Consider the following 54,526-nt stretch of genomic DNA (forward strand, 5'->3'; position numbering starts at 1 on the left):
TGGACGCCAACCTGATTCCCACCGGCCACGATTCGGCGGGCGATCTGCGCGCGGTGGAACTGCTCGACCACCCGTTCTTCGTCGCCACCCTGTTCCAGCCCGAACGCGCCGCACTCAAGGGCATCACGCCGCCGCTGGTGATTGCGCTGCTCAAGGCCTGCCAGGAGGTATCGGCATGATTGCCAAAACACCCGCCCCACCTTATTACGCGGTAATTTTCAGCTCGCTGCGCACCGACGCCGACCGGGGTTATGGCGAGGCCGCCACGCGCATGCTGGAACTGGCCAGGCAACAACCGGGGTTTCTTGGGGTGGAATCGGCGCGGGAGGATGGGCTGGGGATCACCGTGTCCTACTGGGCCAGCGAGGCGGCGATCCTGGCCTGGAAACAACAGGCTGAGCATCGGCAGGTGCGCGAGCAAGGGCGGGCCATTTGGTATGCGGCGTTTCACACGCGGGTGTGCAAGGTAGAGCGGGCCTACACCTTCTCCACTTGAATCACCGAACCCGGTGGGAGCTGGCTTGCCTGCGATGCAGACACCTCGGTGATGCAGTGAAACCGCAGTGAGACTATCGCAGGCAAGCCAGCTCCCACATTTGCTCGTCATCGTTAGCAATCGCGGACGCTCAGCTCACCAAACTGCGCAACGCGCTGATCTGCGGGATCTCTACCCGGCGCATATACACACGCAGCGGCTCGGTGATGTTGATGCGCTCGTCGATATTCTGGTCGAGCAACAACTGCAGGCGCGCTCGGCACAGGGTCATGGTGTGGTCGGCGGCCGGCAGCCAGACGAACTCGGCCGTGGGGATGATGCCGTCATCGGCCACGTCCATGCCGAATGAGTCTTCGCTGAATCGTACGATGTACTGGCCGGTCTTGCGGTTGAGGCCGACAAAACCCTGGAGTTGGTCGGCGGCCTGGCAGATAAGCTCGGAAGTGATGCGCATGGTAAACCTCACTGAAAAGTCCCACAGGGACTGGAAAGATGGTTTACACGCGTGGCAGAAAATACCGCCCTCTGGCGGGGCAGCTACCCGTAAGAATACTGCATCACCCTGCAAAAAAGTCGACAAAATTGGCCGGTGCGCACGTTAATGTCGGTTTGGTGATAGCGCCGTTCGCAATCAATTGTTAAAAAGGACACCTTCTCAAAGTTACCTCCACGAAAGGACTTCGCATATGCCTGTCACGTTTTCCAAAAGCGCCTTGCTGCTGGCGTTGATGCTCGGCCTTGGCCAGGCACAGGCTGCCGAGCCGGTCAGCCCGGCCGAATTGGCGACAAACGAAGGCATTCCCTACCCTGCCGTGATCGCTCACCGTGGTGCTTCCTACGATGCGCCTGAATCCACCGCCGCTGCCTACAAGGTTGCACGCGACCTGGGCGCCGACTACCTGGAACTGGACCTGCAACGTAGCAAGGACGGCGTGCTGTTCGCCCTGCACGACAACAACCTGCAGCGCACCACCGACGTCGCCACCAAGTTCCCCGAGCGCAAAGACGCGCCTGCCAACGAGTTCACCTGGAAAGAACTGCAAACCCTCGACGCCGGCAGCTGGTTCAACGCCGCCTACCCGGACCGCGCGCGCCCTGGTTTCGTTGGCCTGAAAATCCTGAGCCTGGACGACATCATCAAGATCGCCGAAGGCAACCCCTCGCACAAACCCGGCCTGTACATCGAGACCAAGGAGCCCAAGCAGTTCCCCGGTATCGAAGCCGACCTGAAAAACAAGCTGCTCGACAAAGGCTGGCTGAGCTCCGCCGGCTCCAAACTGGGCAAGAGCAACACCGGTGTCGGCCAAGGCAAGGGCCGCGTGGTGCTGCAAACCTTCGAAACCGCCAGCCTCAAAGAGCTGCAGAAGGAAATGCCCAACACTCCGAAAATCCTGCTGTTGTGGGTGGGTGAAGGCAGCATCGAGCCCAAATCCAAAGTGACCTTCGCCGAGTCTGGCGAATCCACCAAGGCCGCCTACTACGCCAAGCAAGAGCCTAAAGACGCTGCCGAATTCGAAAAATGGGTTGATGAAGCCAAAAGCCTCGGCGCCATCGGCACCGGCCCGTCGGCCGAGCTGACCGACCACGGCGACCAGAGCTACACCGACCTGGTGAAGCCTGAAATGAACAAGCTGACCCACGACAAGGGCCTGCTGGTGCATGTGTATACGGTGGATGAGCCGGTGGACTTCGAGAAAGTGATGAAGGCCGGCGTCGATGGCATTTTCACCAACCGCGCCGCCGAGCTGTTGAAGTTCTACAAGCGCTGGCCGTCGTCCAGCGTGCAAGACCTGCTCAACGACCATAAGTACTAAAAGCGTTAGTGTCAGTGAGCCATTAAGGATGAGTTAAGTTGCGCCGGTTAATCTGGCGCCACTTAAACAGCTCAACCTAAGAAGGACACACACCATGAAAACCTTGACTGCCCTGTTCGCTGCTACTGCCCTGACCTTGACTGCCGGCCTGGCCCAGGCTGATGTCCGTCCGGACCAGATTCCTAGCCTGCTCAAGTCCGGTGAAGTGATGGCGTTCGAAAAGCTTAACGCCGCCGCCGTCGCCCAACAAGCCGGCGCGACCATCAACGATACCGAGTTGGATCACGAAGCTGGCAAGCTGGTCTACGAAGTGGACCTGACCGACACCACCGGCAAGAAATGGGATGTGAAGCTCGACGCCAAGACCGGTGCCGTGCTGGAAAACAAGCAAGACACCTGAGTTGAACCTTGAAAAAACGCGCCACCTTCGGGTGGCGCGTTTTTTTATGCGCGCCTCAAACCGTCACATAACCGTCATACCGCCTTGCAATGATTCGCTCAGGAAGCTGTGAAACGTCCTACAGGCCCTTTCTCTGCGAGTCGCCATGAACCACAGCATCGACCACGGCCATCAAGATTCCGATCTGTTTGGCCTGCTTTACGGTTTTCGTTTTCGCCCCGGCGAGAAAGGCCAACAAATTGATTCCGCCACCGCCCTCGCCGCCTTACAGCACCCGCCAGACCCGGACGAATTCCTGTGGCTGCACCTGAACCTGGCGCACGCCGCCTGCGAGCGCTGGATGCAGGCGCATTTATCGCTGCCGGAAGAGTTTTTTGAAGCCTTGCATGAGGGCTCACGCTCCACGCGCATCGAGCATGTGGACTCGGCCTTGTTGGCAGTGGTCAACGATGTGGTGTTCAACTTCAGCAGCATGGTGTCGTCGGATATTTCCACGCTATGGGTGTGCGCTCGCAGCCGCTTGCTGGTGAGCGCGCGCCTGCAGCCTTTGCACTCGGTGGATAAATTGCGCTCGTCGGTGAAGGCCGGCGAACACTTTCGCTCCCCCTTGGAGCTGTTGGTGCACCTGCTGCGCGACCAGGGCGAAGTGCTGACGCAGATCGTGCGCAAGACCAGTATCAGCGTCGACCATATCGAAGATCAGCTGTTGTCTTCGCGCCTGTCCACCAACCGCGCCGAACTGGGTGCCGCTCGCCGCGTGCTGGTGCGCCTGCAACGCCTGCTGGCGCTGGAACCGGGCTCGCTGCTGCGCCTGCTCAATCGCCCGCCGCAATGGCTGCAAAAGGAAGACGTGAAGGAGTTACGCAAATCCACCGAGGAGTTTGCGCTGATCATCAACGACCTGACCGCCTTGGGGGAACGCATCAAGCTGTTGCAGGAAGAGATCGCCGCCAACCTCAATGAACAGAGCAACCGCACGCTGTTTACCCTCACGGTGGTGACGGTGCTGGCGCTGCCGATCAATATCATTGCCGGCTTTTTTGGCATGAATGTGGGTGGGGTGCCGCTTTCCCAGGATCCGGAAGGCTTCTGGATACTGGTGGCCTTGGTCGCAACCTTCACCCTGATCGCTGGACGGTGGGCATTCCGCAAATTCTCAAATTGAAATAAGCCCAAACTGTGGGAGCTGGCTTGCCTGCGATTGCGGTGTATCAGCCAACACAATGCAAGCTGACCCACCGCTATCGCAGGCAAGCCAGCTCCCACAGGGTTTTGCGTTTATTCAGTGTTTGAAGCGTCCAGCCACTGATCGCCGGGCATTGCGCACATTCTCAAATTGAAATGAGCCCAACTGTGGGAGCTGGCTTGCCTGCGATTGCGGTGTATCAGCCAACACAATGCAAGCTGGCCCACCGCTATCGCAGGCAAGCCAGCTCCCACAGCAGTTTGCGTTTATTCAGTGATTGAAGAGTCCCGTCATCGCTTTGAGGCGCTTCTTGTACACCCGCCGCGCCTCCAAAGCCTCCTCGAGGCTCACCGCCACAAACCCCGCTCGCTGGTTGGGCTGCATCTGCCCGATCAAGTCCAGGTCGGCGCTGATCACCGTGCCAATCATCGCGTAGCCACCGCCCGACACCGCATCGCGGTGCAACACAATCGGCTCCAGCCCCGCCGGTACTTGAATCGAGCCAATCGGGTAGCAACTGTCCACGATGTTGGAAGGATCGGAGCCCGCGCCAAACGGCTGTTCCCGTGGCTGGAAGCTCAACGCGCTGCCGCCCTTGAAGCGGTAGCCGATGCGATCGGCCTCGGAGCCCACCGTCCACGGCTCGGCAAAAAAAGCTGCTTTTGGCCTCGTCAGTCAAGCGCTCGTAATACAGCCCCGGCACTACCCGCAACGTCACATCGCCGCCGACCGAACGCCGCAACGCCATCGGCAAGCTGTTGCCCGCACGCCCCATACCGCTGGCGGTACCGATCGGCAATTGATCGCCCTCCTGCAAGCGTCGGCCGTTAAACCCGCCGAGGGCGCCGAGTGTGTAGGTGGAGCGGCTGCCGAGCACCAACGGCACGTCGATACCGCCGGCGACGGCGAGGTAGGTGCGTGCGCCGGCCTTGGGAAACTCGAACCGCAGCACCTGCCCGGCGCGCACGGCAAAGGCGGTGTCCTGGTGCACCACTTCACCGTCCAGGCGCGGCGACATCAAGGCGCCGCTCAAAGCCACCAGCGCGTCCTGCTGGAACTCCAGCTCCGGCCCGATCAGCGTGCATTCCAGGCCCGCCGCGCCCACAGGATTGCCCACCAGGTGGTTGGCCGCACTCAACGCGTATTGGTCCAGCGCCCCCGACGGCGGGATGCCCAAGTGGTAATAACCTTCGCGGCCCAGGTCCTGCACGGAGGTGGCGAGGCCAGGTTTGAGGACCTTGATCATGCCAGCGCCTCCTGCAGGGTTTTCGGGTAGCCGATGGGGTCGGCAAGAAAGGCATCCAGGGAAAACTCCACCGGGCGGATGCGCAAGTCGAAACGACCGGCGTCCACCTCGGCGACCGCCAGGTCATAAGCCTCGCGGTCCATCGGCTTGAACTGCACGATATCGCCAGGGCGGAAGAACACCATGTGCTCCTTGAGGTACGCCAACTGCTGCGCCGGGTCGTAGATCGGTGCCGGGGTAACGCCGAACATCTGGTAACCGCCCGCGCCACGCACCGAGTAGATACACCCAAAGCAGCCGCCATGGCCCAGGGTCAGTTTCGGCGTGTCGGTGCGTGGGCGCAGGTATTTGGGCACCTGCAATTGCCGCTCGCGTTCGACCATCTGGAACATGAACGGCAAGCCCGCGACAAAGCCGACCATCGACACAAACCACGGCGCGCCACTGTGGGCGGCGATGAACGCGTCCACGTCGGCCAGGCCATTGATGCGTGCCGCGTATTCCAGGTCTGTGCCGCTGGGGTCTTGGTGGCAGTCACGAAAACGCATCAGGGTTTCGCGGGTCCAGGGGTCGTTATAGAGCACCGGGATTTCGATGATGCGCGTGCGCAAGGTGCGTTCGGCCACGGCCTGGGCTTCGGCGCTTTGCACGGCGTCGAGCAGCGCGTGAGGGGCGATACGGTCAGGGTCGAAGCGAATCTGGAACGATGCGTTGGCCAGGCAGACATCCAGTACGCCTTCCAGTGCCAGGCGCTCCACGGCGCGGGTCACCGCCATGCCCTTGAAAAAAGCCTCCAGGGACATGCTGTTGCTGACCTCGGCAAACAGGTGTTCATCACCGCCGAAGCTGTAGCGGATGGGGGACGTTTCAGCCATGTCTGTTCCTCTTGGAATCATTGTAGAAAGGCAGGCAAAAAAGTAAGGGTTGGCTCTTATTGGGGAGGTCTGACGTCGATACCCGTCTGGTCCAGGGCTTCACGGGTGGCCTCCACCAGCTCCAGGGCGCCAGGGGTGTCGCTGTGCAGGCAGATGGAATCGAATTCGATCGCCAGGTCTTCGCCTTCGACGGTACGTACCAGGCCGGCCTGACACGCACGCAAGACCCGGGCGGCCACTGTGGCGGGGTCCAGCGCCCGCACATTGCGGGTAAACACGATGGAACCGCTGAGGTCGTATTCACGGTCGGCATAAAACTCGCGCACCACCGGCTGCCCCAGTTCCTTGGCAATGCGCCAGATCACCGAGTTGGGCATGCAGTACAGCATCAGCGTGGGCTCGATGATTTGCAGGTTTTGCACCAACAGCCGGGCGGCCTCTTCATCGCGGGCCAGGTGCATGTAGAGCGCGCCGTGAGGCTTGATATGTTGCAGGGTCACGCCTTGGGCGCGGGCCATTTCACGCAAGGCACCGAGCTGGTAGAGCATGTCGTCCACCAGTTCCTGGGCCGGTGCGTTGATATGCCGACGACCGAAACCCACCAGGTCACGAAAGCCTGGGTGCGCGCCGATGGCCACACCCAGTTGCTTGGCGCGCTCGACGGTGCGGCGCATGGTGCCGGGGTCGCCTGCGTGAAAGCCGGTGGCGATATTGGCCGAACTGATATAGGCCATCAGCTCTGCGTCGACGCCGTCGCCGATGGTCCAGGGGCCAAAGCCTTCGCCCATGTCTGAATTGAAATCCACTGCCTGCATCGAGGTCGCTCCGCCAAAGGTGATGCCCGCAAAGTAGGCCGTGGCTTGACCCCTTGGGAAGATCTATTATCAGATGGCCCATCTTCTGAAAATCAGATAGCTTTTTATCCTCGACCCCCGATCGTTCCCACGCTCTGCGTGGGAATGCAGCCATGGACGCTCTGCGTCCGCACTTGAGACCGTGACGCGCAGCGTCACAAGAGACATTCCCACGCAGAGCGTGGGAACGATCAATAAGCAGAGTGCGATATGTCTTTAACCTTGCGCCAGGTTCGCTATTTCGTCGCCACTGCGGAAATCGGCCAGATTTCCCAGGCAGCAATTCACCTGAATATTTCCCAATCGGCGGTGACCACAGCGATCAAGGAGCTGGAAGCCATGCTCGGCGTGCAGTTGTTCGTGCGCTCGGCCCAAGGCATGAACCTCACCGACGCGGGGCGGCATTTTCTCAACCGTGCCTATGTGATTGTGCGCAGCGTGGAGGATGCCCTCAACAGCCCGTTGCCGGACTACCGCGCCAGCGGCGTGCTGCGGGTGGCGGCCAGCTACACCGTGCTGGGTTATTTCCTGCCGCACCATTTACAGCGCATGGAGCATTGGCATCCGGACGTGACCATCGAGGTGTTCGAACAGGAGCGCCAGGCCATCGAACAGGGCCTGCTCGACGGCCAGTTCGACATGGCTGTGGTGCTCACTGCCAACCTCACCCACGCGGATATCGTCTCGGAAATTCTATTCAACTCCGAACGCCGCCTGTGGCTGCCCAGCCATCACCCATTGTGCGAACGCGGTGCCGTGAGCCTGGCCGACGTGGCCCAAGAACCCTACATCTTGCTCACCGTCGATGAAGCCGAACACAGCGCCATGCGCTACTGGGAACAGGCCGGGCAAACGCCCAAGGTGCGGCTGCGCACCAGCTCGGTGGAGGCGGTGCGCAGCATGGTTGCCAATGGCAGCGGCGTGGCGATCCTGTCAGACCTGGTGCACCGGCCCTGGTCCCTGGAAGGCAAACGCATCGAAACCCTGACCGTGACCGACCCGGTCACACCCATGAGCGTCGGCCTGGCCTGGCACCGCGAGCGCGCGTTTACCCCCGCGATGCAAGCGTTCCGGGATTACTTCCACGACGCGTTCCTGGCGCCCCAGCAGTTGTCGGCACGCCGTTAAAGATGAGCTTGCAGGGTGGCGGTCAACCAGTCCATGAACACCCGCACCCGCAACGGCAGATGCCGCTGGCCGGCGTACAGCAACGACACATCCAAGGGCGGCGCCTGGTAGTCGGGCAGCACCGCCACCAACTCGCCGCTGGCCAACAAGTCGTGTATCCCGAGTTGCGGCACCTGGGTAATGCCAAACCCGCCCAGGCACGCCGATTGATAGGCGTCGGTGCTGTTGACCGTCACCCGGCCTGCCATCGGCAGCCGCTGCACCTTGTTGCCCACCAGGTATTCGAACCCGGCCGAGCGTGCGCCCAGCGGCCGCACGTAATGCACCAACTGATGATGCGCCAGGTCTGCCAGGGTGTCGGGCACGCCATACCGTTGCAGGTACGCCGCGCTCGCGCAGTTGACCATCGGCATGCTGCACACCCGCCGCGCTACCACAGTTTGATCGGGCTGGGCGCCGACGCGCACCACGCAATCAAAACCTTCGGCGATCAGGTCCACCTGGCGGTCCGAACAGCTGATTTCCATGTCGATCAGCGGATGGCGCGCCATGAACGTGGGCAAGTTCGGCAAGATCACGCCCCGCGCCATGACATTGGGCATGTCCACCCGTATGCGTCCGGCCAATTGGGTTTCGTCCTGACGGAACAAACCTTCCAACTCTTCCATGTGCGCCAGCAGATCCTTGCTGCGCTCATACAACACACGACCATCCTGGGTCGCCTGCACCTTGCGCGTGGTGCGTTGCAACAGCCGAGCGCCGAGCAACTCCTCCAACGCCTGCACATGCTCGGAGACCGTAGAGCGCGGCAAGCCCAGGCTTTGGCCGGCCTGGGTAAAGCTCGACAACTCAGTAACGCGTACGAAGGTGCGCAGCAGCTCAAGCTTGTTCATTAGATTGTTCGCCTTATCCGGCCAGTGATTTCGATATCAGCCTGTTTATCACGTTATGGCCGGACAAATACACTCAGTCCCACTCACCCCATTCGAGGACTGCACCATGACCCGTAAAATCGCACTCATCACTGGCGCTAGCCGTGGCCTGGGCAAAAGCGCCGCCCTGCACCTGGCTGCGCAAGGCATCGACATCATCGGCACTTACCACAGCGCAGCGGCCGAAGCCCAAGCCGTGGTTGCCCAGGTAGAGGCCTTGGGCGGTCGCGCCGCCATGCTGCAACTGGACGTCAGCCAGAGCGCAACCTTCGATGCATTCGTTGGCCAGATCGGCACACTGCTCAAGGATGTGTTCGCCCAGGAGCATTTCAACTTCCTGATCAACAACGCCGGGGTTGGCACCTACGCAAGCTTTGCCGAAACCACCGAAGCCCAGTTCGACCAGTTGGTGGCGATCCATGTGAAGGCACCGTTTTTCCTCACGCAGAAACTGCTGCCGCTGATCAGCGATGGCGGGCGCATCATCAATATCTCCAGCGGCCTGGCGCGCTTCAGCCTGCCGGGGTATGCCGCCTACGCGTCCATGAAAGGCGCGGTGGAAGTCTTGTCGCGCTACCAGGCTAAAGAACTGGGCCCACGGGGTATTACCGTGAACACCCTGGCACCGGGCGCGATTGCCACCGACTTCGGCGGCGGCGCGGTGCGCGATAACACCGATGTGAATGCGATGGTTGCCAATAACACCGCCCTGGGCCGCGTAGGCTTGCCGGACGACATTGGCGGGGCGATTTCGACCTTGCTGGCCGATGGCAGTCATTGGATCACCGGCCAGCGGATCGAGGCGTCGGGCGGGATGTTCCTATAAGCGACGCACGCCTACGGGGTAACTGGGGTTTTACCGGCGAATTTCTCGCGCAGCACGTCATAACCCCAGTGGTACACGTAGGTGTACGGCAGGAAGAACAACAACACGCCAATGTCGAGGATGAAGGCTTCCAACAGGCTGATCTTCATCAAGGCGGCAATCAACGGCACTGCCAAGAGGATCAGGCCGCCTTCAAACAGCAGCGCATGCAGCACACGGGTCCAACCACCGTTGGCCAGTTGCAGGCGATTTTTAAGGCGGTCGAACAGGCTGTTGAACACCACGTTCCAGCTCAGTGCCAACAGGCTGATGCCCAGGGTCACTGCGCCCATCTCCAGCGCTGGCCGGCCGGTGATCCACACCAACAGCGGCGTGCAAATCAATAAGGCCAACCCCTCGAAACCAAGGGCTTGAAAAACGCGTTCAGTAAGGGATTTGGTAGGGGTCATGGCCCGGCTCCGTGAGTGACGATGGTTGCCATGATCAGGCTTTGTCTCGATACTTCATAACCAATAACCATCGATCAAGGCGATAGTCATGGCCTCCCATGAAGTGCTTCAGGCGTTTGTCCAGGCTGCCACCCAAGGCTCGTTTTCCGCGGCGGCGCGCAAGCTGGGCAAAAGCCAGTCCACCGTGAGCGCGGCAGTGGCCAGCCTTGAGATCGACCTGAACGTGGTGCTGTTTGACCGCAGCAGCCGCAAGCCGACCCTCACACCGGCGGGGCAAGTGTTGCTGCAACGGGCTGAGCAAGTGCTGGAAGCCAGTAGCCGCCTGGAGCTGGCAGCCAGTCAGTTATCGCAAGGCCTGGAGCCGAAGTTGAGTCTCGCCATGTCCGATACTTATCAGTCTGATCGATTCGAGGTCGCTCTCAGCGCCTTCGAACAACGCTACCCAGACCTTGAGCTGGAATGCCTGATCGCGGAATGCGAAGACTTGATCGCACTGGTGCAAAGTGGCCGGGCGCAGATCGCGTTTATCGAGAAACAAGAAGCCTACCCGCCGGACCTGACGTTCTCCCCCGTGGAAGAGCGCACGGAGATCGCGCTGTTTGTCTCGCCTGGACACCCATTGGCGAACCTGGACAAGGTTCACCCGCACACCTTGCAACAACACCGGGAGTTGCGTTTGGCGAGCATCATCAGCCCCAATGAAAACCGCGGCACGCAACCTGTGTGGTCGGCGCCGAGTTACCTGATGCTGATGGAAATGGCACAGCTGGGTTTTGGTTGGGCACCGATACCGCGCTGGCTGGTGGAGCGTTTTGGCGGCAACCAGTTGGTTGAACTCAAGGTGCGCAGTTGGCCGCGTTCGGTGGCGGTGGATGCGCTGTGGTCCCGGCACCAGCCGCCGGGGCCTGCGGGGAGCTGGTTGCTGGGCAAGATGCTGGAGTGAACGCAGTGCAATGTAGAGGGGGCCGTTAGAGAGACGTTGGCTGTCAGGCCGTCATAGCAGGCAAGCCAGCGCCCACATTGGATCGCGGGGCGTCATAACATCGTGTTGGCTATTTGAGTTCGGCGAGGCGTCGCGTGATGAAGCGTTTTTCTGGCGCCTGTTGCGTCAGCGACAGCGCTTTTTCGTACGCGCTGCGAGCTTCGTCAAACCGCCCCAACTGCCGGCAAAATTCCCCACGCGCCGAATGCGCCAAGTGATAGTCCTGCAACTCACCGCGCTGCAAAAGGTTGTCTACCAGCGCCAGCCCCGCCAAAGGCCCCTGCTCCATCGCCACCGCTACCGCACGGTTCAACTCGATCACCGGCGACGGCACAGCCCTGAGCAATACATCATAGAGCCCGACAATCTGCCGCCAATCGGTTTCCCCTGCGCTGGGCGCCTCGGCGTGCACGGCGGCAATCGCAGCCTGCAAGCAATACGGCCCGAAGCGTGGCGTCATCAGCGCCTGCTCCACCAATGCGCAGCCTTCAGCGATCAAGGCCCTGTCCCAAAGCGTACGATCCTGAGCGTCCAACAGCACCAGTTCGCCGCTGGCAGAAGTGCGGGCAGGCCGACGCGACTCGTGCAGCAACATTAACGCCAGCAAGCCCATGACTTCCGGCTCGGGCAGCAACTCCAGCAGCAAACGCCCCAGGCGAATGGCCTCCAAGGTCAGGTCCTCGCGGGTGAGGTCGGCACCCGCTGAGGCCGAATAGCCCTCGTTGAACACCAGGTAAATCACCCGCAGCACACTGTCCAATCGTTCGGGCAATTCGGCGCGGGACGGCACTTGATAGGGAATTCTCGCCTCACGGATCTTGCCCTTGGCGCGCACGATGCGTTGGGCAATGGTGGTGGGCGTGGCTAGAAAAGCGTGAGCGATGGCCTCGGTGCTCAGGTCGCAGATCTCGCGCAAGGTCAGCGCAACCTGGGCATCGGCTGCCAACGCTGGGTGGCAGCAAGTGAACATCAGGCGCAGGCGGTCGTCTTCCACGTCTTCATCACTCCAAGGCGCGGCCTCCAACGCCTCGGCCTGCTCCTCCAATAACGGGGTAAACCGCGACTGCCGACGCAGGCGATCGATGGCTTTGAAGCGGCCGGTGGACACCAGCCACGCCCGTGGATTATCCGGCACGCCATCCTCGGGCCAGCGCTGCAGGGCGACGAAAAATGCTTCGTGCAGCGCCTCCTCGGCCAGGTCGAAATCCCCTAGCACACGAATCAACGTCGCGAGCACGCGGCGTGATTCGCGGCGGTAAATAGCGTCGATCTGCTGGGTCAATCGACCATGTCCTCGGTCACCAACTTCACCAGGCGGTCCAGGCTCTGGCCCCAGCCGTCATGAAAGCCCATGGCTTCGTGGGCCTGCTTGTCCTCGGCACTCCAGTGCATGGCGCGGGCGGTATAGAGGGTCTTTTCGCCGACCTCCTCAAAGGTGACTTCGGCGCTCATGAACGGCTTGCCCGAAGGCACCCAACCCGGCATGAACGCGTCGGTAAACACCAGGCGGTTGGGCGCGTCGATCTCCAGGAACACGCCTTGGGTCGGGTACTCGCTGCCATCCGGGGCGCGCATCAAGGTGCGGAACAAGCCGCCGACCCACAGGTTCATCTCGCATTCAGGGGTGGTCATGCCGTGGGGGCCCCACCATTGTTGCAGCAGGGTTGGCTCGGTCCAGGCGCGAAACACCCGGCGGCGCGGCGCATCGATCAAGCGGCTGATGGACAGTTCAAATTCGGCGGGTTGAATGTTCACGGGGCAACCTCCTCAAGTCTTTTGATTATTGTGTTGAGAGATTCAATTGGCGCACGGGGCGCACTTCCACACTGCCGACCCGGGCTGCCGGAATGCCGCCAGCCACCTGGAGCGCTTCATTGAGGTCCTTGGCGTCGATCAGGTAGAACCCGGCGAGCTGCTCCTTGGTTTCGGCAAAAGGCCCGTCGGTGATCGACAGCTTGCCGTTGCGCATGCGCACGGTGGTGGCGGTGGTCACTGACTCCAGCGGCTCGGCGGCCAGCATGCGCCCGCTGGCCTGGATGGACTCGGCGTAGGCCAGACATTCCGAGTCGTGGGGGCTGTCGGGCGAGGTGTGCAACGCCTGTTCGTCGCTGTAGATCAAGCACAGGTATTTCATGGTGTTCTCCGTTTTCGGACTACTGACTATAGTTCGCAGTGCTCAAGGTTTCAGGTCGAACAACGCCGTGCCGCTTTGCATATCAAACGGTGCCGACCAGTGCTCGTGCACCACCTTCCATTGGCCATCGATACGCTGGTAGCCGGCAGTCACGCGCATCCAGCAGGCCTTTACCTCGCCGTCCGGCCCGGCGCCGCCGCAGTGGGCCAGCCAGTGGGCGAATGCGCTGTCTGGCGCATCGACGACATGCAATTCATGAAACTCGAAGATGCCGGGGCCGGGGCAGTGCTCCATGCACGCCTCCCAATGCGCGCGGTAGGCCGCCTTGCCCTTGAATTGCAGAGCGGTTACGGCGTCGAACGAGACGATATCGTCGGCGTAAAAGCTGACAATTTTGTCGATATCGCGACTGACGACGGCGTCTTTCCATTGCTCGATCAGGCGCTTGATTGCAGTGCTCATGGCGATGACTCCTTGGGGTGGAAAATCACGGAAGACACCCTTAGTCGAATGGCCCGAAGGGAAATCGACATCCCCCTGAAAAATAATTTCCCGTAGCCCAAACCCGATAAACTGCCACTTCTCTTGCAGCCGTTCGGACAGCCCCATGCCAACCCGCCTCGTTGCCTACGAGGCGCTGAACGCTGTGCAACAACAGCAAGTCGGCGCCATCGAAGTTCACCCTGAACAACTGCCGTTTTGCGGTGATATGTATTGCGCCCTCAATACCCTGCTCGCCAACCCGAGCCCTGGGGTCAAGGGCTTTGCGCTGTTGGTCGACGACCTTCCTGTGGCGTTCTTGCTGCTCAAGCGACCACCGTGCCTGCCTCATTGGGCCGATGAACACAGCGCCACACTCCACGCGCTACAGGTAGACCGGCATCAACAGGGGCGTGGATACGGCAAGATGTGTTTGCAGGCGTTGCCCGCCGTGGCGCGCGAGGCCTGGCCGCAGATCAAGGGGTTGGAGTTGTCGGTGGATGCCCACAACCTGGCGGCAATGGGGTTGTATCTGGGGGCAGGATGGGTGGATCGCGGTGAGGCGTACAAGGGTCGCGTAGGGTATGAGCGCCGGTTGAGCTTCAGGTTTAATCCATAGCGGCAATGTCACGTAAACATGACTTTTAAGCGTGCATGTCGTGTTTACGTGACATCGGGTGCAGTGTCAGCCCCGCTCCCCGATCGGCAGCCAGATTTCCACCGTCCCCGTGCCCTTCCTGGCATCGAAGTCCGCGCTATAGCGCTCGAAATCCGCGCCCATGACTTTGTAGCCCGAGTGCGGCAGCCATTCGAACATGATGCGCTCGTAGGTTTGCTCAAGCGCCTGCACCGGCCCGTAGTGGGGGAACACGGCATAGTTGAGTGGCGGAATTTCGATCACCTCGAAATTGCTTGGCACGTCTTTCCTGGCCGGGACTTCAACACCTGCCAGGTAATCGAATTCGCCGTGATGCGGGTTATGGCACACCCCGTAGGTCACACCGCCGACGCGCTTCTTGATGTCCTTGATGCAGGTATCGAACAACTCCCACAGCCGTGGGATATCGCCCACGGTGGCCTTCGAATATCGCCCTTGTACCCCGGCGATCACCAGGGCCTTACCGGCTTCCAGGCGTGACTCCAACGGTTGTTTTGTCTGCTGATCCATACGAACAGTCTCCTTCTTATGAGGGAACAAACCCGCATCGAGTATAGGGGCATATCCGCGTTGTACTCCATGTAGAAAAATTTCCTACGCATCTGGACAACTGGCCATCATCGCCCTTATTGTCTGCCCCGCAGGCCACCGCAGTGGCCGACGTCGCTCGGACGGTTCCGGGCGCTTACGTACCTCGAGGCAACAATGGCAGACCAAGGTTCGCCGCGCCGCTTTGCGCGCATAGATCGACTCCCCCCTTACGTTTTCAATATCACTGCCGAGCTGAAGATGGCTGCGCGTCGGCGCGGCGAAGACATCATCGACTTGAGCATGGGTAACCCTGACGGCGCCACGCCTCCTCATATCGTGGAGAAAATGGTCACCGTCGCCCAGCGTGAAGACACCCACGGCTACTCCACCTCCAAAGGCATTCCGCGCCTGCGCCGGGCGATTTCGCGCTGGTACAAGGACCGTTACGCGGTGGATATCGACCCTGAGTCCGAAGCCATCGTGACCATCGGTTCCAAGGAAGGCCTGGCGCACTTGATGCTGGCCACCCTGGACCAGGGCGATACCGTGCTGGTGCCCAACCCCAGCTACCCGATTCATATCTACGGCGCAGTGATTGCAGGTGCCCAGGTACGTTCGGTGCCGCTGATACCGGGCGTGGATTTCTTCGCTGAGCTGGAGCGCGCGATTCGCGGCTCGATCCCCAAGCCGAAGATGATGATCCTCGGCTTCCCGTCCAACCCCACCGCGCAGTGTGTGGAACTGGACTTCTTCGAACGGGTGATCGCCCTGGCCAAGCAGTACGACGTGCTGGTGGTGCACGACCTGGCCTACGCCGACATCGTCTACGACGGCTGGAAAGCCCCCTCGATCATGCAAGTGCCCGGCGCCAAGGACATTGCGGTGGAGTTTTTCACCCTGTCCAAGAGCTACAACATGGCCGGCTGGCGCATCGGCTTCATGGTGGGCAACCCCGAACTGGTCAACGCCCTGGCACGCATCAAGAGCTACCACGACTACGGCACCTTCACCCCGCTGCAAGTGGCGGCGATTGCAGCGCTGGAAGGCGACCAACAGTGCGTGAAGGACATCGCTGAACAGTACCGCCAGCGTCGCAATGTGCTGGTCAAAGGCCTGCATGAGCTGGGCTGGATGGTGGAGAACCCGAAGGCGTCTATGTACGTCTGGGCCAAGATTCCCGAGCAGTATGCCGCCATGGGCTCGCTGGAGTTTGCCAAGAAACTGTTATTGGAAGCGAAGGTGTGTGTGTCGCCGGGGATCGGTTTTGGTGAGTATGGCGATGATCATGTGCGCTTTGCGCTGATCGAAAACCAGGACCGGATTCGCCAGGCCGTGCGCGGGATTCGCGGGATGTTCAGGGCGGATGGGTTGGTGACTAAAGCCTGACCTGATTTACCTGAAGAAACCCAATCAATGTGGGAGCTGGCTTGCCTGCGATGCAGACACCTCGGTGTTTCAGATGTACCGAGGTGATGCTATCGCAGGCAAGCCAGCTCCCACATTTTGATCGAGTTGCCGCCACTGCTTTTGTGGTGTGGCTTACACCACCAACGACAGCAACATGATGAAGATCAGCGCCACGATCGACAGAATGGTCTCCATCGCCGTCCAGGTCTTGAACGTCTCGGCCACGGTCATGTTGAAGTACTGCTTGACCAGCCAGAACCCCGCATCGTTGACGTGAGACAGGATCAACGAACCCGCGCCCGTCGCCAGTACCAGCAACTCGCGGTTAACCCCTGGGATCATGCCCACCACCGGCACCACAATGCCCGCGCCGGTAATGGTCGCAACCGTCGCCGAACCGGTGGCAATCCGAATCACCGCCGCCACCAGCCACGCCAGCAGGATCGGGTTGATCTGCGCGTTCACCGCCATATGGCCGATCACGTCGCCCACGCCGCTGGTCACCAACATCTGCTTGAAGCCACCACCGGCACCGATGATCAGGATGATCGCGGCGGTCGGCGCAAGGCTGGCGTCGAGCAGCTTGAGGATCTGCTTGGAGTGGATGCCCTGACGATGGCCAAAGGTGTACAGCGACAACAGCAACGCCAGCAACAGTGCGGTGATCGGGTGGCCGATCATGTCCATCCAGTTACGCACCACGTTGCCTTCAGCGAACGCGATGTCGGCAAAGGTTTTGAGTAGCATCAGGAACACCGGCAGCAGCACGGTGACCAGGGTGATGCTGAAGCTTGGCAGCGACTTGTTATCGGTCTCGCGGGCCAGTTGGTCCACCAGTTCCTGGGACGGGTTGCCCGGGATGTACTTGGCGATGAACGTACCGAAAATCGGGCCGGCGATGATGGCGGTCGGCAGCGCAACGATCAGACCGTACAGGATGGTCTTGCCGATATCGGCACCGAACACGCCGATGGCCAGCAGCGGGCCCGGGTGCGGTGGCACCAGGCCGTGCACCGCCGACAAACCGGCCAGCAGCGGGATACCGATCTTGATCAGCGACACGCCGGTACGCCGGGCGACAATAAACACCAGCGGGATCAGCAATACAAAGCCGATCTCGAAGAACAGCGGGATGCCCACCAGGAACGCGGCGAACATCATGGCCCACTGGACCTTCTCTTTGCCGAAGGCGCGGATCAAGGTCTGGGCGATCTGATCGGCACCGCCGGACTCGGCCATCATCTTGCCGAGCATCGTGCCCAGCGCGAGGATGATGCCGACAAAGCCGAGCACCCCGCCGAAGCCGTCCTGGAACGCCTTGATGATCTTGTCCACGGGCATACCCGAGGTCAGGCCGAGGAAACCGGCCGCGATGATCAGTGCGATGAACGGGTGCACCTTGAACTTGGTGATCAGTACGATCAACCCGATGATAGTGACTACTGCATCTAGCAGCAGGTAAGACTCGTGGGACATGCCAAACATGGGGGGTCTCTCCTGTTTGTTGTTGTTATTAAAGCGGGTGTTGAACTTCCTGCCGGGGATAGCGCTATCTTTTCCGGCAAAAAATTAATGAGTAGGTTCAAAGCCGTGCTTGCGCCACCAGGTATTGGTCTGCTCGGCCAGCTCCTCGACGCTGTCTTCACTGGCGTTCAAGGCCAGGGTCAGCGGCTCGCCCTTGGGCGATTCAAGGGTGGCGAACTGGCTGTCGATCAGGCTTGCCGGCATGAAATGGCCGGGGCGGTGAGACACGCGGTCGGCGGCGACTTCGCGGGTCAGTTCCAGGAAGACAAAACCCAGGCCCGGCGCGGCTTCGCGCAAGTGGTCACGGTATTTTTTCTTCAGGGCCGAACAGGTCAGTACAGGATGCTCGCCCGCTTTCAACGCGCGGCGCAGTTCATCGCACAGGATGTCGAGCCAGCCGGCGCGGTCGTCGTCGTTGAGGGGGTGGCCGGCGCTCATCTTTTCGATGTTCGCGGCGGGGTGAAAGCTGTCGCCTTCAATGGCAGTGGCGCCGTTAAGGGCGCACAGGGCTTGGCTGACGCTGGACTTGCCACAGCCGGAAACACCCATGATGACCAGGGCGGTAACAGGTTGACTCATGAAACACCTCAGGACGCAGATAGCGCTACCTTTGCATAGCGTAAGGCTAGTGCAAAAACAGGCTTTTCCCGCGCCGACTTGTCATTTTTATGGAGTGACGCGTGCATCCGTTCCAACAGATTGACTTCAAGAGCTGGACAGGATCAGGCAACCCTTTATCCAAGAATTTGCAGCCCTTTGGAGACAGCGCTACCTTAGTGCCTCGATTTTTGTTTGGCAAGCTGCCTGATGACCTCTAAGAACGATAAAAATACCCGCACGACGGGTCGCCCCACCTTGAACGAAGTCGCCCGCCTGGCTGGCGTCAGTCCGATTACCGCCTCCCGTGCTTTGCGCGGTATCAGCACGGTCGCCACGGAGCTGGTAGAAAAGGTGCAACAGGCCGCCGCCGAACTGAGCTACGTGGTCAACCCCGCCGCCCGCGCCCTGGCCTCGGCGCAGAGCCATTCGGTGGTGGTGCTGGTGCCGTCACTGTCCAACCTGCTGTTTATCGAAACCCTGGAAGCTATTCATCAGGTACTGCGGCCCAAGGGCTTTGAAGTACTGATCGGCAACTCCCATTATTCGCGCGATGAAGAAGAAGACCTGCTGCGCAACTACATGGCCTATCAGCCGCGGGGATTGCTGCTGACCGGGTTTGACCGCACCGAAAGCGCGCGACGAATGGTCGAGGCCAGCAATGTGCCCTGTGTGTACATGATGGATCTGGACCCTAATGCCGGGGTGAACTGCGTGGGCTTCTCGCAACTGGCCGCTGGCGAGACCGCGGCGGCGCACTTGCTGTCCCGGGGGCGCAAGCGCCTGGCCTATATCGGCGCGCAGTTGGATCAGCGCACGTTGTTGCGCGGCGAAGGTTTCCGCCGCGCCTTGCAGCAGGCGGGCATGTACGACCCGGCGCTGGAGCTTTTGACACCACGTCCCTCCTCCGTGGGCCTGGGCGGCGAACTGTTCCTGCAATTGCTGGCAGCGCATCCGGATGTGGATGCGATCTTCTTCGGCAACGACGACCTGGCCCAGGGCGCCCTGCTCGAAGCCCTGCGCCATGGCATCAAGGTGCCTGAACGTGTGGCGGTGCTGGGCTTCAACGACCTGCCCGCTTCCTCATTCATGGTGCCGCGCCTGAGTAGCATCAGCACGCCACGGGAAGCCATCGGGCGTCGGGCGGCGGAGCATTTGCTGACGATCATGGCGGGCAACAAGGTGGCCAAGCCAGTGGTGGATATGGGGTTTGAGTTGCAGGTGCGCGAGAGCACCTGAACGTCGAGCTGAACGCACACAATGTGGGAGCAGGCAAGCCAGCTCCCACCTTTTTCTACCGTGCCCACTTGATAGGTAGGACAGCCGTAGGAAGCGGCTTACATTGCAGTAAGCGCCTTGCTCCGCTGCCTACGCTTACGTCAGAATCCGCCGGCTTGTGCGCCTCGGTGACGGTCTCTAAGGTTTGCCGGTCGCTGAATTTCTCGGTGATCGGGTTTAGTAGCCCGAGTTTGGTCACTCTAAGTGCATAAGCCTGCCCGCGTTAATGGCGGCTGTGCGTAGGGCACTTTCGGGTGCGCCGGCTTTGAGTGTCCACCGGTCTACTAACCTGCGTACAGCTGCCACCCTCGTTTAGTAGCGATACGGCGGCAGCCCATTCCAGGATGCTCTGATGATCAAAAAAATCGATCCGCCGCTAACCACCCTCTTCACGCTCATCCCCGATGTTTCCACTGAAACCCTGCTGGCCAACAGCTACGAAACCGTCTGCTCCGTCAGCACCTTACTTCTCGACCTGTCCGATGACCTCACCGGCAAACACCGTGATGTGGCCCTGGCCATTCATCAATTGAGCGAGCTGAGCGTATTGCTGGTGGGCAAGGCCATGGACCAGCACACACCACGCTGCTGAGGCAATCCACGATCCCTGTGGGAGCTGGCTTGCCTGCGATAGCGGCGTATCAGGCAGTACCTTCATTGACTGACACAGCGCTATCGCAGGCAAGCCAGCTCCCACATTTTCGACCGGGCCCGCTTCACACCCTCGCCGCTGTGCCCGGCGCCTGCTAGATTGGTCATTCTCCAAATGCCAGGGAAGCACCATGGGCCATTCACTGAAAATTTTGGGTCGCACCTCCTCCATCAACGTGCGCAAAGTACTCTGGACCTGCCAAGAACTGGGCATCGACTACGTGCGTGAGGACTGGGGCATCGGCTTCAAGCCCACCCAGTCCCCCGAGTTCCTCGCCTTGAACCCCAACGCGCAGGTGCCGGTGCTGATCGACGACCATGGCGTGCTGTGGGAGTCCAATACCATCTGTCGCTACCTTGTCGGCCTTTATCAGCGCCATGACTTGCTACCCGTTGAGCCTGCCTTGCGTGCACGGGTTGAACAGTGGATGGACTGGCAGGCCACCGAACTCAATCCTTCATGGGGCTATGTGTTCAACGCACTGGTGCGTAAGAACCCGGACTATCAGGACCCGCAACGCATCCAGGCGGGCGTGCAGGCCTGGAATGACAAGATGGCCTTGCTGGAACAACAGTTGACCCAGACCGGCGCCTACGTCGCGGGCGAAGAGTTCACCCTCGCTGACATCTTGATAGGTCTTTCGGTGCATCGGTGGCAGATGACACCCATGGAGCGGCCACCCTACCCCGCCATCGCGGCGTATTACCAACGCCTCAGCCAGCATGCCGGCTTCAAGACCTTCGCCCTCGACGGCCATGACTGAGCGAGCTATTGGGCCTCAGGCCGATGGTCATCACCATCGGTCTGAAAACCACCACCACCTGTCATATTTGACAGTAGACCTGTTTTTCATCTTCACCTATTCATAAGCCAGAGCAAGGCAATGCCTCGCTCATCCCTGAATATGGAGAAGCGGCCATGAGCAAGAAGATCGGTGAGAACGACAAAATTTCCGGCGTAATCGATGGGTGGAACTTCCCATTTGAAACGTCTTACGTCGCCCATTTGAACGGAGAGTCAAATTTCAATTCGACCGTTGGAATCATGTCCGGATCTGGCTTGATAAAAATGAGCATCGACCAAAATATCAAGGAAGGTGAGACCTACGACATCGGTGCAACTGAAAGTGATAAAAAAGTACGACTTGAGTTTGACGACACGCGACAAGGTCAGCCAGGCAATTATATGGCAACCAGTGGCAAATTCGCCGTATTGCAACTGCAAGGCAATACTCTGTTAGCGTCCCTCGAATTTGAAGCGCAAAACGCGCAAGACCCTCAAAAGAAGATGAGCTTCACCCAAGGCGCTTATAAGGTTGAGGACTTCAAGCACGTCTAGAACATCCACGCAGCGGGAGGGCCCCACTCCCGCCAGAAGCTGCCTGCCGATAGCAACCTTCGGCAGGACAGCTTTCAGGCCCTCGAACCATAAACGTCCGAAACAGCGGCACCACGCGCAATTAATCGGCGAATGTACGGCCCATTTCCGGCAACTTAACAAGCACCCATTTCCGTTAGGAAGCTAAGATTCCAGGTGACTGCCTATGGAATTTGCTCATGCCCACACTCCCCGCCTCCACCACAGACACCCTCGCCTCTCTGCGCGCCGCCCACATCAGCGCCCGCATCGACCGCCTGCCCGCCGTCGCCACTATTTGGCGCCTGGTGGCGTTGCTCTCCATCGGCGGCTTTTTCGAGCTGTATGACTTGTTCCAAACCGCCTATATCAGCCCTGGCCTGATCAGCGACGGAATTTTTCATACCGGCAGCGAAGGTGTTTTCGGCTTCTCGGACCAGGCCGCTTTCGCCTCGGCCACATTCCTGGGCCTGTTCCTCGGCGCCAGCCTGCTCAGCCCCATCGCCGACCGCTTCGGGCGACGCGCGATCTTCACCTTTGCGCTGGTCTGGTACACGGTGGCAACGGTGCTGATGGGCATTCAGACCTCGGCCGTGGGCATTATCTGCATGCGCTTTCTGGTGGGCATTGGCCTTGGCATCGAACTGGTGACCATCGATGCCTATCTCTCGGAACTGGTACCTAAGCGCATGCGCAGTTCGGCGTTTGCCTTTGCATTTTTTATCCAGTTTCTGTCGGTACCGGCTGTGGCCTTGATGTCGTGGTGGCTGGTGCCACAGGCGCCGTTCGGTATCGCGGGCTGGCGCTGGGTGGTGCTCTCAAGTGCAGTGTTTGCGCTGTTTATCTGGCAACTGCGCAAGCGCCTGCCGGAGTCACCGCGCTGGCTTGCACAAAAGGGACGCTTCGAAGAGGCCGACACGATCCTGAACAACCTGGAGGCACGCTGCCAAAAGGATCATGGCAAGCCGCTGGACGAACCGGACCCCGAAGCCATCAGCGTGCAGGGCAATGGCCGTTTCGCCGATATCTGGCAGCCGCCCTACCGGCGACGCGCCTTGATGCTGATCGTGTTCCATGTATTCCAGGCCATCGGCTTCTTCGGCTTTGGCAACTGGCTGCCGGCCTTGCTCTCGGGCCAGGGTGTCAGCGTGACCCACAGCCTGCTCTACGCCTTTATCATCACCCTCGCCTACCCGCTGGGCCCGCTGCTGTTCGTCAAGGTGGCCAACCGCTTTGAGAACAAATGGCAAATTGTCGGCTCGGCCATGGGTGCAGTGATCTTCGGCAGCCTGTTTGCCCTGCAAACCACAGCGTTAGGGCTGATTTTCTGCGGGGTGATGATCACCTTCTGCAATGCCTGGCTGAGCTTCAGTTATCACTCCTATCAGAGCGAATTGTTCCCCACCAATATCCGTGCGCGAGCGGTCGGGTTCTGTTATTCGTTCAGCCGTTTGTCCACGGTGTTCAGTAGCCTGTTGATCGGCTTTATCCTAGAGCACCTTGGCACGCCGGGGGTGTTGGCGTTTATCGCCAGCAGCATGTTGATCGTGATGATTACCATCAGTTGGTTCGGGCCGCGTACGCGTAATCTGGCATTGGAAAATATCGCCCATTGACCACCGTCGGCGCTCGATACCGTCCGTCAGCGGAGTGACTCTACTGTCAACTTTGACAGTAGATCGCAACGCCTCAGGCGGTTCTACTGATAATCAGGCGTTCCCGTGGTGGGCCGCCATTGGAAGGTAACCCGGATTGAACATGGAACAGAGCGAACACGCCTCGGCAGGATGGCTTAAATCCACAGGCTTCGAAGGTGAAATAGATACCAGCAACGTCGTATATCGCGAATCCAGTCCCGGACGCTGGATCACTCTGGATGGACGCCAGCCCAGCCAGGGTGGCGACTTTATCGGCATTCAAATCGACTTTCCCAAGGATCAGCCCCCAGGTCCGATCACCGTGCCTCAACCTTGGCCAAAAGACGTTAACGTCAGCTATTTCCGACAAACAGTCTTCGGCCATCGCACCTCCTACCGTGCAAAAAGCGGCACGCTTGACTTGCGCACCTATGACGGGAATACAGGCTCTGCAGCCGGCACTTTCGAAATCACTGCTGAGGTCGAAGGCACGGACCGTTCGTTCAAAGGCTCGTTTGATATTCGCACCGTAAAAAACAGCTAGCCAGCGGCAACGATTGGTCTCTATACGGTCATCGCTTGCCGCCTGAAGCGCCCGCCTACCCGCCGCTACATTGACGAGGCCTTTGCCAAGGAAGTATCCGAACGCCTCCAGCAGCAGCAACAGCAGCAGGTAGCGGCGAAGACGGCTGACCCACAGGCGCAGGCCGTGAAAGAAACCCTGGCTGCGATCTAGTCGCGCAGGGAATCCAAATGTGGGAGGGGGCAAGCCCCCTCCCACATTTGAATATTCTTTCGCAGGGTATCAGCGCAGGTTTCAATTACTGCAGTTGCAGCGTGGAATTGAACTGACTGATCGCATCCACCACATGCCGCGAGCCTTCCTGGATCTCCAGGATCACCTGCCCCGCTTCATTCGCCAGTTCCACCCCGAGCCCCGTGCGGCTCAGGCTCGACTGCATGCTCGACACCGCGCACAGCGACAGGTCGTGATTCTTGCGCACCACATCCACGATCTCCACCGTGGCCTGGCTGGTGCGTGCCGCGAGACTGCGCACTTCATCGGCCACCACCGCGAACCCACGTCCATGCTCACCGGCCCGCGCCGCCTCAATCGCCGCATTGAGTGCCAGCATATTGGTTTGCTCGGCGATGCTGCGGATGGTCTGCACAATGGCGCCGATGATGTCCGATTGCTTGTTCACCGCATCGATACTCTCGGCAGCCTGGTTGAGGTCACTGGAGATCGCCTCGATGATCTCTACCGTTTGCTGCACCACCTGCGAGCCCTTGCGTGCGCAGGCGTCATTTTGCACCGAGGTGGCGTGGGCCGAATCGGCGGCAGTACGCAGGGTAGTGACCTGGCTGGTAATGTCGCTGGCGAACTTCACCACTTTGTACAGGCGCCCATTCGTGTCGAAGATCGGGTTGTAGGACGCCTCCAGAAACAAGGTCTTACCGTATTTGTTTTTACGCTCGAAGCGATGGGAGTGATATTCGCCGCGATTGAGTGAGGCCCAGAATGCCTTGTAGGCCGGCGACTCCACTTCACTGCGATGACAGAACATGCTGTGGTGCTGGCCGATGATTTCCTCCCGCGTGTACTGCACGGTGCGCAGGAAGTTGTCGTTGGCATTCAGGATTTGGCCCTGGGGCGTGAACTCGATTACCGCCATGGAACGGCCAATGGCGTCGATGAGGCTCTGGTTTTCGTGTTCATGGTGCACCCGTGCAGAAATATCCGACGCTACTTTGATCACACTGCGTACCTGGTTGTCGCTGTCCAGCACCGGCATGTAACTGGCTTCGAGCCACACCTCCTCGCCATGCTTGTTCAAGCGCATAAAGGTGCCACTGAGCGCCTCGCCTCGCGCCAGATCGCGCCACAACTGGTGGTAGGCATCGGTGTGGGTATACGCCTCCTCGCAAAACAGGCGGTGATGTTTGCCACGGATCTGCTCGATGCTGTAGCCCATGGTTTGGCAAAAACGCTCGTTGGCATTCAGGATCACTCCCGTGCGGTCGAACTCGATCATCGCCATGGAGCGGCTGATGGCGGCAAGCTTGGCGTTGGCTTCGGTAAGGGCACAGGAAAAACGCTGGATCTCTTGCAGGTCGGATTTGTGCTGGCGGTTGAACATGGTCAGATCACCCTGGATTCCCGGCGCCTGGAGGGCGCATTCCATTCATACGTTGGATATTTCTGGTACACCTGCATGGGGAAATAACCATTGGAAACGCTTTATCGGCCAAGCGTCGTTAACGGTTCTGGGTGAGCATAGACAGGCCTTGGCACTCTGCAAGGCCACTAATCCGCCAGCATCACTACTCAGGGATGATCAAGGGGCTTGAAGACAGCCTGCTGCACGTCGACTTTTTTCGGGATCAGGCCGTTGGCAAAAAACAGGTCGGCGGTGCGTTGCTGGTTGGCGATATCGATGGCCGCCAAGGGGCGGATCGGCTCGGGCGAGCGATGTTCGAAGTAGCTTTTGACCACCGCCGGTTGCAGGCCCAGGGTGCCGGCCATCAGCGTGATGCTCGCGTCGGGCTCATCAAGCGACAAGCGCTGCGCCTTGCCAAGCGTCTGGATAATCGTGGCGATGGCCTCTGGGTGCTGCTTGGCAAACGGGTGGTTGACCACGAAGAAACTGCCCGCAGGGTTCAACCCTTGCCCGTCCCGCAGCACGCGTGCCGAGCCGTCGATCACGGCGGCCGAGTAGTACGGGTCCCACACTACCCATGCGTCCACCTTGCCTTGTTCGAACGCGGCGCGGCCGTCGGAAGGCGACAGGTACACCACATTCACATCCTTCCACTGCAACCCGGCGTGCAGCAGGCTTTTGAGGAACAGGTTGTGTGCACTGGAGCCCTTGAGCAATGCCACGCGCTTGCCCTTGAGTTCGGCCACGTTCTGCACGGTGCTGGCCTTGGGCACCAGCACTGCTTCGGCCTTGCCCTCGTTGGGCTCGACGGCAAAATACTGCAAGTCGATCCCGGCCGCCTGGGCGAAGATCGGCGGGATATCACCAATATTGCCGATGTCCAGGCTGCCTGCGTTGAGCGCTTCGATCAGCGGCGGGCCACCGAGGAATTCGGTCCACTGCACCTGTGTACCGGGCAGTGCGGCTTCGAAGAGCTTGTGCTCACGGGCGAGCACCATGCTGACCGAGCTTTTCTGGTAGCCGATGCGCAGCGTGGAAGGTTCGGCCGCCGAGGTGGGTTGCGCCAGTACCGCCAATGCCAGCAGCGAACTGCCCAGCAGGTGTTTGATTGCTTTCATAAGTTGCCTCTTGGTGGTTCGATCAGATTCAAAGTGAGCACAGGAAGTGTGGGAGCTGGCTTGCCTGCGATGGCGGCCTGTCATGGCCAGAGGTGTTGGCTGGCTCACCGCTATCGCAGGCAAGCCAGCTCCCACATTTGATCGGGGTGGGATTCAAGTCCGGTAACAGCGCGGGCCATGTAGTCACTGACCGAGCGCTGGGAAATCCCCAATTCGGCGGCGATCTGGGGGTACGTCAGGCCGTTGACGCGGGACAGCAGGAACGTCGCCTTGACCTTGGCCGGCAAGCGGTCGAGCGTCTGCTCGACGGCCTGCAGCGCTTCGAGCACTCGGGCCCTGCCCTCCGCGCAGGCCGCATCGTTATCCAGCGCAGCGAGGTAGGCACGCTCCAGGTCACGTCGACGCCACACCTGGTACACCAGGCGCTGGGCAATGGTGGTAAGCAATGCGCGGGGCTGTCGTATCGGCGCTACCTGAGGTGCACTCAAGAGCTGGACAAACGCGTCGACGGCGATGTCTTCGGCGTGGGCACGGGAGTTGAGGTAGCGGTGCAAACGGCTGCACAGCCAAGGGTAATGAATGCGAAACAGGGAGCCCACATAGTCGCTGTGAGCACGATCGGCGCCGGACATAGGGGCTCCTTCTGAGTAGGTTGCGCGGTATGTCCGGTGTTCCGGTGAAGCAATCCTAGCAAGGCTCCTTATGCTTTAATAATACTTAAAACGCATTCTTATATAACCTTATTGAAGTACCGAATAGCCGATGCTGGCGGCTTTGCGCTGGTAATCCAACACCACCTGATAGTCATCTTCGCTGGCAGGAAGCACAGCTCGCACACCGAGGGTTTGCGCCACCTGCGGCAGGTCCTGCAACGCCAGGTTCATCGCCTCACGAATCTGCGCCACCTGCCCATCGCTCAAGCCCAGCGCGCCTATGTAAGGCAAAGTCGGGCTCGGCGCGCTGCGGGTGATGACGCGCAGGCCCGCGACCTCTTCGGGGGCGAATCGGGCGAGGTAGTCGTAGGTGACGCTATCGATGGCGGCGAGGTCGGCGCGGCCTTCACGCAGCCAGCGCAAGCTCTCGCGGTGGGCGCCGCTGATGCCGACGCTGGCGAAGAACCGCCCGTCGCGCTGCAACGGCGCCAGACAGTGACGCAGCAGGTTCATGCCGCTGTTGGAGTCGTGGCCGTTGATCACGCCGCGGCTCTGGTAGAACTGCGTCAGGCGGGTACGCGGGTTGTCCGCGCGGGTCAACAGCAGGCTGCAATGTTCGCCGTGGCTGCTGTGGGCCAACTCGTAACGGGGGCGCCCAATGATGCGCACCTGGCCGCGCAGTTGGGTCATCAGCGGGTAGCCGCAGGTTTGGCTGACGAGCAATTGTGGCGCCAGCCACAGGCCGCGCAAGTCGAGGTGGTCGGCGTTAAGACGATGCAGCTTCAAGCGCTCAAGGATGCGCGCCAGCCAGTGTTGATTGGCCTGCTGGATAGGTTCGGGCGCAACGTACATGCGCAGGTCGGCGTAGTACTCACTCATGGTCGCCTCTCAGGCAAACGGGTGCCGGGGACTGTCGATGGCCTTGAGGCCGTGACGGCTGATCAACTGGCCGTAGCCTTGCACCAGGAAGCCACCGCTGCGCACCAGCCACTGCTCGCGCCGGGCACGGTACACCCTGGGCAGCAGGTACCACGGCAACTTTGGCAGATCGTGGTGCACCAGGTGCAGATTGTTGTTGAGAAACAGCCAGGCCCAGGGCCAGGACGCTTCGTTGAGCACTGTGCGGTGTTCCGGCCGGAGATGGGGGCGGTGCTCATAGTAGGAACGGATCGAAGCCAGGGACAACGCTGGCACGCTGACCAGCAGCAGGTAATGCCACACCGCAAGCGCGCTGTAGGAGGCAATGAAACTCAGCATCAGCACAGTAACGGCGCCGTGAGCCAGCCACATCGGCCATACCTGGGGCAGGCGTTGAAACTCGTGACGGGCCAACCGGCCAATGGCCAACGGCGCAGCCAGCAGTAAGCGGCCAAGCACGGTCTTGGTCAGCCAATGCACGCCACGTTCGAACAGCGAGCTGTCGTCCCATTGCTGCTGATTGAGGTAGCGGCTTTCCGGGTCGATGCCCGGTAGGGTCAGGTTGTCGTCGTTGTGGTGCAACAGGTGGCTGTCGCGGTACAGCGTATAGGGATACCACACCGCGAAAGGCGCATAGCCGAGGAGTTTATTGAGCAACAACGAACGGGTCGGGTGGCCGTGGAGCAATTCGTGCTGCACCGATAGCCACAGGGTCACCAGCGGAATCAGCAGCAACATGCTCAGCCACAGGCCCAGCCACCGGCTGCCAAGGATCACCGCGAACCAGCCGGCATATACGCCGATCAACAGTAGCCAGGTCGGCCATTCGGTTCTTGCCACGAAGGTCGTCGCCAGGGCTTCGATTTCCCGGCGTTGGGTCGGATCAAGGTAATTGGCCATCGGCAGCTCAGAGCAGGTGTTTCCTGCTCTGTGCAATGAGGCGGGAAAATCTTGCAGATCGTTTAGTTCTAAGCGTGTAACTCAGTGACCGAACAGGCCTGCTTCGGATTTTTTGGTCTTCTTGTCCGCGCGTTTTTCATCGGCGGTCTTTGCCGGTTTTTTCTTGGCGGCTTTCTTTGAATCCATACCTTTGGCCATGATGCATGCTCCACTAACAGGGGATGTAGCACTGGGTATACCACCTATTGCCCGGCAGAAGGCGCTTATAATCCCCGGCCCTGGATAATGCTTGTCTGAACCCCATGCCCCCATTGCACATCGAACCGCTGGCAGAGCCTCTGTGGCCACTGCTGAACAAGTTTTACCGCAACCACAATTCGTCGATGAAGGCACTCAAGGGCGGCCGCTTGTGGGTGGCGCGCGATAGCGACATCGTGGCGGGCTTGTGCTTGAGCCCGGTGGTGGGTGGGCAGTGGCTGACGGGGGTGTTTGTGGCGCCGACTTATCGTGGCCAGGGGCTCGCGGCGCGACTGGTTGAAGAGGCCGTGGCGGGTTGTGAGGGGACGGTCTGGTTGCTGTGCCATCCGGACCTGGAAGGGTTGTATCGGGGCATGGGGTTCAGCCAGGACACGGTTTTGCCGCAATCGCTGAGTGAACGGCTGGTGCGTTACAAGCGCAATAAGCCGATGATTGCGATGGGGCTCAATGCCCCAGTCCTGAATAAACACTGATCCCACAGTTGAACTGTGGGCTATTCGTCAGCCGTTGGGTCCAGCTCCGGGAACATCACTTCAATAAACCCGAATTTGCTGAAATCGGTAATCCGCGATGGGTACAACCGGCCGATCAAATGGTCGCACTCATGCTGCACCACCCGCGCATGGAAGCCGTCGGCAAAACGCACAATCGGCTCCCCCTTGGGGTCGAAACCTTCGTAGCGGATCTGCTGGTAACGGTTCACGGCGCCGCGCAGGCCGGGCACTGACAGGCAACCTTCATAGCCCTCTTCCAGTACCGGGCTAAGCGGTGTGATCAGCGGGTTGATCAGAATGGTCTGGGGTACCGGCGGCGCCTCCGGGTAGCGTTCGCTGGCCTCGAAACCAAAGATCACCAGTTGCAGGTCGACACCAATCTGCGGTGCAGCCAGGCCAACACCGCCTACGTGTTCCATGGTCTGGAACATATCGTCGATCAGTTGCCACAACTCGGGGCTGTCGAACATCTCCGGCGGTACCGGCGGGGCGATACGCAGCAGGCGCTCGTCGCCCATTTTCAGGATTTCACGGATCATTGTTCAGGCTCGGTAATGGGCTTGGAGTGGTCCCGGCCTAAGCCAGAGACGTGCTGTTTTTCAGTCGGGGCCGGTTCGCCGATTTCCTTCTGCCCGGGGTCCTTGCCTTCGGCAGACATGTGTTCGATCACGGCATTCATCTCCGCGCCGAGCAACAGCACGGCAGCGGAGATATAGAAATACAGGAGCAGGACAATAATCGCACCGATACTGCCATACATGGCGTTGTAGTCGGCGAAGGTTTTGACGTAGTAGCCAAAGCCGAGGGAGGCGACGATCCACACCACCACCGCCAATACCGAACCTGGGGTGATAAAGCGAAACTCCTGCTCGACATCCGGCATCACGTAATACATGAGTGCCACGGCGAACATCAGCAGGATCACGATCAATGGCCAGCGCAGGATAGTCCACAGGGTGACGACGAATTCCTGCATGCCGATCTGCCCGGCCAGCCACTCCATGACCTGCGGGCCGAGCACCATCAGCGCGGCAGCAGCCAGCAGCATGCCGGCGATGCCGACGGTGTAGAAAATCGACAGTGGAAAACGCTTCCAGATCGGCCGGCCCTCAACCACGTCGTAGGCGGCGTTCATGGCGCTCATCATAAGGCGCACGCCCGCGGAGGCCGTCCACAAGGCAATCACGATACCGACCGAGAGCAGCCCCCCCTTGGACTGCTGCAGTTGGTCGATCACCGGGTTGACTTGCTCTAACGCCTGGGGCGGCAACACCAGTTCCGACTGCAGGCGCAGCCAGGTGAAGAAGTCAGGCAGGTGCAGGAAACCGATCAGGGCGATCAGGAACAGCAGAAAGGGGAACAACGAGAACAGCATCTGGTAGGCCAGTGCCGAGGCGTAAGTCGGCATCTCGTCATCGAGAAATTCAGTGACGGTGCGCATCAGCACCTTGTGCAGCTTGAGACCATCGAGTACCGGAAAAATCATAGCGTCTCCTTTCGCCGCAAAGAGATTGAGTTCATGGGCGACTCAGGGGCCGTTTTCTACATCAAAGTAGCCCATTTGGCGACTTTGAAACAATTTCGAAAGTTTAGTTGCAACACCGGATACAAAAACGGCCATCCGTGGATGGCCGTCGGGCTGCTGGGGGCTGCCCGCCAGGACGTGTTACTCAGTGGCTTTTTTCACTGCGTCCTTGGTCTTGCCCACTGCTTGCTGAGCTTCGCCTTTTTTCTCTTGGATCACGCCTTCAGCACGCAGTTTGTCATTGTCTGTGACTTTACCGACGCCTTGCTTGATGTTACCGACAGCTTCGTTCGCCAAGCCCTTTACCTTATCGGAAGTGCTGCTCATGGTATTACTCCTGATAACAATCAAATGGTTTTTGGTCACTACGTAGCGGTTGACCTGAAGCGCAACGGCAGAGTTTCAATTATTTTTGTACGAGCATTTCATCGAAAGCGGCAGGTTTGGCTTTATGTTTTATGTCCAACCCACGAGAATGCCCGGCACATTCAGGCTGCAACGCTGAATAACAGATCCCGTAGGAAGGTTATGAAACTCAATAAAGCACAGGCCATTGCCCGCAGAAACCAGGAACTGGGCGGTGCCGTACTCGGCGTCAACAACTGCCACTTCACCGACCTGGACCGCAAACGCAACATCTGGTGGTTCGACCTGCCGGTGGGGCGTATTGCCGTGGGCCAGTACGAGTGGATCCATCTGTTGATGCACAACGCCGACACCGACCAGTTGTTGCACCTGAAGGTGCCGACCGTGTTCCTGCGTGAAAAACTCGAGGGGCTGGTGGTGCGCAATGCGGGCAAGCGCAAGCCGGAGATTACCCTGGAGTTGAGCGCCGACAAGGATTCGTTCTTGAAGGACGTGCGCCCCGCCGGTGCGGGTGTGAGCTTTGCGCAGTTCGTGCTGTAACCCGGTAACCCTGTGGGAGCTGGCTTGCCCGCGATAGCAGTGAGTCAGGCGATACAGCAGTGGCTGGTGTAGCGCTATCGCAGGCAAGCCCGCCCCCATAGGGGGTAAGTGTTTCGCCAGCGCCCTCATAAAAAACCCCGCATCAGCGGGGTTTTTTATGGGTTACTTTTTAAGACCGAGTTTCTTCAGTTCTTCATCACGCAATTCACGCCGCAGGATCTTGCCCACGTTGGTGGTCGGCAACGCATCACGGAACTCCACGGCCTTGGGCACCTTGTAGCCGGTGACGTTGGCGCGCATGTGTTCCATCACCTGGTCCTTGGTCAGGGTGGCCCCTGGCTTGACCACGATGAACAACTTGATGTGCTCGCCGGATTTTTCATCCGGTACGCCGATGGCCGCACACTGCAGCACGCCCGGCAGGCCCGCCAGCACGTCTTCGAGCTCGTTGGGGTAGACGTTGAAGCCGGAGACCAGAATCATGTCCTTCTTGCGGTCGACGATACGCATGTAGCCGTCTGGCTGGATGATCGCGATGTCGCCGGTCTTCAGCCAGCCCTCGCTGTCGAGCATCTCGTCGGTGGCATCCTGGCGCTGCCAGTAGCCCTTCATCACTTGCGGACCTTTTACACACAGCTCGCCGGTTTCGCCCAGCGCCAGCTCGGTACCGTCGTCGGCGATGACTTTACACGCGGTGGAAGGCACCGGAATGCCAATGGTGCCGATCTGGATGTTCTGGATCGGGTTGACCGTGGCCACCGGGCTGGTTTCAGTCATGCCGTAGCCTTCGCAGATCGCGCAGCCGGTCACGGCCTTCCAACGCTCCGCCGCAGCCAGTTGCAACGCCATGCCGCCCGATAGGGTGACCTTCAGCGCAGAGAAGTCCAGCTTGCGGAAACCTTCGTTGTTGCACAGTGCCACGAACAGGGTGTTGAGGCCGACGAAGCCGCTGAACTTCCACTTCGACAGTTCCTTGACCATCGCCGGCAGGTCGCGCGGGTTGCTGATCAGGATGTTGTGGTTGCCGATCAGCATCATCGCCATGCAATGAAAGGTGAAGGCATAGATGTGGTAGAGCGGCAGCGGTGTGATCAGGATCTCGCAGCCTTCATTGAGGTTGGAGCCCATCAGCGCCTTGCATTGCAACATGTTGGCGACGAGGTTGCGGTGGGTCAGCATCGCGCCCTTGGCCACGCCGGTGGTACCGCCGGTGTATTGCAACACGGCCACATCGCCGCTGGCCGGGCTGGCATCGTTGACCGGCTGGCCATGGCCCTTGGCGAGTACGTCGTTGAACTTGATGGCCTGGGGCAGATGATAGGCCGGCACCATTTTCTTCACGTACTTGATCACGCTGTTGATCAGCACGCGCTTGAACGGCGAGAGCAGGTCGGCAACTTCGGTGACGATCACGTGCTTGACGGCGGTCTTGGGCACGACTTTTTCAGCCAGGTGCGCCATGTTGGCCAGGCAAACCAGGGCCTTGGCCCCCGAATCATTGAATTGGTGTTCCATCTCCCGCGCGGTGTACAGCGGGTTGGTGTTGACCACGATCAGGCCGGCGCGGATGGCACCGAATACAGCGACGGGGTATTGCAGAACGTTGGGCAGTTGCACAGCGATTCGATCGCCAGGCTTCAAATCGGTATGCTGTTGCAGATACGCGGCGAATGCGCCGGACAATTCGTACAGTTCACCGTAGGTGATTGTCTTGCCCAGGTTGCTGAAAGCCGGTTTGTTGGCGAAGCGCTGGCAGGACTGCTTCAGTACCGCCTGAATATTCGGATACTCGTCTGGATTGATCTGTGCAGCAATCCCGGCGGGGTACTTATCCTTCCAAAAGTCTTCATTCATGGAAGCCCACTCCTCAGCGACGCGAATTCATCATCGCATTTGATGCGATTATTATTGGTGTATGTTTTTAGGTGAGTCTGGCGCTTTCAAGCAGGCCTAGAAGTCACAAAGCGCGCCGAGAGTAGCAGCTTTGCCAAGGGCCGCCTAGAGCCAAAAGAGGGCCCTACAGTCATAAACATGACTCAAGAATATCCAATGGTCACTTTTAGAGCAAAAATTCTATAACGCCAAAAATGGCTCTAGAACAAGCTCTCAAGGGTGCTATATGACAATGTGGGAGCTGGCTTGCCTGCGATAGCGGTGGATCAGTCAATTCAACAGGTGACTGAAACACCGCTATCGCCGGCAAGCCAGCTCCCACATTTTTTGTACCCGGTTTCAACTCAAGCGATGTCGCGCAGCTCGCGGCGCAAAATTTTGCCCACAGGCGTCATCGGCAACGACTCCCTCAACACAATATGCTTGGGCACCTTGTAGCCGGTGAAGTTGGCCTTGCAGTACGCCTTCAGTTCCTCAAGGCTCACCCCCTGGGCCCGTGCCACCACGAACAGCTTCACCGCCTCCCCCGTGCGCTCGTCCGGTACGCCGATCACGGCGCAGTTGGCCACGGCCGGGTGGGCCATGATCACGTCTTCGATTTCGTTGGGGTACACGTTGAAACCCGAGACGATGATCAAATCCTTCTTGCGATCCACAATACTGATGTAGCCATCGGTGTCGATCACCGCAATGTCACCGGTCTTCAACCAGCCATCGGCGTCCAAGGTTTCGGCGGTGGCGGCCGGTTGCTGCCAGTAGCCCTTCATCACTTGTGGGCCCTGGATGCACAGCTCGCCGCGCTCGCCCAAAGGCAGTTCTTGCCCCAGGTCATCGACGACTTTCATCGCCGTACCCGGCACCGGGATGCCCACGGTACCCAGGCGCGACAGGCCGCCGTAGGGGTTGGTACTGGCCACTGGCGAGGTTTCGGTGAGGCCGTAGCCTTCGCCGATGGCGCAACCGGTCAGCGCCTTCCAGCGTTCCGCCGTGGCCTTGACCAGAGCGGTGCCACCGGAGTTGGTGATCTTCAGGTGGGAGAAATCCAGGGTCTTGAAATCCGGGTGGTCCATCAGCGCCACAAACAGCGTGTTCAGCCCCAACAGGCCGGAGAACTGCCACTGCTTGAGCTCCTTGATAAACCCGCCGATGTCCCGTGGGTTGGTGATCAGCACGTTGTGGTTGCCGGAGACCATCATGCACATGCAATTGGCCGTGAATGCATAGATGTGGTACAGCGGCAGCGGTGCAATCATCACCTCCTGCCCTTCCTTGATCAGCGGATGGCCGTCGTCGCCCAGTTGCGACATGCACGCCCGCACCTGCTGCATATTCGCCACCAGGTTGCCGTGGGTGAGCATCGCGCCCTTGGCCAGGCCGGTGGTGCCGCCGGTGTATTGCAGCACGGCGACGTCGTCCAGGGTCACCGGATGGCGCGTCACCCCAAGGCCCGCGCCCATGCGCAGGGCGCGCTTGAACGACACTGCTCGCGGCAGGTGGTAGGCCGGAACCATCTTCTTCACCTTGTCGACCACGGTGTTGACCAGCCAGCCTTTGGCGGCGGGCATGAAATCGCCCATCCTGGCTTCGATCAGGTAGTCGATCTCGGTGTCGGTGCATACCTCCTGCACCCGCGAACCGAACAGGTTGAGGTAGACCAGCGCGCGCACACCGGCGTCCTTGAACTGGTGGCGCATCTCGCGCGGGGTATACAGCGGGTTGGTGTTGACCACGATCAGCCCGGCGCGCAGTGCGCCGAACACCGCCACCGGGTAATGCAGCACGTTGGGCAGCTGCACCGCGATGCGCTCGCCGGGCTTGAGGTCGGTGTGCTGCTGCAGGTAACCGGCAAACGCCGCACTCTGGCGTTCAAGTTCTGCGTAGGTGAGGGTAATGCCCATGCTGCTGAATGCCGGACGGTCGGCAAAAGTCTTGCAGGAACGCTCGAAAACCTCGATCACCGACTTGTAGGTGCTGAGGTCGATGGCATTGGGGACTCCCGCCGCGCGTTTGTCATTCCAGAAATCAGGTTGCATTATTCTTGTCCTCTTTACCTGAGTGTGTCCGGCCGCTGCCATGCAGATGTGCAGCAATAAGAAGCGGAGCTTTGGGGAAGTTAGCAGCTATGGCCAAACAGGCAAGACGCTGAACTGTGTCATTGATTGTATGAATCTTGTACCTAAGGCGTAGGCAGACACCCCGCCCCACGCCGGATGAGCTATACAATGCAACCACCCTGAGCAAAGGAAGCCGCCATGAACCACAGCACCTTCTGGCTGACCGCGAACGACCACACCCGTCTGTACGTCAACCAATGGCTGCCCGACGGGCCACCCAGGGCCGTGGTGATGATCTCCCATGGCATGGCCGAGCATGGCGGCCGCTATGCGCGCCTGGCGCAGGCATTGTGTGCAGCAGGCCTGGGTGTGTATGCGCTGGACCAGCGCGGGCATGGCCGCACTGCAGAGGCCGGCACTATTGGGCTATATGCTGAAACGGATGGCTGGAACAAAGTAGTGGGCGATCTGGCCAGCCTCAATCAGCACATCGGCCAACAGCATCCCGGGCTGCCGATCATCCTGCTGGGCCACAGCATGGGCAGCTATATCTCCCAGGCGTACTTGCTGCATCACAGTGCCAGCTTGCATGGCGCAATACTCAGCGGCTCGAATTTCCAGCCGGTGGCCCTCTACCGTGCAGCGCAAATCATCGCGGGCATCGAGCGAGCGCGCCAAGGCCTGCGAGGGCGCAGTGCGTTGATCGACTTCCTGTCGTTCGGCTCATTCAACAAAGCCTTCAAGCCCAACCGCACCAAATTCGACTGGCTCAGCCGCGACCCGGTTGAAGTGGATAACTACATCAACGACCCACTCTGTGGCTTTCGTTGCACCAATCAACTGTGGATCGACCTGCTGGGCGGCTTGCAGCAGATCAGCAAAGTCTCCAACCTGGCGCAGATCGATCCTGGCCTGCCGATCCTGGTGATGGGCGGCGATTGTGATCCGGTGAGTGAAGGCAAGCGTCTCAAGGACCTGGCCCACGCACTGCGTGAGGCCGGCTGCCAGAACGTGCAATTGAACCTCTACCCGCAGGCGCGGCATGAAGTGTTCAACGAAACCAACCGTGATGAAGTCACCGCCGACCTGCTGGCCTGGCTCGACCAGGCGCTGGCGTTGCGCAGGCCCACCCGCTGCGAATAGTTTTTGCTTTAAAATCAGCCGATTAATTATCGATAAGCCACAGGATGCACCTTTAGATGACCCAGGTAACCAACACCCCGTACGAAGCGCTCGAAGTAGGCCAGACCGCCAGCTTCAGCAAAACCGTCGAAGAGCGTGATATCCAGTTGTTCGCCGCCATGTCCGGCGACCACAACCCGGTGCACCTGGATGCTGAATACGCCAAGGCAACCATGTTCAAGGAGCGGATTGCCCACGGCATGTTCAGCGGTGCGCTGATCAGCGCGGCGGTGGCTTGTGAGTTGCCTGGGCCGGGCACGATTTACATCGGCCAGCAGATGACCTTTCAGAAGCCGGTGAAGATCGGCGACACCCTGACCGTGCGCTTGGAAATCCTCGAGAAACTGCCGAAGTTTCGCGTGCGCATTGCCACTCGGGTGTTCAACCAGCGCGATGAGTTGGTGGTAGATGGCGAGGCAGAGATTCTGGCACCGCGTAAGCAGCAAGTCGTGACGTTGACCGAATTGCCGCCGATCAGCATCGGCTGACATTCACGCAGTACCAATGTGGGAGGGGGCTTGCCCCCCGATAGCGCAAGTCAAGTCACAGCTGCAGTGACTGATACTCCGCCATCGGGGGCAAGCCCCCTCCCACATTCTTCAGAACATTTCCAACAAAGGGCTTACGACTGAGCGCGGGCCTGGTTACGCAGGGCTTTTACCTGGTCGTGATTGCGCTGTACACCGTGGTACTGACGCTCAACCAAGTCACGAATGCCCACCAGGTTGTGTTTGTTGATCTTCTCGATCGCTTCACGGTAAGCCTTCAATGCGTGGTCTTCACCGCGCTCGGCTTCGTTCAATACGGCCTCTTCGTCCTTGCCAGTGACCATCGACTTCACGTCGACCCAGCCACGGTGCAGGGCGCCAGCCATGCTGCCGGAATCTTCAGGATCGCCACCCAAGGCACGCACAGCAGTTTTCAGTTCAGCAGCGGCTGTCGCGCAATCAGCGGAGCGTTTGGCAAACAGGGCCTTGAGTTCTGGATGCTTGATGTCTTCAGCGCATTCCTTGAAACCCTTTTGGCCGTCGATGCTGGTCTCGATCAGGTCGTTCAGTACGGAGATCGATTCTTTGTTGATATCAGTCATTTTTCAATTCCTTGTACGGGTTAGAAGGTTGCCTTGGTTATTGCAGCGCCCGTGCCAGGTTTTCAAAAATTATTTTTACGTTTTATTTCAATAAGTTACGAATTATTGAACCATCTGTATCTTGGTTATTTGCATGATCTGTCATTTGGCCTTCATGCAGAATGCCTGTATTTTCGAAAGCCTGGCCTCAACCCTGCGACGCTCATGAATCCCGAAAAACTCGAACTGCTCATCACCCGCCAAATGCCCTTCGGCAAATACAAAGGCCGGATCATTGCCGACTTGCCTGGGCCCTACCTGAATTGGTTCGCCCGCGAAGGTTTCCCCCACGGGGAGCTGGGCGGTTTGCTGGCCTTGATGCAGGAAATCGACCACAACGGTCTGTCCGAATTGCTTGAGCCACTGCGCGCCAAACACGGCAGACCCGCCCCCCGCCACTAGGAGACCCACCATGCCAAGGAATGCCGATAACGAAGCGCACTGGCAGGCCATCGCTCAGCGTTACGAGTGCGAGCCCGGCCCGATCAACCTGGAAAACGGCTACTTCGGGCGCATGAGCCGGGCGGTGCAGGCCCAATACCTTGAGCACATCAGCTTTATCAACCGCAGCAACGCTGTGCATGTGCGCCAGCGTTTTGAACAGGGTGAAAACAACGAGATACGCCGCCAGTTGGCCGGGTTGATTGCTGTCGACCCCGAGTCGGTCGCTTTCACCCGTAACGCCACCGAAGCCTTGCAGTCGCTGATCCGCAACTACAACCGCCTGCAACCGGGCGACCAGGTGCTGATCACTGATCTGGAATACGACACAGTCAAAGGCGCCATGCGCTGGCTGGCAGCGACTCGCGGCGTGGAAGTCATAGAGGTGGCCCACACCCACCCGGCCCGTTTCGACAGCTTGGTGCAGACTTATCACGATGCGTTTGTGCAGTACCCGCGCCTGAAATTAATGGCCTTGACCCATGTGACCCACCGTACGGGCCTGGTCATGCCGGTTGCGGCCATTGCCAAGGCAGCGCGCGAACGAGGAATCGACGTGATCCTCGACGGCGCCCACGCCTTGGGCCAGATCGAATTCAACCTGGCCGAACTGGGCATTCAGTTCGCAGGCTTCAACCTGCACAAGTGGATCGGCGCGCCGTTGACCCTGGGCTTTTTGTACATCGCACCGGAGCGCCTGGCCGATATCGACCCGGATATGGGCGAGTTCCATTACCCAGCCACCGATGTGCGAGCGCGTACGTCCTACAGCACGCCGAACTTTCCGGCGCTGATGACCTTGCCTCTGGTGTTTGAAGAGCATCGACAATTGGGGGGCGCTGCAGCCAAGGGCGCACGCGTCAATTACCTGCGCAACCTGTGGGTGAACCAGGTGCGGCCGTTGGCGGGGATCGAAGTGCTGACTTCGGATGACCCGCGACTGTATTGCGGGATCACCGCCTTCAAGTTTATCGGGCGTGATCAGCAGGCGATGGTGGACAGGTTGCTCAAGGAGCACGGCCTGTTCACCACTACGCGCACGGGGGCAGCGTTTGGCACCTGTATCCGGGTGACGCCGGGGCTGGTGACGTCGGCGGCGGACATCAATGCGCTAGTCCACGCGATCACCAAACTAAACACCGTTTAAAACTGTGGGAGCGGGCTTGCCTGCGATAACGGTGTAGCAGCCAAAGATGGCCTAACTGATAAATGGCTATCGCAGGCAAGCCAGCTCCCACCTTCAGAGCGGCGATGTGCTTGAGGTTTTTCTACAGGCAAAAAAAAGCGGCACACCGACCAAGTGCGCCGCAAAAATGCCGTTAAGCACAGCAACAACGATTCGATAAATCCGTTCAGTCCAGCAGCGCCAGCGCCTGGGCAGTGACTTCCTGGATACGCGCCCAGTCGCCGTTCTTGACCCACTCCGGATCCAGCATCCAGCTGCCCCCCACGCACATCACGTTTTTCAACGCCATGTAGCTCTTGATGTTGGCTGGGCCAACACCGCCAGTCGGGCAGAATTTGACTTCGCCGAACGGGCCGCCGAGCGCCTTGATGGCAGCAACACCACCGCTGACTTCAGCCGGGAACAGTTTGAAGCGGCGATAACCCAGGCCGTAGCCTTCCATGATGCCGGAGGCGTTGCTGATGCCCGGCAGCAGCGGGATCGGGCTGTGCACCGAGGCTTCCAGCAGGTCGCGGGTGATGCCAGGGGTGACGATAAATTGCGAGCCCGCCACTTCGGCCGCTTCGAGCATGTGACGATCGAGCACGGTACCGGCACCGGTGCACAGCTCAGGACGTTGCTCGCGCAAGACCTGAATGGCCTTGAGGCCGAACTCGGAACGCAGGGTCACTTCCAGCGCGGTCAAACCGCCAGCGGCCAGGGCGTCGGCCAACGGCAGGATGTCCTGTTCGCGGGCGATGGTGATCACCGGCAGGATCCGCGCCTTGGCGCAGAGGCTGTCGATCAAGGCAACTTTATCCGCCATGGACACGGTCGATTGGGGGCTTTTCATAGCGGCTGATCCTTGGCTCATGGGCACCAGTAAATCTCTAGAGTAGGTTGCAAAAACGCGCGAATCGGCATGGCAGCAACATCGTTGCTGGCCAGGGCGGCGCTCAAGGTAGTCAATTTCGAACTGCCGGAAATCGACAGCACGGTGAAGTTGGCCGTCGCCAACAGCGCGCGACTCATGGTCAGGCGCTGGTGCGGCACGGTCGGTGCCAGCATCGGCCAGCAACGGCGGGTACCGTCGGGCTTCAGGGCTTCAGCCAGGTTGGGACTGTTGGGGAACAGCGAGGCGGTGTGACCGTCATCGCCCATGCCCAGCACCAGCACATCAATGGCAGGCAGCTCGGCCAGCAGGCGATCGGCCTGCTCGGCAGCGTCTTCAAGGTTGGCGGCAGGGCTGTACAGGCTCAAGAACTTCGCCTTGGCCGCCGGGCCTTGCAGCAAGTGTTGCTTCAACAGGCCGGCATTGCTGTCGGCGTGTTCGACCGGCACCCAGCGCTCATCGGCCAGGGTGATGGTGACCTTGGACCAGTCCAGGCCCTGCTTGGCCAGGTTCTGGAAAAACGCCACGGGGCTGCGGCCACCGGACACCACCAACGTCGCCTCGCCACGGGCACTGATGGCCGCGCGCAGTTGTTCGGCCACGTCATTGGCAAGGCCATCGGCCAGCAGCGCAGGCGTACGGTACTCATGGGCAGTGACGCCCTGAGGCAGTTTCAATTCAGATATCGCCATACCACGACCTCCCATCCCGCGTAATCAGTGCAATGGAGCTCATCGGCCCCCAGGACCCCGCCGCATACGGCTTAGGCGCATCACCGGATTTTTTCCACCCGGCGATCAACTGGTCACACCACTTCCACGCGGCTTCGATTTCATCTTTGCGAACAAACAGGTTCTGATTGCCGCGCATCACTTCCAGCAACAATCGCTCGTAGGCATCGGGGATGCGTGCGCTGCGATAGGTGTCGGAAAAATTCAATTGCAGTGGCCCGCTGCGCAGTTGCATGCCTTTGTCCAGGCCCTGTTCCTTGGTCATCACACGCAGGGAAATACCTTCGTCCGGCTGCAGGCGGATGATCAGCTTGTTGCTGATCTGCAAGCGCTGCTCGGGGGCGAAGATATAGTGGGATGGTTCCTTGAAATGGATGACGATCTGCGACAGCTTTTGCGGCATGCGCTTGCCGGTACGCAGGTAGAACGGCACCCCGGCCCAACGCCAGTTGCGGATATCGGCACGCAGGGCGACGAAGGTTTCGGTGTCGCTCTGGGTGTTGGAATTGTCTTCTTCCAGGTAACCCGGCACGGCTTTACCAGCGCTGTAGCCGGCGATGTACTGGCCACGGACTACTTGGGTGGTCAGGCCTTCGGGGCTGATCGGCGCCAGGGCCTTGAGCACCTTGACCTTCTCGTCACGGATGCTGTCGGCGGACAGGTCGGCCGGCGGGTCCATGGCAATCAGGCACAGCAGCTGCAACAGGTGGTTCTGGATCATGTCGCGCAGCTGGCCGGCCTTGTCGAAGTAACCCCAACGGCCTTCGATGCCGACCTGCTCGGCCACGGTGATTTCCACGTGGGAAATATAGTTCTGGTTCCACTGGGTTTCGAACAGGCTGTTGGCGAAACGCAGGGCAATCAGGTTCTGCACCGTCTCTTTGCCCAGGTAGTGGTCGATGCGGTAGGTGCGGTTTTCCGGGAAAAACTGCGCCACGGCGTCGTTGACCTTGCGCGATGACTCCAGGTCCGAACCGATGGGTTTTTCCAGCACTACGCGGGTATTTTCCGCCAGGCCAACCTTGGACAGGTTTTCGCAGATCGCGCCGTACACCGCCGCCGGGGTGGCGAAGTAGGCAATCAGGCGTTGATCGCTGCCGGCTTTTTCGGCCAGGGCAACGTAGTCGTCAGCCTTCATGAAGTCGACATGCACATACGAAAGGCGCGCGAGGAAACGCTGGGCCACGGCCTCGTCGAGTTCCTTACCGACGTATTTACGCAATTCTTTTTCGATATGGGCCAGGTGTTGCTGCTCGGAGCCGGCTTCACGGGCCAGGGCCAGGATGCGTGTGTCGTCGTGCAGCAACCCGGCGCCATCGAGTTGATAAAGGGCAGGAAATAACTTGCGCAGCGCCAGATCACCCAAGGCGCCAAACAGGGCAAAGGTGCAGGGTTCCACGGTTATCGAAGGCATGATGTTTGTTCTTTTATCAAGTTAAGCTACAAATACCTTTTTTCAAGGCATCACTCAAGGAAAAATGTAGTAATAACCACAACATTTTCCCGAAATACGCATTGCGAGTGGTGGTGTTCAGCTACCCTCAGTAGGATAGGCCACCGCGAAAAGCCACTCATCGATTGGTTACCGCCTTTTTATTTGCATCGTCGCCCGAAGGAAAGACTGAATGGACCGCGTGCGAAATCTTCTGGAACAGATCCGGAACCGCCTCGAAGAATTGAACAAGGCCGAGCGCAAAGTCGCTGAAGTGATCCTGCTCAACCCGCAGCAGGCCACACGCTTCTCGATCGCCGCCCTCGCCCAGGCCGCCTCGGTCAGTGAACCGACGGTCAACCGCTTCTGCCGTTCGTTCGGTGTCAGCGGTTACCCTGAACTCAAATTGCAGTTGGCGCAAAGCCTGGCCAGTGGCGCCGCGTATGTCAGCCGCGCCGTGGAGGCCGATGATAACCCCGAGGCCTACACCCAGAAGATCTTTGGCAGCGCCATTGCCTCCTTGGACAGTGCCTGCCAGGCCCTGGACCCGGCGCTGATCAGCAAGGCCGTGGACTTGTTGATCCAGGCACGGCAGATCCACTTCTTTGGCCTCGGCGCTTCAGCCCCGGTGGCCATGGATGCGTTGCACAAGTTCTTCCGCTTCAACCTGGCAGTGACCGCCCACGCCGACGTGCTGATGCAACGCATGATCGCCTCGGTGGCGCACACCGGTGAGTTGTTCGTGATCATTTCCTACACCGGTCGTACCCGCGAACTGGTGGAAGTGGCGCGTATCGCTCGGGAAAACGGTGCGTCAGTGCTGGGCGTGACCGCCGAAAACTCGCCGCTGGCCAAAGCCAGTACGGTGAGCCTGAACATCCCGCTGCCGGAAGACACGGATATCTACATGCCGATGACTTCTCGGATTATCCAATTGACGGTATTGGACGTGTTGGCAACGGGTATGACCCTGCGTCGCGGAGTGGATTTCCAGCCGCATTTGCGCAAGATCAAAGAGAGCTTGAATGACAGCCGATATCCGGTGGGGGATGAGTTCAACTAGCAGGCAGCTCTACCAGCAGTACCGGCGCTATCGCAGGCAAGCCAGCTCCCACATTTGGAATGCATTCCCCTGTGGGAGCTGGCTTGCCTGCGATAGCGCCATCAGCCACACCGCTAAACCCCTGCCCTGGCCTGCAAACTCAAATGCGCCCTCTCCCCCGGCGCCAGGCTCGCCGCCGCCATCGCCGCCTCCACACACACAAACCCCGACGCTTCGTTAAAGCTCACGCCCAACAGCGGCCGGCTGCCCGGGTGCCACACCACCGTGTCGGCGCTGTCGCCGGTATCGATGCACAGTTCACGCTGCCAGGCGCGGTCCTTGAGCTGCAGTTCGCCCTCATGCTGGAACACCCGCTGGCATCCGCCATCGACCCGCAATTCACCTTCCTGCTGGCAAACCTGGCGATTGAGCTGGTCATAACCCTGCGCCCCTTCGAGCCCAGACAGCGCTACCTCGTCAACGTGACCAATACGCCAGTAAGCGTGCAATGCATGGCTCAACTGGCACGGCAGCTCGTCGTGATGCTCGGTGCTCAGGCGCAGTTCCAGGGTTTCGCCCAAGTGTGCGTGCAAGTCCACCTGCCAGTCGCACAGTTGCAATTGCCAGTGCAGGCGCACGCCGTCATCGTCAGTGCTGCTGTCGAGCAGTTTCCAGTCGATCAAGCGGGCCCAACCGTGGGAAGGCCAGGCATTTTCGCTGGGGTGACGGCCATACCACGGCCAGCACACCGGTACGCCACCACGGATAGCCCCGACTTGCGGCCATTTGGCGGCACACCACAGCCACGGCTTTTGGCCGGTGGGTTGAAAGTGCAGCAATTGCGCACCCTGGCGACTGAACACCGCCTGGCACAGCGGATGGTCGATCACCAACACATCGCGCATCTGAAAGCGCTCCCAGGCGAACACCGGACGCTCGCGCAGGGATTTAAAAAAGCGTTGCAGCGGTTGCTCGTGCATGTGCCAGGTCCCGAATATCACAGTGCCACGCAAAAAAAAGCGGATAGCCATGGCTACCCGCAAATGCGCACAGAGAGAGGAGCTTATCGCAACAGCGTTAGAACGTAGACTGAATTTTCAGGCCCGCTACCAGCGCGTTGTCGACTTTATCCACGCCGCCAGGCTGGACAACGTACTGCAGGTTCGGACGCACAGTCAGCCAGTTGGTGACGTGGAAACCGTAGTTGAGTTCGACGTTGTACTCAGTCTCACGAATCGGCGTGTACAGCGGATTGTCGTAGTCGCTCACGCCCCTGGCGTCGTTGAGCAGCTCAGAGTTTTTCTTCACATCATTGTTGACATGCAGGCGAGCGACGCCAATGCCGACGTCATCTTTTGGACGCGCGTCGAATGGGCCTTTGTACACGAGCATCAACGACTGGTAGTTGTCGACCAGGTTGGTTTCCTTGTCATGGAAGGTCGCGTTGGCGGCAATGTTCAAACCACGGGAAGCGTCGCCGTTATGGGTGGTGAGTTGCTGTTGCGCAACGAACCAGTAGCCTTTCTTGCTGCTGCGGGTACGGAAGTCGGCGCCGCTGAGGACCGCATCGTTACCGTTGACGTCTTCACGTACATCCGGAGCATCGGCCGCACTTTTATAGAAACCCACACGGTATTCGCCCGGCAGGTTATTAACCTTCGGCGACCAGACCAATTCCACCGGAATCACGGTGCCCTTGGTACCACTGCCGCTGAGTTTGAAGCCGTTGCCGTGCTCCAGCTGCGACGGGTTCTGGTTGTAGGCACCGATTTGCGCATACAGCTCAGGCGTGATGTTGTATTTCACGCGGATAGCGGCCTGGGCGACCGGCCAGTTGTACCAGGTATTGACGTAGTTACCGACCTGGGAGCCGCAGAACGACAGGTTCTGGAAGTCGCAAGGGAAGGTGTTGAAGTCTTCGCCTTCACCGAAGTAACCGAGCTTCACGTCCAGCTTGTTGTCGAACATCTGGTGCTGAATCCAGAACTGGGTCAAACGCACCATGTGGCCACGGCCATACACTTCTTGCGAGGAACTCAAGGTGCCGGCACGCGGGTCGCCAATGCGGTCATTGGAGATGTTCTGGCCATTACGGTTGGTCAACTGGATCTTGGCCTGGGTGTTATCCCAGCCCCACAGTTTTTGCAGGTCCAGTGCCACGCCCAGACCGAACTGGTCGGAGTAACGACCGGTCTTGTCGTCGTTGTAGCCGCCGTGGGCGTTGTAGCCCATCTCGCCCACGTAGTCGGCCTTGATGTCGATACCTTGCTCGATCAGCTTGGTACGCTCGCCGCCCCAATCGCCGGTCATCCACTTGGAATCAGCGCTGAATGCATCGGCCGCCATCGCATTGGCGGACAATACAAGGGCTGCTGCCGCTGACAGTTGGCAGATCAGCCGGGTGTTGTTGTGTTGCTTTTTCATCCCTACATCCTCGTCTTTATTGTTATTAAACTGTTTTTATCTAACGCGGGTTACATTTTTTAATTAAAACAATCACTTATCTTGCTTAACGGCCCTTGAACTGGGTCACATTGTCGGCATGCCCCTGTGCCGGCAATGAAGCCACTGTGCCCAACCGCTCACCGGTCTTGGCGTCAAACAGCAATACCTTGGCCGGGTCGAACTGCAAGGTCAGGGTCTCGCCCACTTGCGGTGCCACGTCCGGCGCCAAACGGCAGCAGACCTTGGTGTCGTTGAGCTGCACAAACACCAGGGTGTCCGGGCCGGTCGGCTCGGTGACCTGGACTTCGGCACGAATGCTCGACGAGCCATTACCCTCGCCCGCTGCCAGCACGATCTGCTCCGGGCGCAGGCCCAGGATCACATCGCGGTCTTCCAGCCCGGCGTCATTCATGCCCAACGCCAACTCGCAACGGGCCTGGCCGCTGTCGAGCACCGCCACCAGATCACCGTTCTGGCGTTTTAGGCGCATGGGAACGAAGTTCATCGGTGGTGAACCGATAAAGCTTGCCACAAACAGGTTGGCAGGGTCGTTGTAAATTTCTTTTGGCGTGCCGAATTGCTGGATGATCCCGTCCTTCATCACCGCCACTTTGTCGCCCAGGGTCATCGCTTCGATCTGGTCGTGGGTCACGTAGACGGTGGTGGTTTTCAGACGCTGGTGCATCAGCTTCATTTCGGTACGCATCTCGACGCGCAGCTTGGCGTCGAGGTTAGACAGCGGTTCGTCGAACAGGTAGATCTTCGGCCGGCGCGCCAGGGCACGGCCCATGGCCACGCGCTGTTGCTGGCCACCGGACAACTGGCCCGGCTTGCGGTTGAGCAGGTGTTCGATCTGCAGCAACTTGGCCACGCGCGCCACTTCGGCGTCGATGTCGGCTTGCGGCATCTTGCGGATCTTGAGGCCGAACTCGATGTTCTCGCGCACGCTCATGGTCGGGTACAGCGCGTAGGACTGGAACACCATGGCGATGTCACGGTCCTTGGGGCTCATGCCGCTCACGTCTTGATCACCGATCATGATCGCGCCGCCGGTGATGGTCTCAAGGCCAGCGATGCAGTTCATCAGCGTGGATTTACCACAGCCCGACGGGCCGACCAGGATGAGGAACTCGCCTTCCTTGATCGACAGTTCGATGTTCTTCAAGGTGTCGGGCAGGCCGGCGCCATAAGTCTTGTTTACATTGCGAAGTTCAAGCGTAGCCATGATTACCCCTTGACCGCGCCAGCCGTAAGGCCGCGCACGAAATACTTGCCTGCGATCACATAGACCAGCAGGGTCGGCAGCCCGGCGATCATCGCCGCCGCCATATCCACGTTATATTCCTTGGCCCCGGTACTGGTGTTGACCAGGTTGTTCAGCGCCACCGTGATGGGCTGGGAGTCGCCACTGGAGAACACCACGCCGAACAGGAAGTCGTTCCAGATCTGAGTGAACTGCCAGATCAGGCAGACCATGATGATCGGCGTCGACATCGGCAGGATGATCCGGCGGAAGATGGTGAAGAACCCCGCTCCGTCCAGGCGTGCGGCCTTGATCAGCGCATCCGGGATGCTCACGTAGTAGTTACGGAAGAACAGCGTGGTGAACGCCAGGCCGTAGACCACGTGGATAAACACCAGGCCGGTGGTGGTGCTGGCCAGGCCCATCTTGCCGAGGGTGAACGACGCGGGCAGCAACACGGTCTGGAACGGCAGGAAGCAGCCGAACAGCAACAGGCCAAAGAACAGCTGCGAACCGCGGAAGCGCCAGAACGACAGCACGTAGCCGTTCAAGGCGCCGATAGCGGTAGAGATCAGCACAGCAGGAACGGTGATCTTGATCGAGTTCCAGAAGTAGCCATCCACGGTGGCCCAGGCTTTCACCCAGCCGATGCCGCTGACCACGGTGGGCCAGCTCAGCAGGTTACCGGTGCTGATGTCTTCCGGGGTCTTGAAGCTGGTGAGCAGCATCACCACCAGCGGCACCAGGTACAGCAGCACCGCCAGGATCAGCACCGCGTAGATCGCGATGCGGCTCAGGCTGATGGCAGGTTTGGCGGCGAGACTAGTCATTACGCTTGGTCCTCAGCTCGGAATACAGGTACGGCACGATGATCGCGAGGATCGCACCGAGCATCAGGATTGCACTGGCCGAGCCCATGCCCATCTGGCCGCGACTGAAGGTGAACGAGTACATGAACATCGCCGGCAGGTCGGACGAGTAGCCCGGGCCGCCTGCGGTCATTGCCGCCACCAGGTCGAAGCTCTTGATCGCAATGTGCGCCAGGATCATCACCGCACTGAAGAACACCGGACGCAGGCTGGGCAGCACCACGCTCCAGTAGATACGCGGCAGGCTCGCGCCGTCGATCTGCGCAGCGCGGATGATCGACTGATCAACACCGCGCAGGCCAGCGAGGAACATCGCCATGATAAAGCCGGAGGCTTGCCACACAGCGGCAATCACCAGGCAGTAGACCACGCGGTCCGGGTCGATCAGCCAATCGAGACGGAAGCCTTCCCAGCCCCAGTCCCGCAGGAGTTTGTCCAGGCCCATGCCCGGGTTGAGCAACCATTTCCAGGCGGTACCGGTGACGATCATGGAGAGCGCCATCGGGTACAGGTAAATGGTGCGGATAAAGCCTTCGCGGCGGATTTTCTGGTCGAGGAAAATCGCCAGCAGCACGCCGATCACCAGGGTGATACCGATGAACATGCCACCGAACACGGCCAGGTTCTTGCTCGCCACCCACCAGCGGTCGTTGTCGAACAGCCGCTGATACTGCGCCAGGCCCGCCCATTTGTAGCTGGGCAGGAAGGTCGAGGTGGTGAACGACAGCACGAACGTCCACAGGATGTAGCCATAAAAGCCCACCAGCACGATGAACATGCTCGGCGCCAGCACCAGTTTAGGGAGCCAGCGCTGCAGCACATCGAATGGCGAGGCCTTGCTGAACACAGCAACAGAACTCATGGGAAAATCCAGTACAGGGAAAAAGGACTACAAGGTGAGTCTCTTGTCGAACGCGGTTTGTGTGGGAGCTGGCTTGTCGAATCGTCGCACCGCTGCGATGGCATCACCTCGGTGTAACCGGCACACCAAGTTGCCTGCATCGCGGGCAAGCCCGGCTCCCACAAAAATCCGCTACCAAGTCTTACTTGGCTGACTTGATCGCAGCACCCAGCTTCTTGGCGGTATCGGCCGGGTCGGCTTTCGGGTCGTTGATGAAGTTGGTCACGACATCAAAGAACGCACCCTGTACCGCCAGGGTCGTGGCCATGTTGTGCGCCATGCTTGGCTGCAGGCCGCCAGTCTTTGCGTCGGCCAGGAAGTCTTTGGCGGCGGTCTGGGCGCAGGAATCAAAGCCGTAGGATTCCATCTTGGTCAGCATGTCGTTACGCACAGGGATCGAGCCCTTGTTGATGCTGAACACCTTCTGGAAGTTTTCACCCAGCACGACTTTGGCGATGTCCTGCTGGCCCGCGGCAGTGCCTTTGTCTTTCTGCTTGAACACCGCCAGGGAGTCGATGTTGTAGGTGAAGGCTTTATCAGTGCCCGGGAACGCTACGCACTCATAATCCTTGCCGGCGACTTTCTTGGCCGCAGTCCATTCGGACTTGGCCCAGTCACCCATGATCTGCATGCCGGCCTTGCCGTTGATGACCTTGCCAGCCTCCAGGTTCCAGTCCTGGCCCTTGCCGTCGACGTCCATGTAGGTCGCGACTTTCTTCAGTTCAGTGAGGGCCTTGACCATTTCCGGGCCGGTCAATGCGCCGTTATCCAGGTCGACCAGGGCTTTCTTGTAGCCATCGGCGCCCATCACCGAGAGCACCACCGCTTCGAACACGGTGCTGTCCTGCCAAGGCTGGCCGCCGTGGGCGAGCGCAATGAAGCCTGCAGCCTTGAGCTTGTCGCCCGCTGCATAGAATTCTTCGAGGGTGGTTGGGTTCTTGGTGATGCCGGCTTTCTTGAAGACTTCCGGGTTGATCCACAGCCAGTTCACGCGGTGGATATTCACCGGCACTGCCACGTAGTCACCGTCGTATTTCACGGTGTCGGAGACTTTCTTGTCGAGCAGCGAATCCCATTTTTCTTCTTTGGCGACGTCTTTGAGCACGTCGGTGTCGAGCAGGCCAGTCGACGCCCATTCCTGGATGTCGGGGCCTTTGATCTGGGCAACGCCTGGCGGGTTACCAGCAACCGCGCGGCTTTTGAGCACGGTCATGGCAGTGGCGCCACCGCCGCCTGCTACAGCACCGTCTTTCCAGGTAAAGCCGTCTTTCTCAACTTGGGCCTTCAGGACATCCACAGCCGCTTTTTCACCGCCCGAGGTCCACCAATGCACCACTTCCACCGTACCTTTGGAGTCGGCGGCAAATGCACTGAGGGGGAACAACGAGGCAATGGAAATAGCGACGGCGAGGCGATTAATCGCGTTCATCTGAGTACCTTTTCTTGTTGTTATGCATGCAAGTCTAGAGCTTGCGCTGCACGGAGTTTAAACATGGATTTTCAGGGCGCAGGTAACAAAGGGACGCACAAATGTCACCACCTGGTGACATAGCATCCGCCGCCCAATGCACTGGCCAAGCTGGGTGCCAAGGGCAGTGCAGGCAGCACTACCGCTTGCCAGGCATGGTACAGGTCAGGTTTACCGCCCCAGATATTACTGCTGGGTTGGTTGTGCGGGCTGAGTTCGTGGTGCCAACTGCCCTGGAGCCGGTCGATGAAGTGGGTTTCGCAAAACTCCCAGAAACGTCGGTACCAGGTTTCGTAATGCAGCTCACCGGTACGTTTGAGCAGCGCCTGAGCAGCGGCGCTGGCTTCGGCATGGGTCCAGTGCAGGCGCTCGCGTACTACCGGGCGTTGGTTCCAATCCAAAGTGTAGACAAGGCCCGGCGCACCATCCACCGCCCAGGCGTACTCGCAGGCACTGGCGAACAGGCCTTTGGCGTCGCTCACCAGCCAGTCCGGCGTGGCCAGCTTGGCCTCAAGGCGCGCAGCTTCCAGGTGCAGCAGCAACCGCGCCCATTCAAAACCATGGCCTGGGGTGATGCCGTAAGGGCGAAAGCCATCGGAAGGGTTGTCTTGGTTGTAACCGAGCAACGGCTTCCAGTGCGTATCGAAATGTTCGATGACCATGAACTGGTTGCCAGCGGCATGAGTATGGATCACCCGTTCAACGATGCGCAGCGCACGGTCCAGCCAACGTGTATCACCACTGACATCGGCCAATGCCAGGAAAGCTTCGGTGGCGTGCATGTTGCTGTTGGCGCCACGGTAGGCTTCGACGCCGCTCCAGTCTCGGGCAAAGGATTCGAGCATGACGCCCTCCTCTTCGCTCCAGAAGAACTGGTCGATGATATGGACGGCGTCGTTCATTAATGTGCGCGCACCCGGCGCGCCGGCCACTACGGCAGAGCTGGCGGCAAGGGCCACGAAGGCGTGCAGGTAGGCGGCCTTGCCGGTGTTGCCATCAGCCGCCTGGGGCGCGGCGAACCAGCCACCGTGCTCACTGTCACGCAGCGGGCCGCTGAGCGCTGCCACACCGTGCGCCACCAGCTCGGCATAACCCGGCAACCCCATGGCATGGGCCATGGCAAAGCTGTGGGTCATGCGCGCGGTGTTCATGGTTTCGGCGCGGGCAGTGGCCGGCAACTGGCCTTTATCGTCGAGGTTGCCGAAACCGTCCGGCAGGCGCGATGCCTTGGCGAACGCCAACAGGCGCTGGCCTTCTGCGGCGAGCCAAGCGTGATGGGCAGGTGCATTCAGCCAACTGCTGGCAGGCAGTGGATGGGTGGTCATGGGTGGCCCTTATTGTTTTTTTGGGATGACCGGAGTCTAAACAAGGGCGCGGGATGGACAAGTAACGAAGGGGAGAAGAAATGTCACCGAGCGGTGACAATCCATGTAGGAGCGAGCTTGTTCGCTCCTACAGAGGACGATTTCGCGTTCATTGACCCAGTGGTGTGGCCGCAGCAGGCGCATTGAGACGCTGATTCAAGTTCTGCACCTGGCTCTGCAAGGTGGTGATATTGCGCGTGGTCTGGATGCGGAACACGTCGAATTCCTTGTTGGTCGGCGCGTCGATATTGGCCGGCTGGTTTTCCTGAGCGCTCTTGAGCACCAGCAAGTCCTGCTCGAGACGGGCGATGGCCGCGCTAGGGTTGCCTTGTTTCTTCAAGGCCGCCACATCGGTGACCAGCCCCTTGGTCTCGGCCTGTGCTGCCGTGAGGCTGGCGACAGCGTCAGTAAGGGCCTGCACCTGGCCTTGCAGCTTGGTATTGGCCGCTGTCAGTTCGGCGGTGCTGGCACTCATCTGGGCCAGGCGGCTGTCCAGTTCGGTGGCTTGACCCGCGACGCCCAACTGTTGCTTGCCCTGTTCCTGCAACTGGGCTTCGAGTTGCTTGATCTGCAGCTTCAACGCTTCGCTGCCGTTGTTCACATTGGCTTCGCTGGCCACGACCTTGCCGGAAATCGCCTGCAGGCGCCCCGCCGCTTCCTCGCTGATGCGGGCAAAGCTTTCCTGGGTGGCAACCAACTGCTGGCCCATCAGGGAGATCTGCTGGAAGCTCCACCAGGCCAGGCCTGCAAACGCAATCAACAGCGCGCCGACCAGTGCCCACAACGGGCCAGTGCTGGCGCTCTTGACCTTGACCACAGGCGTCGTTCGCGAACGCACCGACGTCGCAGGGGTCGGCACGAAATCATCGTCATCCCCAAGGTCGGCCCGCAGGCTGGGAACGTTGTCGAAGTCGTCTTTAGCATCGTTACGCATGAATCTACCCTGAATCAATGAGATGGCTGGCTGCAAAGCCGAGCGGCAGGAGTATAAACCGCACTCCCGGCGCATGGATCGACTCGGAACCTGGAATTGGGTTCCCGAAGTGTTGCTGCTTATGAGCTTATTGGCGGCCCGGGTCCTGGGCTTTCCACCAGCTGCAGAACTCGTCGAGCGCGGCCCACAGGCTGATTTTGGGCTCGTAGTCGAGATAATGCCTGGCGCGGCTGATGTCGAGGGTGAAATCTTTGTTCATCACCTGCATGCCCAGGCGCGACAACGCCGGTTCCGGCCGCCCCGGCCACATCGCGCAGAAGGCTTCATTCAGGGCCGCCACGCTGTAGGCCACACCGTAGGAGCGGTAACGGGTCACCTGGGGCAGCTCCATTTGCCGCATCACGTAGTTCACCACATCCCAGATCGGCACCGGTGCGCCGTTGCTGATGTTGTAGGCTTTTCCCAGGGCCGAGCCAGTGGCGAGCAAACTGCTGAGCAGCGCCTCGTTAAGGTTATGCACGCTGGTGAAGTCGACTTTGTTCAAGCCGTCGCCGACGATCGCCAGGCGGTTCTTGCGCTGCATTTTCAGCAGGCGCGGGAAGATGCTCATATCGCCGGCCCCGGTAACAAACCGTGGGCGCAGGGCTATCACGTCCAGGCCGAACTCTTGGGCGCCAAAGACCTTCTGCTCAGCCAGGTATTTGGTGGCGGCATAGGGATGCTTGAAACGCTTGGGCACTTGTTCTTCGGTGAGCCCCAGATGGTCGCGACCGTCAAAGTAGATCGACGGCGACGACAGGTGCACCAGGCGCCCGACGCGCTGTTTCAGGCAGGCCTCGACGACGTTTTCGGTGACCAGCACATTGTTCTGGTGGAAGTCCTGGTACTTGCCCCACAGCCCGACGGCGCCGGCGCAATGCACCACGGCTTCAACATCGCGGCACAGGTCGCGCACCAGGTCGGCA

At 59.8% G+C, this 54,526-nt stretch carries 58 protein-coding genes and 2 pseudogenes (2 of these 60 running past the window's edge); 23 read left to right on the top strand and 37 right to left on the bottom strand.

The window, feature by feature from the left end; translation table 11 throughout:
* A protein-coding gene (locus AB9N64_RS11040; RefSeq protein ID WP_014719619.1) for a CTP synthase crosses the window boundary here: on the top strand, window positions 1–179 show its final stretch. 529 nt of this gene lie to the left of the window's left edge; only the last 179 of its 708 coding nucleotides appear in the window; its start codon lies beyond the left edge, outside the window; its stop codon occupies window positions 177–179.
* Complete coding sequence (locus AB9N64_RS11045; protein WP_371360256.1) at window positions 176–496, top strand: antibiotic biosynthesis monooxygenase; 321 nt, start codon at window positions 176–178, stop codon at window positions 494–496. The genes AB9N64_RS11040 and AB9N64_RS11045 overlap by 4 nt, the downstream gene beginning before the upstream one ends.
* A gap of 130 nt (window positions 497–626) precedes the next feature.
* On the opposite strand, the gene AB9N64_RS11050 is transcribed toward AB9N64_RS11045, so the two are convergent.
* Window positions 627–950: a DUF2025 family protein gene (locus AB9N64_RS11050; protein WP_014719621.1), complete on the bottom strand. Its 324-nt coding sequence runs from the start codon at window positions 948–950 to the stop codon at window positions 627–629.
* A gap of 232 nt (window positions 951–1,182) precedes the next feature.
* Here AB9N64_RS11050 and AB9N64_RS11055 point away from each other — a divergent pair, with 232 nt between their 5' ends.
* The 3 genes from AB9N64_RS11055 (at window position 1,183) to AB9N64_RS11065 (ending at window position 3,875) form a co-directional block, all read left to right on the top strand.
* Window positions 1,183–2,310 (top strand): glycerophosphodiester phosphodiesterase, encoded by a 1,128-nt coding sequence (locus AB9N64_RS11055; RefSeq protein ID WP_014719622.1) that lies wholly within the window; start codon window positions 1,183–1,185, stop codon window positions 2,308–2,310.
* Window positions 2,311–2,404: 94 nt separating this feature from the next.
* A complete protein-coding gene (locus AB9N64_RS11060; protein ID WP_371360257.1) occupies window positions 2,405–2,710 on the top strand; it encodes a PepSY domain-containing protein in 306 nt (101 codons plus the stop codon).
* Window positions 2,711–2,855: 145 nt separating this feature from the next.
* Complete coding sequence (locus tag AB9N64_RS11065; RefSeq protein ID WP_014719624.1) at window positions 2,856–3,875, top strand: transporter; 1,020 nt, start codon at window positions 2,856–2,858, stop codon at window positions 3,873–3,875.
* Window positions 3,876–4,166: 291 nt separating this feature from the next.
* Here AB9N64_RS11065 and AB9N64_RS11070 read toward each other — a convergent pair.
* The 3 genes and pseudogenes from AB9N64_RS11070 to AB9N64_RS11080 form a co-directional block, all read right to left on the bottom strand.
* Window positions 4,167–5,142 (bottom strand): annotated as a pseudogene (locus tag AB9N64_RS11070) (biotin-dependent carboxyltransferase family protein).
* Entirely contained in the window at window positions 5,139–6,017 is an 879-nt protein-coding gene (locus AB9N64_RS11075; RefSeq protein ID WP_371360258.1) for an allophanate hydrolase subunit 1, read from the bottom strand. The pseudogene AB9N64_RS11070 and the gene AB9N64_RS11075 overlap by 4 nt, the downstream one beginning before the upstream one ends.
* A 56-nt stretch (window positions 6,018–6,073) precedes the next feature.
* Complete coding sequence (locus AB9N64_RS11080; RefSeq protein ID WP_371360259.1) at window positions 6,074–6,832, bottom strand: 5-oxoprolinase subunit PxpA; 759 nt, start codon at window positions 6,830–6,832, stop codon at window positions 6,074–6,076.
* Between the two features lie 249 nt (window positions 6,833–7,081).
* Between AB9N64_RS11080 and AB9N64_RS11085 the strand changes: the two genes are divergently transcribed.
* A complete protein-coding gene (locus AB9N64_RS11085) occupies window positions 7,082–7,999 on the top strand; it encodes a LysR family transcriptional regulator (RefSeq protein WP_014719628.1) in 918 nt (305 codons plus the stop codon).
* Here AB9N64_RS11085 and AB9N64_RS11090 read toward each other — a convergent pair.
* Window positions 7,996–8,892 carry a LysR family transcriptional regulator gene (locus AB9N64_RS11090; RefSeq protein ID WP_020303117.1) on the bottom strand — a complete coding sequence of 299 codons (897 nt, stop codon included), beginning with the start codon at window positions 8,890–8,892 and terminating at the stop codon, window positions 7,996–7,998. The genes AB9N64_RS11085 and AB9N64_RS11090 overlap by 4 nt on opposite strands.
* 106 nt (window positions 8,893–8,998) lie before the next feature.
* Here AB9N64_RS11090 and AB9N64_RS11095 point away from each other — a divergent pair, with 106 nt between their 5' ends.
* On the top strand, window positions 8,999–9,757 hold the full coding sequence (locus tag AB9N64_RS11095; protein ID WP_014719630.1) for an SDR family NAD(P)-dependent oxidoreductase: 759 nt from the start codon (window positions 8,999–9,001) through the stop codon (window positions 9,755–9,757).
* 11 nt (window positions 9,758–9,768) lie between these two features.
* Here the strand turns inward: AB9N64_RS11095 and AB9N64_RS11100 are convergent, their stop codons facing one another.
* On the bottom strand, window positions 9,769–10,206 hold the full coding sequence (locus tag AB9N64_RS11100) for a multidrug/biocide efflux PACE transporter (protein ID WP_014719631.1): 438 nt from the start codon (window positions 10,204–10,206) through the stop codon (window positions 9,769–9,771).
* A gap of 88 nt (window positions 10,207–10,294) precedes the next feature.
* Here AB9N64_RS11100 and AB9N64_RS11105 point away from each other — a divergent pair, with 88 nt between their 5' ends.
* Entirely contained in the window at window positions 10,295–11,149 is an 855-nt protein-coding gene (locus AB9N64_RS11105; protein ID WP_371360260.1) for a LysR family transcriptional regulator, read from the top strand.
* Window positions 11,150–11,258: 109 nt separating this feature from the next.
* Here the strand turns inward: AB9N64_RS11105 and AB9N64_RS11110 are convergent, their stop codons facing one another.
* The 4 genes from AB9N64_RS11110 to AB9N64_RS11125 are packed head-to-tail and all read right to left on the bottom strand — an operon-like array spanning window position 11,259 to window position 13,784.
* Complete coding sequence (locus AB9N64_RS11110; RefSeq protein ID WP_103452392.1) at window positions 11,259–12,470, bottom strand: RNA polymerase sigma factor; 1,212 nt, start codon at window positions 12,468–12,470, stop codon at window positions 11,259–11,261.
* A complete protein-coding gene (locus AB9N64_RS11115; protein WP_019819312.1) occupies window positions 12,467–12,943 on the bottom strand; it encodes an SRPBCC family protein in 477 nt (158 codons plus the stop codon). The genes AB9N64_RS11110 and AB9N64_RS11115 overlap by 4 nt, the downstream gene beginning before the upstream one ends.
* 25 nt (window positions 12,944–12,968) lie before the next feature.
* Window positions 12,969–13,322 carry a YciI family protein gene (locus tag AB9N64_RS11120; protein ID WP_014719635.1) on the bottom strand — a complete coding sequence of 118 codons (354 nt, stop codon included), beginning with the start codon at window positions 13,320–13,322 and terminating at the stop codon, window positions 12,969–12,971.
* Between the two features lie 42 nt (window positions 13,323–13,364).
* Window positions 13,365–13,784 (bottom strand): nuclear transport factor 2 family protein, encoded by a 420-nt coding sequence (locus tag AB9N64_RS11125; protein WP_019819316.1) that lies wholly within the window; start codon window positions 13,782–13,784, stop codon window positions 13,365–13,367.
* A gap of 145 nt (window positions 13,785–13,929) precedes the next feature.
* On the opposite strand from AB9N64_RS11125, the gene AB9N64_RS11130 reads away from it, so the two are divergent.
* The gene (locus tag AB9N64_RS11130) at window positions 13,930–14,421 is read left to right on the top strand and encodes an N-acetyltransferase (RefSeq protein ID WP_014719637.1); all 492 of its coding nucleotides are present in this window, start codon (window positions 13,930–13,932) and stop codon (window positions 14,419–14,421) included.
* 66 nt (window positions 14,422–14,487) lie between these two features.
* On the opposite strand, the gene AB9N64_RS11135 is transcribed toward AB9N64_RS11130, so the two are convergent.
* A complete protein-coding gene (locus AB9N64_RS11135; protein ID WP_032902784.1) occupies window positions 14,488–14,970 on the bottom strand; it encodes a GyrI-like domain-containing protein in 483 nt (160 codons plus the stop codon).
* A gap of 195 nt (window positions 14,971–15,165) precedes the next feature.
* Here AB9N64_RS11135 and alaC point away from each other — a divergent pair, with 195 nt between their 5' ends.
* On the top strand, window positions 15,166–16,377 hold the full coding sequence (gene alaC / locus AB9N64_RS11140; RefSeq protein ID WP_019819319.1) for an alanine transaminase: 1,212 nt from the start codon (window positions 15,166–15,168) through the stop codon (window positions 16,375–16,377).
* Between the two features lie 153 nt (window positions 16,378–16,530).
* Here alaC and AB9N64_RS11145 read toward each other — a convergent pair whose 3' ends face one another.
* Both AB9N64_RS11145 and AB9N64_RS11150 read right to left on the bottom strand, forming a co-directional pair.
* Complete coding sequence (locus AB9N64_RS11145) at window positions 16,531–17,883, bottom strand: GntP family permease (RefSeq protein WP_014719640.1); 1,353 nt, start codon at window positions 17,881–17,883, stop codon at window positions 16,531–16,533.
* An 84-nt stretch (window positions 17,884–17,967) separates the two neighbouring features.
* Window positions 17,968–18,501, bottom strand: coding sequence for a gluconokinase (locus AB9N64_RS11150; protein WP_014719641.1), 534 nt, complete (start codon window positions 18,499–18,501; stop codon window positions 17,968–17,970).
* A gap of 225 nt (window positions 18,502–18,726) precedes the next feature.
* On the opposite strand from AB9N64_RS11150, the gene AB9N64_RS11155 reads away from it, so the two are divergent.
* The 6 genes from AB9N64_RS11155 (at window position 18,727) to AB9N64_RS11180 (ending at window position 23,986) form a co-directional block, all read left to right on the top strand.
* Entirely contained in the window at window positions 18,727–19,758 is a 1,032-nt protein-coding gene (locus tag AB9N64_RS11155) for a LacI family DNA-binding transcriptional regulator (protein WP_161793224.1), read from the top strand.
* Window positions 19,759–20,149: 391 nt separating this feature from the next.
* Window positions 20,150–20,389 (top strand): DUF6124 family protein, encoded by a 240-nt coding sequence (locus tag AB9N64_RS11160; protein ID WP_014719643.1) that lies wholly within the window; start codon window positions 20,150–20,152, stop codon window positions 20,387–20,389.
* 190 nt (window positions 20,390–20,579) lie between these two features.
* Window positions 20,580–21,212 carry a glutathione S-transferase family protein gene (locus AB9N64_RS11165; protein ID WP_014719644.1) on the top strand — a complete coding sequence of 211 codons (633 nt, stop codon included), beginning with the start codon at window positions 20,580–20,582 and terminating at the stop codon, window positions 21,210–21,212.
* 155 nt (window positions 21,213–21,367) lie between these two features.
* Window positions 21,368–21,787: a hypothetical protein gene (locus AB9N64_RS11170; RefSeq protein ID WP_014719645.1), complete on the top strand. Its 420-nt coding sequence runs from the start codon at window positions 21,368–21,370 to the stop codon at window positions 21,785–21,787.
* 218 nt (window positions 21,788–22,005) lie between these two features.
* On the top strand, window positions 22,006–23,421 hold the full coding sequence (locus AB9N64_RS11175) for an MFS transporter (RefSeq protein ID WP_014719646.1): 1,416 nt from the start codon (window positions 22,006–22,008) through the stop codon (window positions 23,419–23,421).
* A gap of 142 nt (window positions 23,422–23,563) precedes the next feature.
* Window positions 23,564–23,986 carry a hypothetical protein gene (locus tag AB9N64_RS11180; protein ID WP_019819324.1) on the top strand — a complete coding sequence of 141 codons (423 nt, stop codon included), beginning with the start codon at window positions 23,564–23,566 and terminating at the stop codon, window positions 23,984–23,986.
* Between the two features lie 277 nt (window positions 23,987–24,263).
* Here the strand turns inward: AB9N64_RS11180 and AB9N64_RS11185 are convergent, their stop codons facing one another.
* From AB9N64_RS11185 to AB9N64_RS11210, 6 genes and pseudogenes are all read right to left on the bottom strand, one after another.
* The gene (locus AB9N64_RS11185; protein ID WP_370694805.1) at window positions 24,264–24,836 is read right to left on the bottom strand and encodes a methyl-accepting chemotaxis protein; all 573 of its coding nucleotides are present in this window, start codon (window positions 24,834–24,836) and stop codon (window positions 24,264–24,266) included.
* 18 nt (window positions 24,837–24,854) lie between these two features.
* A pseudogene (locus tag AB9N64_RS11190) lies at window positions 24,855–25,628 on the bottom strand (PAS domain-containing protein); the annotation flags it as partial.
* Between the two features lie 143 nt (window positions 25,629–25,771).
* Entirely contained in the window at window positions 25,772–26,722 is a 951-nt protein-coding gene (locus tag AB9N64_RS11195) for an aliphatic sulfonate ABC transporter substrate-binding protein (RefSeq protein WP_166405538.1), read from the bottom strand.
* Between the two features lie 110 nt (window positions 26,723–26,832).
* Window positions 26,833–27,354, bottom strand: a complete 522-nt coding sequence (locus AB9N64_RS11200) for a sigma-70 family RNA polymerase sigma factor (protein WP_019819328.1) — start codon at window positions 27,352–27,354, stop codon at window positions 26,833–26,835.
* A 108-nt stretch (window positions 27,355–27,462) separates the two neighbouring features.
* Complete coding sequence (locus AB9N64_RS11205; protein ID WP_014719651.1) at window positions 27,463–28,254, bottom strand: phosphate/phosphite/phosphonate ABC transporter substrate-binding protein; 792 nt, start codon at window positions 28,252–28,254, stop codon at window positions 27,463–27,465.
* A gap of 9 nt (window positions 28,255–28,263) precedes the next feature.
* Entirely contained in the window at window positions 28,264–29,193 is a 930-nt protein-coding gene (locus tag AB9N64_RS11210; protein WP_130175411.1) for a fatty acid desaturase, read from the bottom strand.
* A 302-nt stretch (window positions 29,194–29,495) separates the two neighbouring features.
* Here AB9N64_RS11210 and AB9N64_RS11215 point away from each other — a divergent pair, with 302 nt between their 5' ends.
* Window positions 29,496–29,924: a GNAT family N-acetyltransferase gene (locus AB9N64_RS11215; protein ID WP_019819336.1), complete on the top strand. Its 429-nt coding sequence runs from the start codon at window positions 29,496–29,498 to the stop codon at window positions 29,922–29,924.
* Between the two features lie 20 nt (window positions 29,925–29,944).
* On the opposite strand, the gene def is transcribed toward AB9N64_RS11215, so the two are convergent.
* The 3 genes from def to AB9N64_RS11230 form a co-directional block, all read right to left on the bottom strand.
* On the bottom strand, window positions 29,945–30,484 hold the full coding sequence (gene def / locus AB9N64_RS11220) for a peptide deformylase (RefSeq protein ID WP_014719654.1): 540 nt from the start codon (window positions 30,482–30,484) through the stop codon (window positions 29,945–29,947).
* Window positions 30,481–31,431: a YihY/virulence factor BrkB family protein gene (locus tag AB9N64_RS11225; protein ID WP_014719655.1), complete on the bottom strand. Its 951-nt coding sequence runs from the start codon at window positions 31,429–31,431 to the stop codon at window positions 30,481–30,483. The genes def and AB9N64_RS11225 overlap by 4 nt, the downstream gene beginning before the upstream one ends.
* A gap of 180 nt (window positions 31,432–31,611) precedes the next feature.
* The gene (locus AB9N64_RS11230; protein WP_003193737.1) at window positions 31,612–31,797 is read right to left on the bottom strand and encodes a CsbD family protein; all 186 of its coding nucleotides are present in this window, start codon (window positions 31,795–31,797) and stop codon (window positions 31,612–31,614) included.
* Between the two features lie 201 nt (window positions 31,798–31,998).
* On the opposite strand from AB9N64_RS11230, the gene AB9N64_RS11235 reads away from it, so the two are divergent.
* The gene (locus tag AB9N64_RS11235) at window positions 31,999–32,376 is read left to right on the top strand and encodes a hypothetical protein (RefSeq protein WP_034134348.1); all 378 of its coding nucleotides are present in this window, start codon (window positions 31,999–32,001) and stop codon (window positions 32,374–32,376) included.
* Between the two features lie 162 nt (window positions 32,377–32,538).
* Here the strand turns inward: AB9N64_RS11235 and fadD1 are convergent, their stop codons facing one another.
* Window positions 32,539–34,230, bottom strand: a complete 1,692-nt coding sequence (gene fadD1, locus AB9N64_RS11240) for a long-chain-fatty-acid--CoA ligase FadD1 (RefSeq protein WP_014719656.1) — start codon at window positions 34,228–34,230, stop codon at window positions 32,539–32,541.
* A 383-nt stretch (window positions 34,231–34,613) separates the two neighbouring features.
* Window positions 34,614–36,302 (bottom strand): long-chain-fatty-acid--CoA ligase FadD2, encoded by a 1,689-nt coding sequence (fadD2, locus tag AB9N64_RS11245; protein WP_003193743.1) that lies wholly within the window; start codon window positions 36,300–36,302, stop codon window positions 34,614–34,616.
* A gap of 219 nt (window positions 36,303–36,521) precedes the next feature.
* On the opposite strand from fadD2, the gene AB9N64_RS11250 reads away from it, so the two are divergent.
* Both AB9N64_RS11250 and AB9N64_RS11255 read left to right on the top strand, forming a co-directional pair.
* Window positions 36,522–37,466: a lysophospholipase gene (locus tag AB9N64_RS11250; RefSeq protein WP_371360261.1), complete on the top strand. Its 945-nt coding sequence runs from the start codon at window positions 36,522–36,524 to the stop codon at window positions 37,464–37,466.
* A 56-nt stretch (window positions 37,467–37,522) separates the two neighbouring features.
* Complete coding sequence (locus AB9N64_RS11255; protein WP_003193747.1) at window positions 37,523–37,993, top strand: MaoC family dehydratase; 471 nt, start codon at window positions 37,523–37,525, stop codon at window positions 37,991–37,993.
* A 134-nt stretch (window positions 37,994–38,127) separates the two neighbouring features.
* Here the strand turns inward: AB9N64_RS11255 and AB9N64_RS11260 are convergent, their stop codons facing one another.
* On the bottom strand, window positions 38,128–38,595 hold the full coding sequence (locus AB9N64_RS11260; protein ID WP_014719659.1) for a PA2169 family four-helix-bundle protein: 468 nt from the start codon (window positions 38,593–38,595) through the stop codon (window positions 38,128–38,130).
* 204 nt (window positions 38,596–38,799) lie between these two features.
* On the opposite strand from AB9N64_RS11260, the gene AB9N64_RS11265 reads away from it, so the two are divergent.
* Together AB9N64_RS11265 and AB9N64_RS11270 are read left to right on the top strand one after the other, a co-directional pair.
* The gene (locus AB9N64_RS11265) at window positions 38,800–39,036 is read left to right on the top strand and encodes a DUF3820 family protein (RefSeq protein ID WP_003193750.1); all 237 of its coding nucleotides are present in this window, start codon (window positions 38,800–38,802) and stop codon (window positions 39,034–39,036) included.
* A 10-nt stretch (window positions 39,037–39,046) separates the two neighbouring features.
* Entirely contained in the window at window positions 39,047–40,222 is a 1,176-nt protein-coding gene (locus tag AB9N64_RS11270) for an aminotransferase class V-fold PLP-dependent enzyme (protein WP_019819348.1), read from the top strand.
* Between the two features lie 205 nt (window positions 40,223–40,427).
* Here AB9N64_RS11270 and AB9N64_RS11275 read toward each other — a convergent pair whose 3' ends face one another.
* From AB9N64_RS11275 to zwf, 3 genes are read right to left on the bottom strand one after another with little or no spacing between them, the layout of a single operon-like run.
* The gene (locus AB9N64_RS11275) at window positions 40,428–41,093 is read right to left on the bottom strand and encodes a bifunctional 4-hydroxy-2-oxoglutarate aldolase/2-dehydro-3-deoxy-phosphogluconate aldolase (protein ID WP_019819350.1); all 666 of its coding nucleotides are present in this window, start codon (window positions 41,091–41,093) and stop codon (window positions 40,428–40,430) included.
* 17 nt (window positions 41,094–41,110) lie between these two features.
* Window positions 41,111–41,824, bottom strand: coding sequence for a 6-phosphogluconolactonase (pgl, locus tag AB9N64_RS11280; RefSeq protein WP_038451298.1), 714 nt, complete (start codon window positions 41,822–41,824; stop codon window positions 41,111–41,113).
* The gene (gene zwf, locus AB9N64_RS11285; protein ID WP_014719663.1) at window positions 41,811–43,277 is read right to left on the bottom strand and encodes a glucose-6-phosphate dehydrogenase; all 1,467 of its coding nucleotides are present in this window, start codon (window positions 43,275–43,277) and stop codon (window positions 41,811–41,813) included. The genes pgl and zwf overlap by 14 nt, the downstream gene beginning before the upstream one ends.
* A 220-nt stretch (window positions 43,278–43,497) precedes the next feature.
* Between zwf and AB9N64_RS11290 the strand changes: the two genes are divergently transcribed.
* Window positions 43,498–44,358 carry a MurR/RpiR family transcriptional regulator gene (locus tag AB9N64_RS11290; RefSeq protein ID WP_169856377.1) on the top strand — a complete coding sequence of 287 codons (861 nt, stop codon included), beginning with the start codon at window positions 43,498–43,500 and terminating at the stop codon, window positions 44,356–44,358.
* 113 nt (window positions 44,359–44,471) lie between these two features.
* On the opposite strand, the gene AB9N64_RS11295 is transcribed toward AB9N64_RS11290, so the two are convergent.
* The 9 genes from AB9N64_RS11295 to AB9N64_RS11335 all read right to left on the bottom strand — a co-directional run.
* Window positions 44,472–45,317, bottom strand: a complete 846-nt coding sequence (locus AB9N64_RS11295; RefSeq protein WP_060766950.1) for a D-hexose-6-phosphate mutarotase — start codon at window positions 45,315–45,317, stop codon at window positions 44,472–44,474.
* Between the two features lie 97 nt (window positions 45,318–45,414).
* Window positions 45,415–46,761 carry a carbohydrate porin gene (locus AB9N64_RS11300; RefSeq protein WP_003193760.1) on the bottom strand — a complete coding sequence of 449 codons (1,347 nt, stop codon included), beginning with the start codon at window positions 46,759–46,761 and terminating at the stop codon, window positions 45,415–45,417.
* Between the two features lie 85 nt (window positions 46,762–46,846).
* Complete coding sequence (locus tag AB9N64_RS11305) at window positions 46,847–48,007, bottom strand: ABC transporter ATP-binding protein (RefSeq protein WP_072435172.1); 1,161 nt, start codon at window positions 48,005–48,007, stop codon at window positions 46,847–46,849.
* 2 nt (window positions 48,008–48,009) lie between these two features.
* On the bottom strand, window positions 48,010–48,855 hold the full coding sequence (locus AB9N64_RS11310; RefSeq protein ID WP_003193763.1) for a carbohydrate ABC transporter permease: 846 nt from the start codon (window positions 48,853–48,855) through the stop codon (window positions 48,010–48,012).
* Window positions 48,848–49,756, bottom strand: a complete 909-nt coding sequence (locus AB9N64_RS11315; RefSeq protein WP_003193765.1) for a carbohydrate ABC transporter permease — start codon at window positions 49,754–49,756, stop codon at window positions 48,848–48,850. The genes AB9N64_RS11310 and AB9N64_RS11315 overlap by 8 nt, the downstream gene beginning before the upstream one ends.
* Before the next feature lie 181 nt (window positions 49,757–49,937).
* Window positions 49,938–51,224 (bottom strand): ABC transporter substrate-binding protein, encoded by a 1,287-nt coding sequence (locus AB9N64_RS11320; protein ID WP_003193767.1) that lies wholly within the window; start codon window positions 51,222–51,224, stop codon window positions 49,938–49,940.
* A 104-nt stretch (window positions 51,225–51,328) separates the two neighbouring features.
* Window positions 51,329–52,588 (bottom strand): AGE family epimerase/isomerase, encoded by a 1,260-nt coding sequence (locus tag AB9N64_RS11325; RefSeq protein WP_130175409.1) that lies wholly within the window; start codon window positions 52,586–52,588, stop codon window positions 51,329–51,331.
* 148 nt (window positions 52,589–52,736) lie between these two features.
* Window positions 52,737–53,561, bottom strand: coding sequence for a hypothetical protein (locus AB9N64_RS11330; protein WP_020303134.1), 825 nt, complete (start codon window positions 53,559–53,561; stop codon window positions 52,737–52,739).
* Between the two features lie 127 nt (window positions 53,562–53,688).
* Window positions 53,689–54,526: the 3' portion of an NAD(P)-dependent oxidoreductase gene (locus AB9N64_RS11335; protein ID WP_106110980.1), read on the bottom strand. Its footprint extends 161 nt past the window's final position; the window shows 838 of its 999 coding nt (coding positions 162–999); its start codon lies off the right edge, out of view; it ends in the stop codon at window positions 53,689–53,691.

Source organism: Pseudomonas sp. KT_2_4 (genome assembly GCF_041410225.1).
Taxonomy (GTDB): Bacteria; Pseudomonadota; Gammaproteobacteria; order Pseudomonadales; family Pseudomonadaceae; genus Aquipseudomonas; species Aquipseudomonas paracarnis.

Bases quoted from the DNA above. Each gene is read 5' to 3' on its own strand.
- AB9N64_RS11295 (WP_060766950.1), bottom strand. From the start codon at position 45,317: ATGCACGAGCAACCGCTGCAACGCTTTTTTAAATCCCTGCGCGAGCGT.
- AB9N64_RS11165 (WP_014719644.1), top strand. From the start codon at position 20,580: ATGGGCCATTCACTGAAAATTTTGGGTCGCACCTCCTCCATCAACGTG.
- AB9N64_RS11250 (WP_371360261.1), top strand. From the start codon at position 36,522: ATGAACCACAGCACCTTCTGGCTGACCGCGAACGACCACACCCGTCTG.
- AB9N64_RS11095 (WP_014719630.1), top strand. From the start codon at position 8,999: ATGACCCGTAAAATCGCACTCATCACTGGCGCTAGCCGTGGCCTGGGC.
- AB9N64_RS11305 (WP_072435172.1), bottom strand. From the start codon at position 48,007: ATGGCTACGCTTGAACTTCGCAATGTAAACAAGACTTATGGCGCCGGC.
- AB9N64_RS11265 (WP_003193750.1), top strand. From the start codon at position 38,800: ATGAATCCCGAAAAACTCGAACTGCTCATCACCCGCCAAATGCCCTTC.
- AB9N64_RS11125 (WP_019819316.1), bottom strand. From the start codon at position 13,784: ATGAGCACTGCAATCAAGCGCCTGATCGAGCAATGGAAAGACGCCGTC.
- AB9N64_RS11065 (WP_014719624.1), top strand. From the start codon at position 2,856: ATGAACCACAGCATCGACCACGGCCATCAAGATTCCGATCTGTTTGGC.
- AB9N64_RS11180 (WP_019819324.1), top strand. From the start codon at position 23,564: ATGGAACAGAGCGAACACGCCTCGGCAGGATGGCTTAAATCCACAGGC.
- AB9N64_RS11080 (WP_371360259.1), bottom strand. From the start codon at position 6,832: ATGCAGGCAGTGGATTTCAATTCAGACATGGGCGAAGGCTTTGGCCCC.
- AB9N64_RS11330 (WP_020303134.1), bottom strand. From the start codon at position 53,561: ATGCGTAACGATGCTAAAGACGACTTCGACAACGTTCCCAGCCTGCGG.
- AB9N64_RS11275 (WP_019819350.1), bottom strand. From the start codon at position 41,093: ATGAAAAGCCCCCAATCGACCGTGTCCATGGCGGATAAAGTTGCCTTG.
- AB9N64_RS11325 (WP_130175409.1), bottom strand. From the start codon at position 52,588: ATGACCACCCATCCACTGCCTGCCAGCAGTTGGCTGAATGCACCTGCC.
- AB9N64_RS11160 (WP_014719643.1), top strand. From the start codon at position 20,150: ATGATCAAAAAAATCGATCCGCCGCTAACCACCCTCTTCACGCTCATC.
- AB9N64_RS11145 (WP_014719640.1), bottom strand. From the start codon at position 17,883: ATGTTTGGCATGTCCCACGAGTCTTACCTGCTGCTAGATGCAGTAGTC.
- fadD1 (WP_014719656.1), bottom strand. From the start codon at position 34,230: ATGAATGAAGACTTTTGGAAGGATAAGTACCCCGCCGGGATTGCTGCA.
- AB9N64_RS11120 (WP_014719635.1), bottom strand. From the start codon at position 13,322: ATGAAATACCTGTGCTTGATCTACAGCGACGAACAGGCGTTGCACACC.
- fadD2 (WP_003193743.1), bottom strand. From the start codon at position 36,302: ATGCAACCTGATTTCTGGAATGACAAACGCGCGGCGGGAGTCCCCAAT.
- AB9N64_RS11175 (WP_014719646.1), top strand. From the start codon at position 22,006: ATGCCCACACTCCCCGCCTCCACCACAGACACCCTCGCCTCTCTGCGC.
- AB9N64_RS11045 (WP_371360256.1), top strand. From the start codon at position 176: ATGATTGCCAAAACACCCGCCCCACCTTATTACGCGGTAATTTTCAGC.
- AB9N64_RS11255 (WP_003193747.1), top strand. From the start codon at position 37,523: ATGACCCAGGTAACCAACACCCCGTACGAAGCGCTCGAAGTAGGCCAG.
- zwf (WP_014719663.1), bottom strand. From the start codon at position 43,277: ATGCCTTCGATAACCGTGGAACCCTGCACCTTTGCCCTGTTTGGCGCC.
- AB9N64_RS11225 (WP_014719655.1), bottom strand. From the start codon at position 31,431: ATGATTTTTCCGGTACTCGATGGTCTCAAGCTGCACAAGGTGCTGATG.
- AB9N64_RS11085 (WP_014719628.1), top strand. From the start codon at position 7,082: ATGTCTTTAACCTTGCGCCAGGTTCGCTATTTCGTCGCCACTGCGGAA.
- AB9N64_RS11230 (WP_003193737.1), bottom strand. From the start codon at position 31,797: ATGAGCAGCACTTCCGATAAGGTAAAGGGCTTGGCGAACGAAGCTGTC.
- AB9N64_RS11210 (WP_130175411.1), bottom strand. From the start codon at position 29,193: ATGGCCAATTACCTTGATCCGACCCAACGCCGGGAAATCGAAGCCCTG.
- AB9N64_RS11320 (WP_003193767.1), bottom strand. From the start codon at position 51,224: ATGAACGCGATTAATCGCCTCGCCGTCGCTATTTCCATTGCCTCGTTG.
- AB9N64_RS11270 (WP_019819348.1), top strand. From the start codon at position 39,047: ATGCCAAGGAATGCCGATAACGAAGCGCACTGGCAGGCCATCGCTCAG.
- AB9N64_RS11260 (WP_014719659.1), bottom strand. From the start codon at position 38,595: ATGACTGATATCAACAAAGAATCGATCTCCGTACTGAACGACCTGATC.
- AB9N64_RS11300 (WP_003193760.1), bottom strand. From the start codon at position 46,761: ATGAAAAAGCAACACAACAACACCCGGCTGATCTGCCAACTGTCAGCG.
- AB9N64_RS11235 (WP_034134348.1), top strand. From the start codon at position 31,999: ATGAAACTCAATAAAGCACAGGCCATTGCCCGCAGAAACCAGGAACTG.
- AB9N64_RS11130 (WP_014719637.1), top strand. From the start codon at position 13,930: ATGCCAACCCGCCTCGTTGCCTACGAGGCGCTGAACGCTGTGCAACAA.
- AB9N64_RS11050 (WP_014719621.1), bottom strand. From the start codon at position 950: ATGCGCATCACTTCCGAGCTTATCTGCCAGGCCGCCGACCAACTCCAG.
- pgl (WP_038451298.1), bottom strand. From the start codon at position 41,824: ATGGCGATATCTGAATTGAAACTGCCTCAGGGCGTCACTGCCCATGAG.
- AB9N64_RS11195 (WP_166405538.1), bottom strand. From the start codon at position 26,722: ATGAAAGCAATCAAACACCTGCTGGGCAGTTCGCTGCTGGCATTGGCG.
- AB9N64_RS11090 (WP_020303117.1), bottom strand. From the start codon at position 8,892: ATGAACAAGCTTGAGCTGCTGCGCACCTTCGTACGCGTTACTGAGTTG.
- AB9N64_RS11150 (WP_014719641.1), bottom strand. From the start codon at position 18,501: ATGAGTCAACCTGTTACCGCCCTGGTCATCATGGGTGTTTCCGGCTGT.
- AB9N64_RS11055 (WP_014719622.1), top strand. From the start codon at position 1,183: ATGCCTGTCACGTTTTCCAAAAGCGCCTTGCTGCTGGCGTTGATGCTC.
- AB9N64_RS11060 (WP_371360257.1), top strand. From the start codon at position 2,405: ATGAAAACCTTGACTGCCCTGTTCGCTGCTACTGCCCTGACCTTGACT.
- alaC (WP_019819319.1), top strand. From the start codon at position 15,166: ATGGCAGACCAAGGTTCGCCGCGCCGCTTTGCGCGCATAGATCGACTC.
- AB9N64_RS11075 (WP_371360258.1), bottom strand. From the start codon at position 6,017: ATGGCTGAAACGTCCCCCATCCGCTACAGCTTCGGCGGTGATGAACAC.
- AB9N64_RS11105 (WP_371360260.1), top strand. From the start codon at position 10,295: ATGGCCTCCCATGAAGTGCTTCAGGCGTTTGTCCAGGCTGCCACCCAA.
- AB9N64_RS11135 (WP_032902784.1), bottom strand. From the start codon at position 14,970: ATGGATCAGCAGACAAAACAACCGTTGGAGTCACGCCTGGAAGCCGGT.
- AB9N64_RS11205 (WP_014719651.1), bottom strand. From the start codon at position 28,254: ATGAGTGAGTACTACGCCGACCTGCGCATGTACGTTGCGCCCGAACCT.
- AB9N64_RS11315 (WP_003193765.1), bottom strand. From the start codon at position 49,756: ATGAGTTCTGTTGCTGTGTTCAGCAAGGCCTCGCCATTCGATGTGCTG.
- AB9N64_RS11100 (WP_014719631.1), bottom strand. From the start codon at position 10,206: ATGACCCCTACCAAATCCCTTACTGAACGCGTTTTTCAAGCCCTTGGT.
- AB9N64_RS11310 (WP_003193763.1), bottom strand. From the start codon at position 48,855: ATGACTAGTCTCGCCGCCAAACCTGCCATCAGCCTGAGCCGCATCGCG.
- AB9N64_RS11215 (WP_019819336.1), top strand. From the start codon at position 29,496: ATGCCCCCATTGCACATCGAACCGCTGGCAGAGCCTCTGTGGCCACTG.
- AB9N64_RS11200 (WP_019819328.1), bottom strand. From the start codon at position 27,354: ATGTCCGGCGCCGATCGTGCTCACAGCGACTATGTGGGCTCCCTGTTT.
- def (WP_014719654.1), bottom strand. From the start codon at position 30,484: ATGATCCGTGAAATCCTGAAAATGGGCGACGAGCGCCTGCTGCGTATC.
- AB9N64_RS11170 (WP_014719645.1), top strand. From the start codon at position 21,368: ATGAGCAAGAAGATCGGTGAGAACGACAAAATTTCCGGCGTAATCGAT.